This is a genomic window from Robertmurraya korlensis (assembly GCF_023715225.1).
Classification (GTDB): domain Bacteria; phylum Bacillota; class Bacilli; order Bacillales; family Cytobacillaceae; genus Robertmurraya_A.
On record NZ_JAMBNS010000016.1, the window covers coordinates 1 to 57,671 of the forward strand.

Annotated in this window: 41 protein-coding genes, 1 rRNA gene and 2 riboswitches (1 of these 44 running past the window's edge); of the genes, 9 read left to right on the forward strand and 33 right to left on the reverse strand. The window is 38.6% G+C overall.

What is annotated here, in order from left to right:
- The 8 genes from M3175_RS21525 to M3175_RS21560 all read right to left on the reverse strand — a co-directional run.
- Positions 1-70: ribosomal RNA gene (locus M3175_RS21525) — 16S ribosomal RNA — on the reverse strand; the annotation flags it as partial.
- Between the two features lie 921 nt (positions 71-991).
- Complete coding sequence (gene ptsG / locus M3175_RS21530) at positions 992-3,022, reverse strand: glucose-specific PTS transporter subunit IIBC (RefSeq protein WP_251523438.1); 2,031 nt, start codon at positions 3,020-3,022, stop codon at positions 992-994.
- A gap of 193 nt (positions 3,023-3,215) precedes the next feature.
- Positions 3,216-4,058, reverse strand: coding sequence for a glucose PTS transporter transcription antiterminator GlcT (glcT, locus tag M3175_RS21535; protein ID WP_285852383.1), 843 nt, complete (start codon positions 4,056-4,058; stop codon positions 3,216-3,218).
- Between the two features lie 156 nt (positions 4,059-4,214).
- The gene (locus M3175_RS21540; RefSeq protein ID WP_251523442.1) at positions 4,215-5,546 is read right to left on the reverse strand and encodes an NCS2 family permease; all 1,332 of its coding nucleotides are present in this window, start codon (positions 5,544-5,546) and stop codon (positions 4,215-4,217) included.
- A gap of 95 nt (positions 5,547-5,641) precedes the next feature.
- Positions 5,642-5,743, reverse strand: a riboswitch (purine riboswitch).
- Between the two features lie 95 nt (positions 5,744-5,838).
- The gene (gene guaA / locus M3175_RS21545; RefSeq protein ID WP_251523444.1) at positions 5,839-7,392 is read right to left on the reverse strand and encodes a glutamine-hydrolyzing GMP synthase; all 1,554 of its coding nucleotides are present in this window, start codon (positions 7,390-7,392) and stop codon (positions 5,839-5,841) included.
- Between the two features lie 100 nt (positions 7,393-7,492).
- Positions 7,493-7,594, reverse strand: a riboswitch (purine riboswitch).
- Between the two features lie 35 nt (positions 7,595-7,629).
- The gene (locus tag M3175_RS21550) at positions 7,630-9,831 is read right to left on the reverse strand and encodes a transglutaminase TgpA family protein (protein WP_251523446.1); all 2,202 of its coding nucleotides are present in this window, start codon (positions 9,829-9,831) and stop codon (positions 7,630-7,632) included.
- The gene (locus M3175_RS21555; RefSeq protein ID WP_251523448.1) at positions 9,831-11,036 is read right to left on the reverse strand and encodes a DUF58 domain-containing protein; all 1,206 of its coding nucleotides are present in this window, start codon (positions 11,034-11,036) and stop codon (positions 9,831-9,833) included. Before M3175_RS21555 ends, M3175_RS21550 begins: the two co-directional genes overlap by 1 nt.
- The gene (locus tag M3175_RS21560) at positions 11,036-11,977 is read right to left on the reverse strand and encodes an AAA family ATPase (protein ID WP_285852387.1); all 942 of its coding nucleotides are present in this window, start codon (positions 11,975-11,977) and stop codon (positions 11,036-11,038) included. The genes M3175_RS21555 and M3175_RS21560 overlap by 1 nt, the downstream gene beginning before the upstream one ends.
- 343 nt (positions 11,978-12,320) lie before the next feature.
- Between M3175_RS21560 and mdxK the strand changes: the two genes are divergently transcribed.
- Both mdxK and pgmB read left to right on the forward strand, forming a co-directional pair.
- Positions 12,321-14,615 carry a maltose phosphorylase MdxK gene (gene mdxK / locus M3175_RS21565; protein WP_251523450.1) on the forward strand — a complete coding sequence of 765 codons (2,295 nt, stop codon included), beginning with the start codon at positions 12,321-12,323 and terminating at the stop codon, positions 14,613-14,615.
- Positions 14,616-14,665: 50 nt separating this feature from the next.
- Complete coding sequence (gene pgmB / locus M3175_RS21570) at positions 14,666-15,343, forward strand: beta-phosphoglucomutase (protein WP_251523452.1); 678 nt, start codon at positions 14,666-14,668, stop codon at positions 15,341-15,343.
- Positions 15,344-15,829: 486 nt separating this feature from the next.
- Here the strand turns inward: pgmB and M3175_RS21575 are convergent, their stop codons facing one another.
- Entirely contained in the window at positions 15,830-20,008 is a 4,179-nt protein-coding gene (locus tag M3175_RS21575; protein WP_251523454.1) for a 5'-nucleotidase C-terminal domain-containing protein, read from the reverse strand.
- Between the two features lie 401 nt (positions 20,009-20,409).
- Complete coding sequence (locus tag M3175_RS21580; protein WP_251523580.1) at positions 20,410-21,708, reverse strand: VWA domain-containing protein; 1,299 nt, start codon at positions 21,706-21,708, stop codon at positions 20,410-20,412.
- Positions 21,709-22,120: 412 nt separating this feature from the next.
- Between M3175_RS21580 and M3175_RS21585 the strand changes: the two genes are divergently transcribed.
- Positions 22,121-23,302, forward strand: a complete 1,182-nt coding sequence (locus M3175_RS21585) for an MFS transporter (RefSeq protein WP_251523456.1) — start codon at positions 22,121-22,123, stop codon at positions 23,300-23,302.
- Between the two features lie 805 nt (positions 23,303-24,107).
- Here M3175_RS21585 and M3175_RS25710 read toward each other — a convergent pair.
- The 16 genes from M3175_RS25710 to M3175_RS21660 form a co-directional block, all read right to left on the reverse strand.
- Complete coding sequence (locus M3175_RS25710) at positions 24,108-24,401, reverse strand: UCP033725 family protein (protein WP_503328623.1); 294 nt, start codon at positions 24,399-24,401, stop codon at positions 24,108-24,110.
- Entirely contained in the window at positions 24,394-24,642 is a 249-nt protein-coding gene (locus M3175_RS21590) for a hypothetical protein (RefSeq protein ID WP_251523458.1), read from the reverse strand. The genes M3175_RS25710 and M3175_RS21590 overlap by 8 nt, the downstream gene beginning before the upstream one ends.
- Positions 24,643-24,654: 12 nt before the next feature.
- A complete protein-coding gene (locus M3175_RS21595; RefSeq protein ID WP_251523460.1) occupies positions 24,655-26,715 on the reverse strand; it encodes a hypothetical protein in 2,061 nt (686 codons plus the stop codon).
- Between the two features lie 740 nt (positions 26,716-27,455).
- Positions 27,456-27,941 carry an antitoxin YezG family protein gene (locus M3175_RS21600; protein WP_251523461.1) on the reverse strand — a complete coding sequence of 162 codons (486 nt, stop codon included), beginning with the start codon at positions 27,939-27,941 and terminating at the stop codon, positions 27,456-27,458.
- A gap of 2 nt (positions 27,942-27,943) precedes the next feature.
- On the reverse strand, positions 27,944-29,725 hold the full coding sequence (locus M3175_RS21605) for a DNA/RNA non-specific endonuclease (protein WP_251523463.1): 1,782 nt from the start codon (positions 29,723-29,725) through the stop codon (positions 27,944-27,946).
- Positions 29,726-29,728: 3 nt separating this feature from the next.
- On the reverse strand, positions 29,729-30,064 hold the full coding sequence (locus tag M3175_RS21610; RefSeq protein ID WP_251523465.1) for a hypothetical protein: 336 nt from the start codon (positions 30,062-30,064) through the stop codon (positions 29,729-29,731).
- The gene (locus M3175_RS21615; RefSeq protein WP_251523467.1) at positions 30,057-30,764 is read right to left on the reverse strand and encodes a DUF5081 family protein; all 708 of its coding nucleotides are present in this window, start codon (positions 30,762-30,764) and stop codon (positions 30,057-30,059) included. The genes M3175_RS21610 and M3175_RS21615 overlap by 8 nt, the downstream gene beginning before the upstream one ends.
- The gene (locus tag M3175_RS21620) at positions 30,764-31,063 is read right to left on the reverse strand and encodes a WXG100 family type VII secretion target (RefSeq protein WP_251523469.1); all 300 of its coding nucleotides are present in this window, start codon (positions 31,061-31,063) and stop codon (positions 30,764-30,766) included. Before M3175_RS21620 ends, M3175_RS21615 begins: the two co-directional genes overlap by 1 nt.
- A 6-nt stretch (positions 31,064-31,069) precedes the next feature.
- Positions 31,070-31,450 (reverse strand): EsxC family T7SS substrate, encoded by a 381-nt coding sequence (locus M3175_RS21625; protein WP_251523471.1) that lies wholly within the window; start codon positions 31,448-31,450, stop codon positions 31,070-31,072.
- Positions 31,443-35,975, reverse strand: a complete 4,533-nt coding sequence (essC, locus tag M3175_RS21630) for a type VII secretion protein EssC (protein WP_251523473.1) — start codon at positions 35,973-35,975, stop codon at positions 31,443-31,445. The genes M3175_RS21625 and essC overlap by 8 nt, the downstream gene beginning before the upstream one ends.
- Positions 35,976-36,017: 42 nt before the next feature.
- Entirely contained in the window at positions 36,018-37,331 is a 1,314-nt protein-coding gene (essB, locus tag M3175_RS21635; protein WP_251523474.1) for a type VII secretion protein EssB, read from the reverse strand.
- Between the two features lie 21 nt (positions 37,332-37,352).
- Positions 37,353-37,604 carry an EsaB/YukD family protein gene (locus M3175_RS21640; protein WP_251523476.1) on the reverse strand — a complete coding sequence of 84 codons (252 nt, stop codon included), beginning with the start codon at positions 37,602-37,604 and terminating at the stop codon, positions 37,353-37,355.
- Positions 37,605-37,615: 11 nt separating this feature from the next.
- Complete coding sequence (gene essA / locus M3175_RS21645; protein ID WP_251523478.1) at positions 37,616-38,116, reverse strand: type VII secretion protein EssA; 501 nt, start codon at positions 38,114-38,116, stop codon at positions 37,616-37,618.
- Positions 38,091-41,507 carry a type VII secretion protein EsaA gene (esaA, locus tag M3175_RS21650; RefSeq protein WP_251523480.1) on the reverse strand — a complete coding sequence of 1,139 codons (3,417 nt, stop codon included), beginning with the start codon at positions 41,505-41,507 and terminating at the stop codon, positions 38,091-38,093. Before esaA ends, essA begins: the two co-directional genes overlap by 26 nt.
- 167 nt (positions 41,508-41,674) lie before the next feature.
- The gene (locus M3175_RS21655) at positions 41,675-41,971 is read right to left on the reverse strand and encodes a WXG100 family type VII secretion target (protein WP_251523482.1); all 297 of its coding nucleotides are present in this window, start codon (positions 41,969-41,971) and stop codon (positions 41,675-41,677) included.
- Between the two features lie 552 nt (positions 41,972-42,523).
- Positions 42,524-44,224, reverse strand: a complete 1,701-nt coding sequence (locus tag M3175_RS21660; protein ID WP_251523484.1) for a methyl-accepting chemotaxis protein — start codon at positions 44,222-44,224, stop codon at positions 42,524-42,526.
- A gap of 245 nt (positions 44,225-44,469) precedes the next feature.
- Between M3175_RS21660 and M3175_RS21665 the strand changes: the two genes are divergently transcribed.
- The 4 genes from M3175_RS21665 to M3175_RS21680 all read left to right on the forward strand — a co-directional run bounded on the left by M3175_RS21665 (position 44,470) and on the right by M3175_RS21680 (position 47,734).
- Positions 44,470-44,697 carry a DUF1858 domain-containing protein gene (locus M3175_RS21665; RefSeq protein WP_251523486.1) on the forward strand — a complete coding sequence of 76 codons (228 nt, stop codon included), beginning with the start codon at positions 44,470-44,472 and terminating at the stop codon, positions 44,695-44,697.
- Between the two features lie 13 nt (positions 44,698-44,710).
- Complete coding sequence (locus M3175_RS21670; protein WP_251523488.1) at positions 44,711-45,943, forward strand: DUF438 domain-containing protein; 1,233 nt, start codon at positions 44,711-44,713, stop codon at positions 45,941-45,943.
- 97 nt (positions 45,944-46,040) lie between these two features.
- Positions 46,041-46,439: a YbaN family protein gene (locus M3175_RS21675; protein WP_251523490.1), complete on the forward strand. Its 399-nt coding sequence runs from the start codon at positions 46,041-46,043 to the stop codon at positions 46,437-46,439.
- Between the two features lie 113 nt (positions 46,440-46,552).
- Positions 46,553-47,734 carry a DUF4317 domain-containing protein gene (locus M3175_RS21680; protein ID WP_251523492.1) on the forward strand — a complete coding sequence of 394 codons (1,182 nt, stop codon included), beginning with the start codon at positions 46,553-46,555 and terminating at the stop codon, positions 47,732-47,734.
- 324 nt (positions 47,735-48,058) lie between these two features.
- Here the strand turns inward: M3175_RS21680 and nikE are convergent, their stop codons facing one another.
- Genes nikE through nikC form a run of 3 tightly spaced genes read right to left on the reverse strand, consistent with a single transcriptional unit; the run spans position 48,059 to position 50,525 of the window.
- The gene (gene nikE, locus M3175_RS21685) at positions 48,059-48,877 is read right to left on the reverse strand and encodes a nickel import ATP-binding protein NikE (protein WP_251523494.1); all 819 of its coding nucleotides are present in this window, start codon (positions 48,875-48,877) and stop codon (positions 48,059-48,061) included.
- A gap of 33 nt (positions 48,878-48,910) precedes the next feature.
- Positions 48,911-49,735 (reverse strand): nickel import ATP-binding protein NikD, encoded by an 825-nt coding sequence (nikD, locus tag M3175_RS21690; RefSeq protein ID WP_251523496.1) that lies wholly within the window; start codon positions 49,733-49,735, stop codon positions 48,911-48,913.
- A gap of 19 nt (positions 49,736-49,754) precedes the next feature.
- Positions 49,755-50,525 carry a nickel ABC transporter permease subunit NikC gene (gene nikC, locus M3175_RS21695; protein ID WP_371321717.1) on the reverse strand — a complete coding sequence of 257 codons (771 nt, stop codon included), beginning with the start codon at positions 50,523-50,525 and terminating at the stop codon, positions 49,755-49,757.
- 118 nt (positions 50,526-50,643) lie between these two features.
- Between nikC and M3175_RS21700 the strand changes: the two genes are divergently transcribed.
- Positions 50,644-51,980, forward strand: a protein-coding gene (locus tag M3175_RS21700; RefSeq protein ID WP_160547515.1) for an IS3 family transposase whose coding sequence is annotated in 2 segments (ribosomal slippage) — positions 50,644-51,028 and positions 51,028-51,980 — 1,338 coding nt in all. Because the reading frame shifts where the segments join, the coding sequence is not laid out codon by codon here.
- 77 nt (positions 51,981-52,057) lie between these two features.
- Here the strand turns inward: M3175_RS21700 and nikB are convergent.
- From nikB to M3175_RS21715, 3 genes are all read right to left on the reverse strand, one after another.
- Entirely contained in the window at positions 52,058-53,002 is a 945-nt protein-coding gene (gene nikB / locus M3175_RS21705) for a nickel ABC transporter permease subunit NikB (RefSeq protein WP_251523498.1), read from the reverse strand.
- 19 nt (positions 53,003-53,021) lie between these two features.
- On the reverse strand, positions 53,022-54,638 hold the full coding sequence (gene nikA / locus M3175_RS21710) for a nickel ABC transporter substrate-binding protein (RefSeq protein ID WP_251523500.1): 1,617 nt from the start codon (positions 54,636-54,638) through the stop codon (positions 53,022-53,024).
- Between the two features lie 201 nt (positions 54,639-54,839).
- Positions 54,840-55,412 (reverse strand): XRE family transcriptional regulator, encoded by a 573-nt coding sequence (locus tag M3175_RS21715; protein ID WP_251523502.1) that lies wholly within the window; start codon positions 55,410-55,412, stop codon positions 54,840-54,842.
- Positions 55,413-55,665: 253 nt separating this feature from the next.
- Here M3175_RS21715 and M3175_RS21720 point away from each other — a divergent pair, with 253 nt between their 5' ends.
- Positions 55,666-56,856 carry an aminotransferase-like domain-containing protein gene (locus M3175_RS21720; protein ID WP_251523504.1) on the forward strand — a complete coding sequence of 397 codons (1,191 nt, stop codon included), beginning with the start codon at positions 55,666-55,668 and terminating at the stop codon, positions 56,854-56,856.
- Between the two features lie 452 nt (positions 56,857-57,308).
- Here M3175_RS21720 and M3175_RS21725 read toward each other — a convergent pair whose 3' ends face one another.
- A protein-coding gene (locus M3175_RS21725) for a YybI family spore inner coat protein (protein ID WP_251523506.1) crosses the window boundary here: on the reverse strand, positions 57,309-57,671 show its final stretch. The gene runs 363 nt beyond the window's last position; only the last 363 of its 726 coding nucleotides appear in the window; its start codon lies off the right edge, out of view; its stop codon occupies positions 57,309-57,311.

A 57,671-nucleotide genomic window follows, 5' to 3' on the forward strand; every position in this document is an offset into this window, starting at 1 on the left:
TCCGCTCGACTTGCATGTATTAGGCACGCCGCCAGCGTTCGTCCTGAGCCAGGATCAAACTCTCCAATAAAGAGTAAGATTAGCTCTTAAAGTTAAAACGTTGGCTAGTGTATATTTCAACACTAATCATTTTTTGTTGACGTATGATTTGTTTAGTTTTCAAAGAACAATTTCGCTTCGTTAGAAGCAACTATATTAGAATAACATCTCAATCGCTCGAAGTCAACAACTTTTTAAAAGTTTTTAAAGTTTATTGTCTCGTCATCAGCGACTGTTTTTATATAATACCATCGTGAGCATGGAGAGTCAACATGTTATCCGTGGTAATAATAACCAATAGCATTTATGTAATTCATCCTCGTTCCCTGAAATCCCTATAGTTTACTTGCCATTTCGATCTTTCACTTTCTTATCGAGTTTATTTTAGAGGTACATCACAATATCATTCACAGTGATTTTTTATTGATTTATCAGCATTTCCACAAATTTTATTGTTTAAATCGTCCTGATTCAGGGTTTCTGGATTATGTTGAGATTTAAAAGGTTGTTGGATTAATTTTAATGACCCAGGCAAATAAACCCCAATAGTTTTACTGAACTGAGCAGACTATGGGATCCGAAGCTCCCTGGTAACGCATTAAATAAGCTTCATCTGTTTTTTTAAATGATAATAAGCGGAGATTTTTCCGTTAGACTACAGAATTGAGCTTGGTTCGGGATATATAAGCGGAGTTTTTCCGGTTAAGCAGCGAAAAAACTCCCAATTTCACGTTTTTTGAGTCAATAGTCGGAATTCTTCCGTCTATTTTAGCTATTTTCAGTGTAATTTCCTAAATAAGAGAAATTTCTCCGTCTATTTTATACCCAACAATAAGAATATGTGATTCGATCTGCTATTTACCGTTTTGCACCCACAAGTAAACCTAACTATCTTAGAATCAAAAAACCAGCCTTCCCAAGGAAAGACTGGTCGTGTTTCTTCTATAATATATTACTTAGTGATTGAGATGATATTTTGATCCTTAAGTGTTACAGCACCTTGCTTGTTGATGGTTACTTTCTCACCTTCAGCAAGGTTTGTAAATACTACAGGAGTAATCGTTGATGTTGCGTTGTTTTTAATATACTCAAGATCTACCTTAAGTAATGGTTGACCTGCAACAACTGTATCATTTTCACCAACTAACGCTTCAAAACCTTCTCCTTTTAGGTTGACTGTATCAATACCAAAGTGGATTAGGATTTCGCGTCCGCTATCAGACACAATACCGATTGCGTGTTTTGTTGGGAATAGGTTAACGATTTTACCATTTACCGGTGATACAACCATACCTTCTGTTGGCTCAATCGCAAATCCATCACCCATCATTTTGCCAGAGAATACTGCATCAGGAACTTCTGTGATTGGCTTTAGGTTACCTGTTAATGGTGATACAAAAGCATCATCACTTGAAGTAGTTGTGTTTACTGCATTCGTTGTTTCAGTAGCTTTTGCTGCTGGAGTTGGTCTTTTTCCAGCCATAATGTCTTTCATTTGACCTTTGATTGTTTCAGAACGAGGACCAAAGATTGCTTGAATGTTGTTACCGACTTCAAGTACTCCTGCTGCTCCTAGTTTTTTCAGTCTATCTTTATCAACAGATCCGATATCATTTACAGATACACGTAGACGAGTGATACATGCATCAAGGTGAGAGATATTCTCTTTTCCACCCATTGCTTCTAAAATATCGTACGGAAGGTCGCTAGTTTGTCCAGCTGCTCCTTCTGTTCCTTCTTCTTCCACTTCACGACCTGGAGTCTTTAAGTTAAACTTACGAATCGCAAAACGGAAACCGAAGTAGTAAATTACCGCAAACACAAGACCTACAGGGATAACAATCCAAGCATTTGTTTGTGGGTTGATTAGACCAAATAGAATATAGTCAATTAAACCACCAGAGAATGTCATACCGATTTTTACATCTAAAAGATGCATAACCATAAATGATAGACCAGCAAATACTGCGTGGATAGCGAATAGAATTGGTGCAACGAATAAGAATGAGAATTCAATTGGCTCTGTAATACCTGTTAAGAAAGCAGTTAAACCAGCTGAAGCCATAAGTCCACCAACAACCACTTTTCTTTCAGGACGAGCTTCATGATAAATTGCTAATGCTGCTGCAGGTAAACCGAACATCATGAACGGGAACTTACCAGTCATGAACGTACCTGCTGTTAGGTTTTGAACATTGTCACTGATTTCTGCCATGAAGATACGTTGGTCACCACGAACCACATCTCCAGCAAGTGTTGTGTATTGACCAAACTCATACCAGAAAGGTGAGTAGAAGATATGGTGTAATCCGAATGGAATTAATGAACGCTCAATAATACCAAAGATAAACGCTGATAATGTTAAGTTTGCATGAACCATGTTTTGAGAGAATGCATTTAGACCATTTTGAATTGGCGGCCAAACAATTAACATCACAAGACCTAAGATTACTGCCGTTGCAGCTGTGATGATTGGCACGAAACGCTTACCAGCAAAGAATCCTAAATACGATGGTAATTCAATTTCATAATACTTATTGTAAAGACCTGCTGCGATAATACCGACGATGATACCACCGAATACCCCAGTTTGTAGAGTTGGAACTCCTAGAATACTTGAGTAATTTAATCCGTTTACATCTTCAGCCGTTAAGCCTAAAGCTGTACCCATTGTTACATTCATAATTAAGTATCCGATGATAGCAGCTAATCCAGCTACTCCATCTCCACCCGCTAAACCAACAGCAACCCCAACTGCAAAGAGTACTGGAAGGTTTCCGAATACGATATCCCCCGCACTTTGCATAATTGAAGCAACCATTGCTACTCCATTGTTATCTAAAAATGGAGCTAACTCCAATAATGCAGGGTTTTTAAGCGCTGCCCCTAGAGCAAGTAAGATACCTGCTGCAGGAAGTAAAGCAACTGGTAACATCAATGCTTTACCAACTTTTTGTAAAACACCAAACACCTTTTTAAACATGGTAGAACCTCCTAAATAATTTTGTTTCGCTCATTGTCGTTTCCCAATTTGCAAAAGAAAACAAAAAAGGCATGAGGGAAAAAGGAATCAAAATAGAGCTTACAAGGTTATAATACCCGTAAATCTCCATTTCAATTATCTTCTTCACTCATGCCTGATCGAATCAGTAACACGTATAAAAGATAAGTTCGATTTATTTAACTTTTTTTTGAAGCCTCTGCAAATGCATCGTTAGATACACTGCTTCTGCATCAAATACTGTCTTCTTTAATGCTTGTTGCATCACTTTAATGAGCTTCCATGAGAGATTGTAACACACCGGATACTCCTCTTTCAAGAGGTTTGCGATTTTTTCTGGTTCTTCTACTTTTTCTCCATTGTGAACACGCTCAATGGTGAATCGGATATGTCGCACAAGCCTCATGTAATCAATACTTTCCTTATCGATTGATATTTCAAGTTGCTCTTCAATCATATCAATTAAACGAGTAACCAGCTGGGAGTGCTGATTCACTTCAGATAGATTTCGATTCATCACGGCACTATGAATATGCAGAGAAATAAATCCTACTTCCCCTTCAGGAAGCTCGATACCTGTATTCTCTTTAATCAAATTCACTACTTCTTTGGCTATTTCATACTCAAAAGGATAGAGTGCTTTTGTCTCTATTAAGAAAGGATTTCTCATTTCCATTCCCTTTGAAAGTCGACTGACAGCAAACATTAGATGGTCAGTTAACGCTACATGGATATGCTCATTTAACTCTGCATTTGCTCTTTTCTTTATCAACTCAATCGCAGAAATAAACACTTCATGAAGATTGCTTTCAACAAATGGAAGGAGTTTTATATAATTTTCTTGTTCCTTTTCATTTTTTAAGACAAAAAGCTTTTCCGCTGACGCCTCGTCGATGACATCTCCCGTTTTACGGTTAAATCCGATGCCTTTACCGATCACAACAACCTCTCCATACTCCGAGTGGTCAGCTATCACTACATTATTATTAAGATTTTTGCTAATGATAAGTCCAGACATCATAATTCCCCGCTTTATTCTGAGAGCTTCGACATAATAAGTTTAATCATATATAGGGGACAAAAGCTTGTCAATTATAATACGCAAACGCATTCATGTTTTTCGAAAAAACGTCATAATTAAAGGGGTTGACTACAAGTAGCCAACCCCTTTTTTCTATTCGGTTAAGAACATAAAGTATAATAGGAAGATCACGAAGAATACGTACATAACTGGGTGAATTTCCTTTGTACGCCCTTTTACCATCATCGTAATTGGGTAGAAGATGAACCCAGCTGCGATTCCTGTTGCGATGCTATACGTTAGTGGCATAGCAATGATTGTTAAGAAAGATGGTACAGCAATTTCAAAGCGATTCCACTCAATTTTCCCTAAAGAAGAGACCATTAGTACCCCTACAATGATTAGTGCCGGTGCAGTTACAGGTGATGTAACAACCGATAATACAGGGAAGAAGAATAACGATAATAAGAAAAATCCTGCTGTTACAAGTGCTGCAAAACCTGATCTTGCTCCTGAAGCTACCCCTGCAGATGATTCAATATAAGAAGTGGTGGTTGATGTTCCAAAAATCGAACCTACTAATGATGCAATAGAATCTGCAAATAGAGCTCTTCCTGCATTAGGAAGTTTATTTTCTTTCATTAGTCCCGCTTGATTCGCAACGGCTACAAGCGTTCCTGCGTTATCAAAGAAGTCAACGAATAAGAAAGTTAAAATAATTCCAAGCATAGTTGCTGTATAAAATGATGGATCACCAAATGCTGTGAATAGAGAACCGAAAGTTGGTTCAAGACTCGGTACTGCACCAACAACCTTTTCAGGTGCATCAATTAAGTTAAAGATCATACCAACGATAACCATAATAATCATTCCGAAGAATACCGCTCCGTTAATACCTCTTGTCATCATGATTACTGTAATAAGAAGACCGAAAATAGCAAGCAGTGTATTACCAGCTGTTAAATCACCAAGCCCAACTAGTGTTGCATCATTATTGACGATAATGCCTGCATTTTTCAATCCAATAAAGGTAATGAATAATCCGATACCAGCACCTACTGCGTGCTTTAATTCTACTGGAATGGCATTAATGATTTTTTCACGTAATCCAGAGATGGTTAATAATAAGAAAAACACACTTGAAATAAATACCGCTGCTAATGCATGTTGCCATGGTGCTCCATGCGTTAATACAACTGAGTAAGCAAAGAATGCATTCAGACCCATACCAGGTGCTAGAGCAATCGGGAACTTACCGATAAGTCCCATAATGATCGACCCCACTGCTGCTGCTAATGCTGTAGCGACAAAGACCGCTCCATAATCCATGCGCATCGCATCAGGAAGATCGGGTACATCTGCTAGTGTCAACGTAAGTGGGTTGACTACTAAAATATATGCCATTGCTAGGAAGGTAGTTAATCCACCCATAAACTCGCGACGATAGTTCGTTCCAAGCTCTTCAAATTGAAAGTATTTTTTCATTTCTTTCTTTTCCTCCATTTTTAGAAAAATAAAAACGCTCCAACAACAAGGAGCGCCTGACAACAAAGATTCGCGAAATAGAGGCCAAGAAAGAGCCCATTTATCACTCACCTCGTAGTCAAGCTATTTACGGTAGCTCGGTAGAAACTTCTGGGCCATATCCCCAAGATTATACGACGAAAAACGACATTTATTAGTACTTTTTCATCATACCAAGGTCTCGTATTTTCGTCAATATAAAAAACGAACATTTTTTCAAATGTCCGTTTTATTGTTCGTATTTTGTTAGATTTTATTCCCATTCAATTGTTGCAGGTGGCTTACTTGTGATATCATATACGACTCGGTTCACATGGCTAACTTCGTTAACAATACGAGTAGAGATGATTTCTAGTACTTCCCATGGAATTCTTGCCCAATCAGAAGTCATCCCATCAATAGAAGTAACTGCACGAATCCCAATCGTATAATCATACGTACGAGCATCTCCCATTACACCTACTGAACGGATGTCAGGTAGCACGGTGAAGTATTGCCAAATATCACGATCAAGTCCAGCCTTCTTAATTTCCGCACGTAGAATTGCATCTGATTCACGAACAATTTCAAGCTTATCTTCAGAAATTTCTCCAAGCACTCGAATTCCAAGTCCAGGTCCTGGGAAAGGTTGGCGCCAAACAACTTCATCAGAAATTCCAAGCTCCGTACCAAGAGCACGTACTTCATCCTTGAATAATGTGCTAAGTGGCTCAATTAATGTGAATTGCATATCTTCAGGTAGGCCACCCACATTGTGATGGGACTTAATGGTTTGAGCAGTAGCCGTACCACTTTCAATAATATCTGTATATAGAGTTCCCTGAGCTAGGAAATCAATTCCCTCAAGTTTTGCTGCTTCATCATCAAACACATAAATGAACTCATTACCGATGATTTTACGCTTTTGTTCTGGGTCACTTACTCCAGCCAGCTTCCCTAAGAAACGGTCCTTCGCATCGACCTTAATCACGTTCATGTTAAAACCTTCAGCAAAAGTCTTCATTACACTGTCGGCTTCCCCTTTACGAAGTAAACCATGGTCAACGAAGATACAAGTTAATTGGTCACCAATTGCTTTATGAATAAGTACGGCTACAACGGATGAATCGACACCACCACTTAGGGCACAAAGAACCTTTTTGTCACCCACTTGCTGGCGGATTTTTTCCATTTCTACTTCGATAAAGTTTTCCATCGACCAGTTTCCAGCACATTCACAAACACCAAAAACGAAATTCTTTAACAGCTCATTTCCATAAACAGAATGACGAACCTCCGGATGGAATTGTACTCCGAATAACTTTCGGTCCGCATCACTCATAGAAGAAATCGGACAAGAAGGACTAACTGCATCGACTGTAAAGCCTTGTGGAGCTTCTACTACTAAATCTCCATGGCTCATCCAAACGATTTGCTCCTGTGGAAGGTCAGCAAATAATTTTGATTGGTTCTCAATTTGAATAGCCGCTTTTCCATACTCTCGGTGCTTAGCTGGTTCTACTTTCCCATTAAAATGAGTGGTCATTAGCTGCATGCCGTAACAAATTCCGAGTATTGGCAATCCAAGTTCAAAAATTTCCTCATCGCAACGGAATGAACCTTCGTCATACACGCTATTTGGACCACCAGATAAAATAATTCCTTTTGGATTCATTTGACGAATTTCATCGGCAGTAATTGTATGAGGGTGCAATTCACTATACACACCAAATTCACGAATCCTTCTAGTAATCAACTGATTGTACTGACTTCCAAAGTCCAATACAACGACCATTTCCTGACCTGATAAACCTACCTTTTCAGACATCCAATTCACCTCATCGTTATTTTTCCCAATAAAAAAGCTAGAATTCTACTCCAAAAAAAATTTTTTGAAGGCAGAATTCTAGCTTGATATCTCTAACAACCATAGAAAGCTCCGCCTTCATAGTCAAATCATTTACGGCGATTTGGTAGAGACTCTCGAACCATATTTTCGAGGATATATGAAGAGATACATTTTTATAATATTAGAGATTATTGTAACAACATGTCGTTTTATCGGTCAAGCAATTGTCTTTTTAATTAAATTTTCCCACAATTCACGCGAACGATCCCAGCTACCTTCTTCAAGCTTGCCTCTGTACACATACCTCTCGTATAGAGAAGTAAGTGTCCCCATATCTTTCGAGGAAAAGAAGTAATCCACATAATCGGCATAGTCACGGAGTGTTTGATGTTCCTTTCTCTTAATCCCATAACGATCGAGTTGCTTTAATAATGTCAGATAGGCTTTTGAGAAGTCATCATCTTTCTTTTTAAACCTAAAAATGAAAACAAGTACATATGGAAGCCATTTTAACCGTAGTTTATAAGCAATATAAGCAACTACTCCCATCACACCCAGGATGATTAGTCCCTTTTTCCAGTGTTCTTCAAAACCTGCCTCAATCTTAGTCCATACATCCTTCCAAGAAAAAGAGCTGTCAGTAGAAACAGTTTTTTCAGGTGTTTCTGGTTTTTCTACTTCTGGCTGCTCCCTAGTTTCAGGTGTTTCTACCTCAGTAGAGCTCTGAGTAGCTGAATCAAAATTCAATTGAACATTGCTTGAGAAACCTTGTGTTGGCTCAAAAGGAACCCAGCCTACCCCAGGGAAATATACCTCGACCCACGAATGCGCATTATTATTCGTAATCGTATAGCCTCGTTTCCCTGACTCTGTTGGCCCTTGATACTCCCCTTCTGTATAACCCTTTACCCAGCGAGAAGGAATACCGACTGAGCGTAATAATACAACCATTGAAGTGGAATAATTGTCACAATATCCTCTTAGCGTTTCAAATAAGAACTGATCCACGTAATCCTCATCCGCACCTGGTACGGCCACATCCAACTGATCATACGTAAATCCGTTCATCCCAAAATATCTTTCTACTGCTCTTGCTTTATCAAACCAGTTTTCTTGTTCACCTGTAATTTCAAGCGCCAAATCCTTCACTCGTTGTGGCAATGTTTCAGGAAGCTGTGTATATTGATAGATAAACTCTTGACTTAACCCAGCTTGCTCTAAGCTTTTTGTTGCCTTCATGGCACTTACACTATATTTCGGAATGTCGTACGTTACAGAATATTCTTCTAACGACGCGGTTCGATCACCCTCTAATGTGTATACCTTTTCGAGCCCTCCATTGACACGAAAGGAGTAGTTTCCATTGTCGGTACTGACGGATTTCAGCCCTAACGGGTAGATGATATGCGGATAATTCCGAACAGATGATACATTTGCCGTCACTTCCTTTAGCTCTAATCCTTCTTGATCAAAGGAGCTAATTGGAAACCCTTCATTTTGAGCAAATGGAATGGGATCATCCGAGCTAGATACCTCCCAGCCCTTTCCTGAATAAATATCCTTTGTTTCTACTCTCCAGTAATGCCTTTGGTCCACTTCGGTCTCATAAACAACCGTATCGTCTCCAACAAACGGTCCTCCTAGATTCGTATCATCGGTTCCGTAGCCAACCCTTTGTCTACTCACTCCTCCACTGTCTTCAGAATAGGAAGTTAGGTACGGAACAGGATCCGGCCAAATCGGTTCCGCTTTTGGTCCACCAAATCCAAGTCCGACACTCGCACCAATCATTAAAAGAAGAGGTAGCCCCCACTTCCCTTTTGAGGATAGCCCTTTAACAAGGGCCTCTCTTTCGACTAAACGCTGAAACGTTAACATTCCCATTACAGCAAAACCAACAACTACTGTACGAACAATCGCACCGTCTGCTTCGTACGGAGTAAATGTATCTAATACCGTAATATAAACAAGCGTCATAAAAAAGAAGATAAATATCTGTCTTCGAATAATCAGCCAATAGTGGATCAAATAAGCCATGAGCCAAAGCAGAATAAAAAATAGAAGGCTTCTAAACGCAAAGGTCAGCGCACTCCATTCCATTTGGAACGAATAGCTTATGTTCAGAATCAAATCCTTCCAAAACTGCGAAAGCCATGATAATTGAAAAAAAGACCCTTCAAAATAATAGTGGTGAATAAAATATAGAATATAGACCGTCTTCAACAATGCTCCTATGAAAACCCGAGCCTTCGAAAAAGAAACCACGAGGCATAGGGACAGAAACCCTAGAAAAATATATATGTTTCCTGTATCGGTTAGTGCGTCAACTGGTCGTAACCACTCCCATAACAACAAAAACCCAAGCAAGTAAAGAAAGAGAGAGGACATCGTTTCTTGTTTCTTGTTCACATCTGTCATTACCTGCTCACCTCCGAAAACACATCCGAAAAATGCCCTGCATGAACAAGTATCACTCGAACGCCTCTAGCATTTGCTGAACCTTTTAAAGAAATTTCTAATGAATTCAAGGACTCTCCTTGATTTTTCACCAAATAAATGGTCACTGCCCCTTTTTTAACAGAGAAAAAACTTGCTTTTTCAATTAGTGGTTTGGTTAATTGAGAAGTCACCAGCATAGTGGAAACGGTTTGATTTCCAAGAAAGCTTTCTCCCCCTAGAACTCGATCTAAGGATACTTGACTCTCTGCTTTAATTTTAGCTAGATGATATAAAAGGCTTTGCTGATGATCTTCTCCACTTCGAACAGGGAAAAATTGTCGATCCTTACTCAAGGTTAAAAGCCCCGCCTGTGCCCCTTTTCGAAGAATCCCCTTTACTAAAGACGCGGTAAAGGAAACCACTGTCTCAAATTCTGCAGAAGGTGCACAGTCCATAATCAGACAAATATCATGCGATTGACGTTGTTCGAACTCCTTCGTCATAAGATCATTTCGCTTCGCACTTGCTTTCCAATTGATCCAGGAGAACTTATCACCCGGTTGATATTCTCGGAGACCAATTGCCATGGTTGTATCTCTCTGAACTCGTTCTTTGGATGCAGTCATCCCCTGGTCAAACTGATTTTCGTGCGGACGATAGACCAGCTCCTCTATTTGAGGATAAACAATAAATCGATCCGTTAGTTGAAACTCTACTTGTCTCTCAATTAAACCTAAAGGATCGCCAAGCTTAAGAGAAACAGTCTGAAAAATATGTTCCCCTCGAGGTAACTGTGGAATTTCGTATTCAAATGCAAATTTTTTTTTAAAACCTGGGAATAAAAGCATTTTTGCATTTGGATTGCCGTGGAGCTGTTCACTTAACAGATCCTCTGCGACAAGATAAAACAGCGGAAAGGCATTGGTCCTCGTCAAATGAATTTTCACCTTTAGGGTTTCGCCTGCACTGTATTCAAATTTCGAAAGCTCTCTACTAATCTGAAACTTTTTAGTCGAGTAAGAAGCCAAGAATAGAGCGTACAAAGCAAAAGGAACAAAACTGTAAAATAAAAACCAGCTGACAAACCCACCTTGGAACATCGCATACGAAAACGTAACAGCGATCAGAAACAGCAGTATGATGAGTTTCCAAATATGTTTTATTGATAGAAAAATGTTTCTCATTACTTCGCAAGCCTTTTAACAGGAACAGGTACTCTTTCCACCACTCGTGACATAACATCCTCTGCCGTAATTCCTTCAAACTTTGCTTCAGACTTAAGGATGATTCGATGCGAGAGTACATATGGAGCCAAATACTGGACATCATCAGGTAACACATAATCGCGATTATGCATAAATGCATATGCCTGTGCTGCCTTCATTAAGCCGATTGACCCACGCGGACTTGCCCCGAGGTACACACTGCTATGCGTTCTTGTGCGATGAGAAATATCCACGATATAGCGCTTGATCGTATCATCCACCACTACATTTTGGATATCTTCCTGAAGCTGCCTTAATTCCTCAAGGTCGATGACAGGCTGTAATTCCGAAATCGGAGATCTCTTTTCCGCTCGATCAAGAACTTCCATTTCCTCTTCTAAATCGGGGTATCCCATTCTCATTTTTAAAAGAAATCGGTCAAGCTGAGCCTCAGGCAGTGGATACGTACCTTCATACTCGATTGGATTTTGAGTAGCCATAACAAAGAACGGACGATCAAGCTTATGTGTCACGCCATCAATGGTGACACTGCTTTCTTCCATCCCCTCTAGTAGAGCCGATTGAGTCTTTGGACTCGTTCGGTTAATCTCGTCGGCGAGAATAATATTCCCCATAATGGGACCTGGTCGAAATTGAAATTCCAATTCTTTCGGATTATATATAGATACACCTGTCACATCGGACGGAAGAAGATCAGGGGTAAACTGAATCCGACGAAATTCTGCACTTACTGACTTCGCCAACGCACGGACCATCATCGTTTTCCCAACTCCTGGCACATCCTCTAGTAACACATGTCCTTCAGCTAGTAATGCAACTAAGCTTAACTCTGCCACATTTCTTTTCCCAATCATTACTTTTTCTATATTTTGAAGAATTCGGTTAATCACTGGATTCATCTGACTCACTTCTATAACAACCTCCTGAAGTAGCTAAAAATTTCATACCTTTAACATATATTCGAGATATATTTGTCAATTTCCTGTAAAAAACGAATATTATTGATAGATTTGTCCCTCTTTCAGTAGACATTTATACTATGACAGAAGTTTCAACTAAAAAACAATTAGTAGACTATTAGAATACGATGAGAAAACAATTAGAATTTTTGACAAAAAAATATAACAATTTATAAAGCATTTTTTTATGAAATCCTTTACAATATAGATGTGTAGATCTTTTGCTTATTTTTTTACCGCTTGGTGCAAACGTTTGCGCATTAAAATATTTTGAGGTGATGACATGAAAAGATTATTTAGCATTGATCCATGGAAGATCGTTGAAACAACAGTTAACAAAGAAGACTTTCGCCTAGCAGAAAGTATGATGAGCCTTGGAAATGGTCATATGGGAATGCGTGGTAACTTTGAGGAAACGTATACAGGAGACTTTCACCGTGGCTCATATATCGCTGGAGTTTGGTTTCCAGATAAAACAAGAGTGGGCTGGTGGAAAAATGGGTATCCCCACTATTTCGGAAAGGTCATCAACTCTATTAACTACATTGGCATCCGAGTTGCGATTGACGGAGAAGAAATTGATTGTTACCAAAATCAAGTAACGAACTATTATCGAGAGCTTGACATGCAGCACGGCGTGTTAACTCGCCGCTTTACCATTAATCAAAATGGAAAGGAAACCGATGTAGAGGTCGTTCGTTTCCTATCGATTAGCCATCCAGAACTTGCTGTTATCAAGTATCAGGTGACTCCGAAAAATTATTCCGGAAACGTCACTTTCACTCCTTACTTAGATGGAGATGTGAGAAATGAAGACTCCAACTATGAGGAAGATTTCTGGTTGGAAGTTCAGCGAGGCGTTAGTAACAGTAATGGTCATTTAGTCATGAAAACGAAGGATAATCCGTTTGGCACTCCTACCTTCCATGTGGCGGCTAGTATGCGTCTTGTAGTAAATGGAGACATTTTGTCTCACTCTACTTCTGAGCGTGAAGAATATGTAGAAAATACGATTTCTGTTCAAGCTACTCAGAATACACCTGTTTCATTGATTAAATTTGTCGCTGTTACAACAGATAGAGATTATGAAGTGGCACGGTTGGTAACGAAGGCAGAGGAAGTACTTACTCACTCGCATGGATTGGGCTATGATTCCCTTCTTCAAGAACATAAAGAAGCTTGGCTTAAGCGTTGGAGCATTGCCGATGTTGAAATCAATGGAGATGATGAGGCTCAGCAAGGCATTCGATTCAATTTGTTCCAATTATTCAGTACCTATTACGGTGAAGACGCACGTTTGAATATCGGACCAAAAGGATTTACAGGAGAAAAATATGGTGGTGCCACGTATTGGGATACAGAAGCATACGCTCTACCTCTCTACTTATCTACAGCAAACCCAGAGGTAGCTCGCAATCTATTAGTTTATCGTCATAATCAACTGGGTGGTGCATATCATAACGCACAGCAGCAAGGCCTAAAAGGTGCGCTCTATCCGATGGTTACTTTCAACGGAATTGAGAGTCATAACGAATGGGAAATCACGTTTGAGGAAATTCACCGAAATGGAGCGATAGCCTACGCCATCTATAATTATGTGAATTACACGGGCGATCAAGCCTATTGGAACGAGTATGGCATAGATGTACTTACAGGTATTTCTAGATTCTGGGCAGACCGTGTTCACTACAATAAAAAGAAAAATGTCTACATGATGCATGGCGTAACCGGTCCAAATGAATACGAAAATAATGTGAACAATAACTGGTACACCAATACGATCGCTCGTTGGACGCTTCGATATACGCTAGAAGTCATTGATGCACTTAAAGCGAATGGTCATGAAACACGTGTATCCGATCTTCAAATTACAGAAGATGAAATGGCCAAATGGCAGGATATCATCGATAACATGTACCTTCCATACGATAAAGAACTTGATGTGTTTATTCAACATGACACCTTCCTTGATAAAGACTTAAAAACAGTAGACGAGTTGGCACCGGAGGATCGTCCATTAAACCAAAAATGGTCATGGGATAAAATCTTGAGAAGCTGCTTCATCAAACAAGCAGATGTTCTTCAAGGCTTGTATTTCTTAAATCACGAGTACTCTTACGAAGAAAAGGAAAGAAACTTTAACTTCTATGAGCCAATGACTGTTCATGAATCATCTCTTTCTCCATCTGTCCATGCCATTCTTGGCGCAGAGCTTGGAAAAGAGGATAAGGCTTACGAGATGTACCATCGTACCGCGCGTCTCGATTTAGATAATTACAACAATGACACAGAAGACGGCCTTCATATTACTAGTATGACAGGTGCTTGGCTTGCAATCGTTCAAGGCTTTGCAGGAATGAGAACCGCCCATGAAACTCTTTCGTTCGCACCATTTGTTCCAAAATCATGGTCTTCCTATTCCTTTAAAATCGTGTACCGTAGCCATTTCTTAACTATCCATGTTTCAAAAGATGGTGTGACACTTTCACAAGAAGGACCAGAATTGTCAATGAAGCTTTATGGCGAGGAACTGGTGTTACCAGAGAACGGAACGATGACCGTTGCTCTGAAAAAATAAAGACAGGAGGGGCATGGGTTTTCTGCCCCTTTTCTATAGGGAGAGATCTTATGAAATTAGAGGCATTTATTTTTGACCTTGACGGGGTCATCACTGACACTGCTGAGTATCACTTTTTAGCTTGGCAAGCCCTTGCTGGTGATATAGGGATTACCTTTACTCGTGAAGATAACGAGCTATTAAAAGGCATCTCACGTATGGAATCACTGGAGAAAATCCTTCAACTTGGCGGACGATCAGGTGATTTTTCAGCGGCTGAGAAAGAAGCTCTAGCTTCAAAGAAAAACGACCATTATTTATCGCTCATTACTAAGATTACCCCTACTGATATTCTGCCTGGAATCAAGGAATTACTAGTTGCGATTAAAGCAAATGGGCTAAAACTGGGGCTTGCTTCAGCAAGTAAAAACGCCTTTACCGTTATGGAATCACTTGGCCTGAAAAATGATTTTGACGTCATCGTTGACGCCAAAACGGTTACAAACGGAAAACCGCACCCCGAAGTCTTTTTAACAGCAGCAAAATTACTGGGTGTTGAGCCCGAATCTTGCATTGGCGTCGAGGATGCCGTTGCAGGTGTGGAGGCCATTAAGGCAGCGAATATGTTTGCTGTTGCGATCGGACCTAAGGAGTCGTTCCCTTTAGCAGATGTCGTCTATAGTGAGACAGGAGAGCTCTCTTTTGAGAAGATTAAGGGGCTGTTTGAAAAAGAAAACGGTCTTTTTTAGTAGGAAATTGTGGCTTTTTATTAAGTAGTTCGGTTTTGAAGAACAAAATTAGAACTAACCTTGGTATTCAGACAGTCATTCACCCTTAAATTAACAGGCAATTTGATAAGCAAAAATGCTTGGAACATTGTGTCTCCAAGCGTTTTTTTACATTATTTACCAGTTAGTTTCACTATGATTTGAAATAAACGGAGAAATTCCGTTTATTTCGGGAATTACCAACATTTCTCGCAAAATATGCGGAGTTTTTCCGCTTATTTGAACCCAATCTTTAGATTTAAGTATATATAGAGAAGTTAATCGGAATATATCCGCTTATTTCTGCTTCTTGAGCCCCTACTGTACACATTAACCGGAATTTCTCCGTCTATGAATTCCTATACCTCAGTAAAAAAACTGAAAGTGCTAGGTAGGTGTACGTATTTGCGATCCTCTTCCCATACCAAAGGCAGGTTGCCCAAAAGCAACCTGCCTTCTTTATTACTTCTAGTTTTTCTTTAATACGTCAACCGTAGTGGCTTTGCTTGTATTGCCTGCAGCATCTGTTGCCGTTACGGTTAGTACGTTCTTTTGTTTTTGCTTTGGAACGGTTATCGAGAATTTCCCGTTGTTATCAGCGACAACCGTACCAAGTACCGTTTCACCCATCATCACCTTAACCGTCGCTCCTGCTTCAGTCGTTCCAGTAACAACTGTGTCATTTTGAATGACTGAATTTACTTTTGGCGCATCCGGAGCTGTTACATCTAGAACCGTTACAACCGTGGTCAAACTCTTATTACCAGCAGCATCTATTGCCGTCACAGAGACCTGTGTCCCGGCTGTAAGCTTAGAAATAGCAATGCTAAAGCTGCCATTTTCTGATGATGCTGTTCCCGATCCAATCACGGTTCCATTAGCAGTTACTTCTACCTTCGCACCCGCTTCGGTCGTTCCAGTTACGTCTGTCGATTGATCTGTAACCTCGTTCACAACAGGAGCATCTGGTGCCACACTATCAGACACTTCTTGAACGATTCTACCTTCAACTACCGGTGAAACAGGGTTATGTTTTTCAAGGTAAGAAGTGAACACTTCAAAATCAACAAAGTACAGCTCTGTTATACGACCTTGGTCCTTTGCTGTTTTAAACATCGTGTATCCATCTCCACCGTCAGCTGTGAAGGCGTTTGTCGCAACACGGTACGTTTTATCCAACTGAAGCTCTTCATAACCATTAGCCGTCATCGCTTCCACATACCATACTCGCTCACCCACTGGCTTAGCAGCATCATACTTAAATTTCACACCCGCAACCTGCATGAAACTACCAGCACCTGGCGCACTCACACTGTGCTCTAACGCAGCAAGAATTTCTTCTCCCGTCAGATCAAGAGTAACAAGGTTGTTTCCAAACGGTAATACCGTTAATACTTCCCCAAGGGTGATATCTCCTTGATCAATGGAGGCGCGAATTCCACCACCATTTTGCATCGCGATATACGTTGGAATGTATTCATTCGCTTTAGCTACCATCCCGTCTGTAATTAAGTTTCCTAGATTGGTTTCCTTGCTGCGCACATCATTACGTACGCCATTTAATGCAACAGTTGTACTACCTACTACCTGCTTTTGAAGCTCAGTTAAAGGTACTTTGTACTCTTCAACCTTTGCCTTCGCAGCAGCATCCTCTGCAAACTTACTTAAATCCTTCAATTCACCAGCGTAATCGGAAATTACACCAGTTTCGTCAAAAGTTACATCCAGCACACCAAGGTACTTTAAGTATTCATTAGCTTGAACGATTAACGTTGGCTCTTCTTTTTCAACAAGAACAGGTTCAGTTAGCATAGTATGAGAATGTCCACCGACGATTACGTCAATTCCATCCACTTGACCAGCTAACTCTACATCTGGCTGATAGCCTAAATGCGAAAGCGCAATAATCTTATCTACACCTTGAGCTTCAAGCATTTCTACAGTTTCATTTGCTTTGGCAATGGCATCTTCAAAAACGACATCGTCACCAGGATTCGCTAGGAATGCAGTATCTTCCGTGGTTAATCCAAAGATTCCCACTTCTTCCCCATCCACTTGTTTAATAATCGCTGGGAAAATCTCACCTTGTTCATTCGTTCCACCAATGGAATCATTGAACAATGGTCCGAGATCAGGATCATTTGTCATGTTCACGTTAGAAGACACGATTGGGAACTTTGCCTGCTTGATAAAGTTCGCTAAAGTTGCTGAATCTTTATCAAATTCATGATTTCCAAGAGTCATAGCATCAAAGCCTAATTGATTCATAAAATACAAGTCAGCTAGCCCTAAATATTGTCTGAAATACAAGGTTCCTGAGAATACATCCCCTGCATTCAGTAATAAACTATTTTCCTTCTGAGCACGAAGCTCATTCACTGCCGTAATGAGTCGTGGGAACTGTTCCACATACGCATGTGTATCATTCGTGTGAAGAAGTGACAGTGTGAACGGCCCTTCTTCCACCGCTAAATCTAACTGAGCCACTAATGCGTCATGGTCACTAGCACGTCCATGCTCTTCCATATATGGAGAGTTAAAGTTGACGATATCAAGCTCTGCCGCTGTAGCTAAATTATTTGTTACTAAAATATGATCAAGCACCTGGGCATTTCCTTGATAGTTGTAAGTGTATCTTTCTGATGCAGGTAACGTTTCTACTAAGTTCGTTAAAACATCGCCTTTTAAAGCGGCAAGTGGTGCTGAGAATTCAAAATCGTTCAAGTCTCCTAAAACGACCACATTAGCATCCTCGTTCTTTTCTTTGATGTCAGAGACAAAATTATTAACGATTTTTGCAATTTTTACACGTTGTGCTTCACTTTCAAGGTATGGAGGTTGATTTTTACCGAATAAAGGTTGATCTCCACCTTTAGAATTGAAGTGATTGTTAATGACAATAACTTCTTCGCCTTGGAACGTAAACTCAGCAGCTAGTGGCTTACGGCTACTATTGAATGCCGAGTTTGTTGGGTCAATACGGCCCGGGTTCAATGTTAGAGAACCATTTTCATACGCAACAGCTGTTGTCGCATTTCCCTTTGGTGCTTCGTTTAAAGTCACACGGGCAGGGTTATAGAGATAGCCTACACGAATGTTTCCACCAGGAACTCCACCGTCCTTCCCGTTTTCAGGAGCGATTTCTGTCCATGCGTACGTTGGACCTCCAAAGCTGGCAATTGCATCACTTAATGCTTTGTAGTTCGCATCAGCTTTCACTACTCCGTTATTCGTTTCACCACTTTCATCAAGCACCTCAACTAAGCCGATGATATCTGGTGAACCTAGGTTGTCTACCATTGACCTTGCTAGCTTGTCACGCTTCGTTGTGTCTGTTGCCACGAAGTTCTCGATGTTATAAGCTGCTACTGTTAATTTGTCTTCCTCTTTTTGAATCGTTGTTACTTCATTTGATCTTTCACGCTCTACTAAGTCTGGTAGATCGTCTAATTTTGTAAGAATCTTAAAGTTACTAAATGTATAGCTAACTACTCCTGTGACGGTTCCGTCAAATGAGTCACCCGCTTTTGTCACATAACTGCGATCATCAAGCTGAAGAAGCATTTTTTCAGGATTTTGATTTTCCTTTGTTAAAAGAGGAATGCCTTCCTTGGTATACTCTTTTCCTTCCACTTGACCTGTAATAATAGGAACTTCTCCATATTTTTGCGGACCCGTTACCGAAGGGTTTTCGATAGACACGAGCATTCCTTCAAGACTCTCGTAAAAATCAATACCATCTTCTGCTGGATCAAATGTTCCAAACTGATCGTTATCAATGACCGATGTTGGTGGAATGGCGTCCTTACCGATAACGATCGGAGCCGGAAGTTCATTACCACTAGAAACTTTCGTAATCTTCCCTGATTGGGCGTTAATTTCTGTCATCGCTAAATCTGTTTGTAGTTTTTCTGCATAACCATCCAGAACCCACTCTTTTACAAGTCCTGAAACTGTTACACTATCACCTACAGCTACACCATGTGATGGCTTGTAAACGAGTAAGCCTTCTGATGTATTGGGGTTGTCATCTGGATTTGGATCTTGAATGTAGAAATTACTACCGTCTACAACGTAAGTTACTACGCCAGGTACATCTACTACATTTTTATCTTTAAATGGTGAATTATGAGATTGACCTTGGATGTCGCGAATTTTTAAGCCTGTTTCGCCTGTTACAGGGTCTTCATCTTCTGGAGGTGGGGTTGTGCCGTCAAATAGGATGGATGTTGGTGACTGTAATCCTGGAACTGAAAAATATGCTCTAAGTGAACCAGTTACAATAACCTTTTGACCCACTATTGATGGATTTGTTAAAAGACCAAAAGTTGCTCTAATGTTTGAAGGTGATGAAGGAAGTTGTACTGGTAATATTTTCGTAGCATCTCTTTCTGTAGGACTGTCGGCAATGGCAAAATTAGTATCTGCTGCAAATGGTGCCTCAAAATCATATGTAGCCTTCCCACTACCGCCACCAGTAGTATAGCCAACAATATACCCTGTCACAGTAGCTGTGCCCGTATTATTCGCAATTGCCTGAGCAACTGTAATCGGTTCAGCCGCTTGTGCCCGATATGGGAGAACCATACTAATTAACATGACAATCATTGTTGTTACTGCAAAAAGCTGTTTCCTAAGCCTCTTCAAGTGTGTTCCTCCTCTAAATCTCTTTTATAGTTGACCTCTGAACAAGTACTTCCTAACTATAACCCTCCAAATCAATCAACTTTTTATTCCTCCTTTCTTGTTGGAAGGAAGTACCCTGAGGTGTTACTATCAACTTACCATTTTCATTTCTCTGATCGTTCTTTTTAACGAAATTTTAACCCGATCTATACAAGGGGATAACAATATTTACATAAGTAAACACTTCATTTCCAAATTTACACTACTATTATACTATTAATCATTCGTTCTATAATCTGAACAAATACCTATGTCCAACCTCCCTTCATGTAAGATATTTACTAGAAAAATGACCATTGACACCCCTCTTTACTCACACAAAGAAATGCGACGCTTTAACACGTCGCATTAACAATTAGGTTTTATCGCTTCAAGCTAGAAATCACTTCCTGATGCTTTACGGTATTCTTTTCTCTTGCTTCTTCTTCTAGCTGGTTGATGTACTCTCTAATCGCTGTATGTCTATCGTCAAGTAGGATTCGTACTTCTGCTGCTGCTTCAGGGGTGATTTTCTCTTGATCCTCTAGTCGAGACACCGCCTGAAATAAGACATCTTTTTCGGAATCAGTAACGTCCATAAAGCTAGAGCCAAGATCTTCTATCCCTTGACCAATTTCTACTTTTTTCATATTTACCTTGTAGCCAACCATTGCTATTTCAAAGTTCCGTTCATAGGTGGCCCTTGCATCTTGTAGCAACTCTTGAATCGTATCGTTCAATTCCACATTTGAGTTAACGGAATAATACGTTCCATTTCCAGCTAATGCCGCTTCTTTTAATTGCTTCTGTCCCGCATCATCTACATCAAAACCAATAATATTCACCTTTACATTTAAATCCGAGTTTGCTAGCTTTCTAGCCTCTTCGATGGGGTTTCCATCGCATGTTTCTATCCCATCACTCACAACAAATAGGATGTTTTCTGACTTTTCATCAGCTGATTTCTTTAAATCCTCATATGCAGCGGTAATGGATGCTGCGAGTGGTGTCCAACCACTTGGCTTAAACTTTGTTAGTGCCTGTTCAAAGCTAACCTGATCATAGGAATTGGCATCGTACATCATTTCCGTGCTCGAACATGATTTTGCCTTGTCATTGTCACTCCCTGTATCCTGATGCCCGTATACTCTTAGAGAAACTTTACTAGAGGTAGGTAGTCCTGAAGCATATGTAGCAATGGCTCGCTTTGCTAAGTCCATCTTTACTCCACCCGAAACTTGAGCATTCATACTTCCACTAGAGTCAAGATGAATGGTTACGTTTTTAAAGGATGGTTGTTCCTTTGATAAATCATAGGCTCCATAATCAGGCATGAAATGTTTCAAGGAATCAAAAACGAGTGAATAATCGGCACCTAAATAATGAATCAAGCCATTATAAATTTCTTTTGGCTCCAATTCCTTCACCACTAAATCCTCTATTGCAGAACCCAATGGAAGTTCAGAATCAACATTAGATCCCTCTAGAGATGCGTATAGGTCCTCCGAGTGGATACCAACTGGTTGCTGAACCATTTCTTCAGCTAGGGTAGGCTGTTCAGGATACGTCACTGATTTAACGACTTCCTTTTCTTTTTCCTTACTAGTCGTGGCTGCTTCCTGATTCGAGCATGCAACGGCAAAATTTATTAGGACTAGTAATAGGAGGAATCGCATAAACACTTTCAAAGATAAACCGCTCCTTTATAAATTTCCTATTTTTAGAATTATTTTTTCTATATTATTTAGTATCATGTAGAGTAACCCCCGTCAAATAACCCATAGCATTTTGTCGATTTTTTTCTAGTACTATTAAACTATCAAAATCTCAAATTTGAAAAATCTAAAAGAACAAAGAACTAGAATCTTTATGGTCAGCATGAGGTTTTTCTCCTCTTACTTAAAATAAATACTGTTCATTAGGTAAAATTCTTTATTTTTCAAAAAAGTTAATCAGCGAGAGAATTTTGTCGAATGAAACTCAAAGTATCCCCCTAATCGTATGCAAAGTATCGTTAAGACTTTTATCACCCACAACCTTAGAGTTATAATAAAGAGGATAGATACAAATGAAATCTACTGGAGTGTATTAATTTTGGAAGTTAAGAAAGCGTTACCTATTTTATTTGCAGTTATGTTTTTAGTTATGGTAGGGTTTGGGATTATTATTCCTGTCATGCCGTTTTATGCTGAAGAATTAGGAGCTTCTCCTACTCAGCTAGGTTTATTAATGGCGGTTTACTCCCTTATGCAGTTATTCTTTGCACCTTTTTGGGGAAAAATTTCCGATCGAATCGGTCGAAAACCAGTCATTATGATTGGAATCTTCGGACTGGCCCTCTCCTTCTTTTTAATGGGTATGTCCTCTTCATTATGGATGTTATTTGTAGCGAGAATAATCGGGGGAGCTTTATCAGCAGCCAACATGCCGACAGTGATGGCTTATGTGGCAGATATCACCTCACATGAGAACCGAAGTAAAGGGATGGGCATCATCGGAGCGTCGGTAGGTCTAGGTTTTATTTTTGGACCAGCCATAGGTGGGATTTTCTCAAAAGAAAGTCTACACACTCCTTTCTTTATTGCAGGTGCATCATCTGTACTCACCTTTTTTCTTGTTTTATTCGTATTAAAAGAATCCCTATCAAGTGAACAACGTAAAGAAAACCTACATAAAAAGAGGGATTCGATCTTTTCAGCCTTAAAAGGGCCGGCATCCATTTTGTATATCCTACAATGGTTTGTCACATTATCCTTAGCAGGCTTAGAAGCTACATTCGCATACTTTGCTTCTGAAAAAGCAGGGCTCGAGCCCGCTCAGCTTGGTTACGTATTTATGATTATGGGACTTGCTGGAGCAATCGTTCAGGGTGGACTAGTTGGAAGACTAACAAAAAAGTGGGGAGAAGGAGCGGTTATTCAACTCGGAATTGTGATCTCTGCCATTGGGTTTTCTTTAATTTTACTTATTGATAACTTTGTAACCGCAGCAATTTATTTAACTGTTTTTGGTATTGGGAATGGTTTTATCAGACCAAGCGTCTCCTCGTTATTAACGAAGACATCCAATGCTGGACACGGGAGTACGACCGGTTTACTCTCTTCCTTTGATTCGCTAGGTCGTATCATTGGTCCTCCACTTGGGGGTTGGCTGTTCTCGGTTGCTCTTCAGCTACCTTATATTTCTGGCGCTATTCTTTCACTCTTTGCCCTAGTCCTATACCAGGTATACAGACGCAAGGTACCTCAGTCAAAGAGGGAAGCTCCGCTTTCATAAAACAGCCTTCTTATTGGAAGACACAAGAAATGACGTATGAATTGGCATACGTCATTTCTGTATTTATCAGGGTTCTACTAGGTACCATTCACTTTGGAATTGCATTGCACCCGGGCAGATAAATAGACGGAGAAATTCCGTTTATTTAATAATCAGGGTTAAAAAAAGCTTAAATAAACGGAGAAATTCCGCCTATTGCCTCAAAAAAGCCGAAAAAGGGAGTTTTTTCCTTGCATAAGCGGAAAACCTCCCCTTATTTTCATCGAAAAGAGCTACATTCTTCATTTAACAGAAAATTCTCCCCTTATCTTTCTATTGCTGTTAACTCTCCTCAACTATCTTGTAGATGTTCTCTATTTGTTCAGATACATCATACAGAATTAGAGAATGGAGTTTATTTGGTAAGTAACTTAAATCTATGAATCTAATTATTATTACGTTTGATTCTACTTTCTGTGATACTTCGCATAACGTTAAATATTTCCTCCTCAGACCCTTCCTGAACAATATCTAGATCTTGACGTTCTCCGACCATATATATCTTCCATAACCCCAATCACCAATTACTTAATTCTTATATTAAATCTACTTTGGATAGAGACTTTTTACTCTCATTAACTAAAGATGTTAGTATTGTAATAGATATATTAAGTTTACCCAAAAAGGAGCGTAGTACCCTGAGACACTACGCTTCCTTACTATGAAGAATGTTAAATTTGACTGTTGGTGATTTCTTAAGTGGGTCCTTATAAGTCTAGTAAAGATCAGTAGATTCTGCACAGTAGAGTTCTTCAACTCGTACTTATTATTTTAGGTTCAATTGTTCCTTTTCTTCAAACACTTCGACTTCTGATTTAGAGACTACTTTTATATACTCAGCTTTTCCAGTTTGGTTCATCTTATTTTCCTCAGCTAGTTCTAAATTTGATGTGTACAATTCTACGTCAGTACCAACAGAACGACTAACTCCAAAAATTTCTCCATTATAAACGGCAAAACTATTTATTGAATATACTTCCTCAACTTCACTTAATTCTACTTGTTTTCGATAAACTTCATTCTGATAGAAATCAAAAGAATCATAACTCTGTCTAATAATCCAGTTGTTTCAACATACCTTTTGTTAGCCTATACATTGTTTCAAAAATTTCATTCTCTGAACCTTCTTTAACTACTACAACGTTTTGTCTTTCACCTGTCTTATATATCTTCCAAACTTCACCGTCTTTATAACAACCTGTAGTAAACGGAATAATAGAGGTTCTTCCAATAACAATCCCTAATTTATCTATATTTATTTTTTCTTGCTCTATTTTATTTACATATTCCTCTTTAGTCACAAATATCCCCCATTATTTTAAGATACCTAATTGTAATAGAGTAATGCCTTTTACTGGTATATTAATTTGTACTGCTCCACCAGAAGTTATTAGTCCACCATTTTTATCATACCAAGGTGCTGCCTCCCCCAAGAGACCATAGGTGGGGCTTACACCCTTGTCTTCACAAAGTTTCTTTAATAACGGATCATTTTGAAACTCTAAGTAATCCATATGCCATGTCTCCATAACGTCTTCGTCAACATGATTAATGTTGGTTCCATTCTTAGCATTTATTGAATCAATAACCTTATTTAATGCATTTGGATCATTATTCCTAATAGAATCAATTGCGTCAAAATAGTGTTCATTATCAAAGTATTTATAATCATTGTAGGCATATGGATTTTCAATATAACAAATTGAGCGCTCATCCATCGTGAATATTTTTTGATTATCTAAGACAGCCCCAAAATTTTTCCCGTATGGACTTCCAATTCGATCTAGATGTTCAGGCATTAAGTTATCTCTAGATATCCCAATAACCTCTTTATTTTTATCTAACCCCGGGGAATCTGGCCAATTAATAATCGGCCACTCTCCCCAGTTTGAAAAATCTTTATTCCCTATTATTCTAGCATCACTTATAACATTAAAATCTACTTTTTGCTCTGGTGTTAACTTTTGGAAATTCACTTTCATTATTCCTATTTTTTCCACATTCGATAGTGTATCATCACACCAGACATAACTTTGTAAAAATTTTATAAAATTCCCCTGAGCCTCTCTTCCAGTTCCTTCAAAAGATTCCTTAATATATTTAGGATCAATTTTAGGTTTAGACGCTCCTGTATGAGTAAGATTCACCCCATCAATCCGACTAACCATCTCTCTCAGCTTATTCTCCACCGTATGAGCATTTTCTACTGGAACCCTTCCAATATCTCCAACTTGCTCCATAGCCAAACTGACTCTTCGAGGTGGTGTTAAATTATTCGCCATTGTAATAGCATTATCAACTACCTTACCTGCTTCAATTGTACCTCTAGCCAATTTATTTTTCACGACATTTGAGGCATCTCCTACAGCTTGTGTGGCACTTTTTAGACGGGTTACGGTTTGCTGTCCAGCTGTTTTTAGCATGTTATCAATATGCGTAACTCCTTGCTGGAATCCAGACCGAACGCCAACTCTCATTCCTAGCTGTCCGATATTATCACTAACATTAGCAAGGTGAACAGCGCTACTGAATTTCGTTAAACCACTCACACCTGGAATGACGTCCAACGGTGCTAATAACCCTCTAAACCAGCGTTCTCCTGTTCCAAGTTCTCGACCGGAAATCCAATCCTTCCCGGAAACAGCTGAACTCAGCTCCATTGCCCCATAGGCTGCTCCTAGTGCCATTCCGGCTGGCGGACAGATAAGGGCTACCCCAACAATGACCACTAAAGCACCGATTTGCACCCAGAATTCTTTGTTTTCTTGCTGGTTAAGAATGGATTCATATTCAAAGGCTCGAGTGTTTACTGCTGCCTGTTGGTATTCCTTTTTTGAAAAGTCCTGGTCAGGATTCAGTTCCTTCCATGCCTCGTACTCAAGCTTCATCTGCTCTGCATAAAAGTTATCTGCACTGAATAAATCGTCTAGACTTACTTCTGCCTTCGGAACTTCAAATGCTTGCGCAGGACCATAACCCCCATAAACATACTGGGTTTGAGTCGCTCCAATTCGATTTTTCGTCGTATAATTAGAGATAGTTGCCCCCTGCATTGAAGCTACAAACGCATCCATATCCTCATAAAACGGCTGGTCAATGGTCCGATCGACAATATCGCCTACCTTGCCACTAAACCTATGTAATACTTGAAAATCCTCATAAAGCCCTTGATATTTGCTTTTTAGACTCGTATGCCTAAACGAAATCACACCATCACTATCATACTTCGCAATGTCTGACTCCGCATCCTCTAGGTTGTCACTTAAGTCTTTAAGGGTATCGATCATCCCTTTTCCCCATCGCCCTAAACCTATTAAATCCCCTATACCATCCTTCATTCTCTCCCAGTCCGAAGGGATATATTTTACATCCATGAAATAACTCCTTCAATTATTAATATCTGTTATACTCGTTGCAAACATAACTATAGTGTATTTACTTAACACTTAAACACATCTGTCTAGGTGCCAAACCAAGCACACGACTCTAACATTACCGTAACATAACTAACATTGTACAAATAAGGTAAAAATTTACTATTTTTGTAGTTATTCTACAACTTCCATAGTAATAAAGGGACTTCCTGTTTTCTCAAGGGGGGATGTACTGCTGAACTTTTCTATAGCACTCACCCCTGGAATAATATCTAACTGTAATAACAATCCACGAAATCAGCATGCTCCTGTCCCTAATTCTCGACCGGATACCCAATCCTTACCTGAATCGACAGAGCTTAATTCCCATGACCCCTTAAGAGTTAAATCCAGTAAAGCATCATATTGAGTCCAAGGTTTAAATTTTTAACAAAAAAACAAAAACACCTGATTCCTAATAAGGCAATCAAGTGCTTTAAGTTCACCTGTTTTTAAATAGCATAAATTTACAAGTATGACACCTTTTACATGTCGCGACAAGTGTTACGTTAAAACTTACGAGTTTGTACGAGTTCGTTAGTTTAATATACATTCCATGTGTTTATATTCATCGCCATGAAAAATGTCATCTCGCCTAAACTCGTACTTCCTTTTCTATTCTATCATTGCACGTAGTACTCTATGATGGTACAACCATCATGCAAATATAGCCATTTATTTTTTCCATCTTACTTGTTAAATTAAATAGGATTATTCGGAAATTCACTATTATACTTATCAATTAATGCTTTATAATTTTCATCAGTTGGAATCTCACCTAAATATTTATTTTTCCAAATAATCATTTGATCACTAAAACTATATTCTGTATCAAACCAATTTGTATAATCATAATGTAACTTAAATTTCCCACTACTCTCTAGAGACATTGTAAAAGAATACCACATTTCCTGCTCATTATCTTTAAAAACCCTTCTTAGTTCCTTACTCAATTTATATAACACGTCTTCTTTTCTCTCAAATTCATCTTCATCAATTTGAAATTTGAAAGGAATTTCCAAACTATATTTATATTGCTTATTTTCAAGTGTATTATAAAAAAAGTAAGTTCCTCCTCCATCTTCTGATATTTGAGCATAAAAATAAAATTTATTCCAATCTTCTGGAATCATTTCATTAACTGTTTCAGCTATCTCTCTATATAATCTATTCATTTCCTTTTCCATACTCAACCTCCTGCTCTATTCTCAATGATTTTCTTAAATATTCCTTTACCTTCAATTTCATATACTACTCTATATGAATCTGGTCTTAATGAATTCCCAACAAAAACTGGCTTAATTTTTACAGATACTTTTTTCGGTGGAATCTCTTTCAGAGCGTTTGCCCACTCAGTCTCCATCTTGTACCATTCTCCACCAGAGCGATTAATGTGCCTATTCTGGGCAAGCAAATTATCAATATCTCCAGAGCCACGAAACTGAGTTCCTATCAAGTGTCCACCATCATCATCAATCAACCTATCTTCTCGACCTACTGCCACTTGCATTGCTGTATTTCTTTTTCCTTTTCCAAGTATTAATTCTTCTACGTTTACATCTACTATTCTACCAAGTTCATCAGTTGTATATTTATAATTTTCCTCAGTTATATAGCGTACATTCGGAGCTAGTTCTTTCCTTCCATTCTTTCCTTTAATGATATGATTACCGAAATTTTCAGCGGTTATTTCGTTTATCTTACTATCATTACCCCTACCCTTAGAAACACCCTCCAAATTAATCCCATCAATCCGACTAAGTACATCCCTCATCTTATTCCCCACGGTATGGGAATTTTCTATAGGTTCTCGTACTCTTCCGATATCACCTACATCAGCCATAACAAGACGGGTTTGTGGAAGTTGGAAGGTGTTTTTTGCCTTAGTTATGCCCGAATCTATTAAATCTCCTACCTCTATTATATCCCTTACAACCTTATTTTCCACCACATTCGCGGCATCTTTCATGGCAGCATTGGCGCTTTTCAAGCGGGCCATCGTTTCTCGGCTGGCCGTCAGAACCAGGTTGTCGACCTGAGTCACGCCTTGCTTAACCCCTGCAAGAACACTAGTTGTTAGTTGCCCGACCTTGTCTCCCATTCTCACCAGACGAGCCGTGCTGCCAAACTTCGCAACAGCCCCTACACCTGGTATGATATCAAGCGGAGCTAGTAGGCCTCGGAACCAGCGTTCCCCCGTTCCAAGCTCACGACCAGAAACCCAATCCTTCCCTGAAACCGCTGAGCTCAATTCCATGGCTCCATAGGCGACCCCTAATGCGATTCCTGCAGGAGGGCATATGAGGGTGGCGCCAACTATAACGACCAACGCGCCAAGCTGCACCCAGAATTCTTTACTTTCCTGTTGGCTTCGAATCGATTCATACTCAAAGGCATGGGTATTGACTGCTGCCAGCTGATATTCCTTTTGTGAAAAGTCCTGGTCGGGGTTCAGTTCCTTCCAAGCTTCGTATTCCAACTGCATTTGCTTTCCATAGAAAGTATCACCGCTAAATATGTCATCCAGACTTACTTCCGTCTTTGGAACGGTTAAAGCCTGCGCCGGACCATAGCCACCGTACACGTATTGTGTTTCGGTGGCTCCGATTCGGTTCTTGGTGGTATAGTTCGAGATGGATGCTTCCTGCATGGCGACCACAAATGCATCCATATCTTCATAAAAAGGTTGATCAATGGTTCGATCAACGATGTCTCCTACCTTCCCACTGAAGCGGTGCAATACCTGAAAGTCCTCATATAATGCCTGATACTTCCCCTTCAAACTGGTATGTCGAAAGGAGATCACTCCGTCACTGTCATATTTGGCGATATCGGACTCGGCGTCCTCTAAGTTATCACTCAAGTCTTTGAGCTCATCAATCATTCCTTTGCCCCAACGACCTAACCCTATTAAATCCCCGATTCCGTCCTTCATTCTTTGCCATTCAGACGGAATGTATTTTACATCCATGTGTTAGACCCCCAATTTAGCAATGATCTGTTCAGCAATGGCTGCATCTGCCTCCATCATGGTATTAAGAATATCAACGACTAATGTAGAAGCACGGGTGTAGTTATCATAGAGATCCATTACCTTTTGATTCGCTTCCGCGTAGACCTCCATCGTTTTTTTCGCTTTTCCTTCGGTGTAATAATTGAGATTCCCTAGCTTTTCAATATTTGGTGCTGCATTGGATTCCAACTCATTTAAAATCTTATCCAGATATTTAAAAATCGTTGTCATTTCATCTGGATTAATATTGATTAATTTGCTCGAACCGCCACCGCCACCTTCTACTGCTTTATGCATACGACTTCTCCTCCTTGTAAGGGAAATCCATTTCATCAAATAGAACCTTCAAGAACCAATATTGACTGGCGTGGTAATAGGTTTTATTCACCGTATCAACCATGATTAATTTCTCATCCTTTGTGAATACGAGCCATTGCTGGTAGTAACGGGCATTAAACCTCTCTTTCGGTTCCTCGTTTGTATGAAAGATTTCGAGATTCATAAACATTTGCTCAGGCTCGAAGTTTTCCGTTTCTCTTCTCTCCTGATGAGATAATTCAACCTTTAAGAATGTCTTTTCTTCTTCCTTTGGTTCTCTAGACACCACAGGGAAGCTTTCTCTCAATACACGCAGCGCTGTCATCTTTGATAGAATCCGTAATTGATAGTGTTCCTGCTCTTCCATTTCAACTAACACGATGACCTCATCACGTTCCTTTTCAAGAAAAGCAAACATAAGGTTATTCACACGAACATATTTTTCACTTTGATGGTAATGCTCCACAGCTTGAATGATTATTGCACCCGCGTTTGTAATTTTTCCGTCTGAGGAAAGTACATCTTTATCTATCAAACGTTGGTGCGCCTCTTTAAATACTTCCTCACCTTGAAATTGATACCTTTCCTTTTCGGGTAAGCCAAAGAGAACCTTTCCCCCAAATGCAGCTACTAAAAGATAAAGCTCGGGAGCTGTGAATACGTCTTTTGAAACTCTCATCATAAGTTCCTCACTTCTTTTACAGAGCCATCCTGTTCGAAATCATTGTAGTATCCCTCTAAGTTGTTCAATGCCTTGGTCTGTTTCTTAACCGCAGATTTCATATCGCGATGATATTGCTGAATAATCTCCATATAACTTAAAAAGGAATCTCTTGCTTTTCCACTCCAAGAAGCAGATTGAACGTAGGAGATGAGCTGTTCACATTGGTCGTATGTTTTATCAATCGATCTCTCTAAAGCCTTAGCGGCCACCTTTGCTTCATTTACCTTATCTCCATAAATTTTCACGCTTCCCATTATTCATCACCCCTTCGCTTTTGCCCGCTCTCTTTCTTCTCTTTCTCTTCTTGCCTTTTCTTCGGCTTCACGTATGGCTAAGTTTTTATAATGAATATATCGCTCATATGCCTTATTTTTTGCTGAAACCAATGAGCTACGTTTGTCTTTATCCTGTTGAAAATAATCAAGTAATTCGCCATTTAACTTTTCACGACTTACTTCAAAGTCGTTGGAGGGAATTTTTGTATTTGATAGATTAGGAACGGTGCCTACATACGACCTATGAGCTGAGTTCGCCTCAGAAACCTTTCGATCATGCTCTGAAAGGGCATCCCCTAGCTTTTGATACAATTTATAATAGTCGTCTCTTTTTCTTTCTGTAGCTGTTTTGAGCCAGTTAAACACCGATATTCACTTCCTCTCTTTTTTGAAAAGGTGCAGCTATTTTAATCTTTTCAGCTTTTCCATGCTTAATATAGTAAGCCTCATACGGGAGAAGATTTGGCTCTTTGTATGGTCGATTTAGAACCTCTAGGATATTCTGCTCCGTAATTCTACCTATTAAGACACCTGTCTTCTGTTTCTTAATAGCTGATGAGATATCATCGTACTGTCTCTCAATCGCCCCATGGACCGCCCCAGTGATGAAATAAATACCTACTCTTGGACCTGTTTCAATTAATTTTGTCATGGTAGATTGAGAAGTGAATGACAGTGAATCTATTAAAAATGAAGCATCCGTTAGTAAAATGACCATTGGTCTAATTTCTTTTAGGAAGTCTCTAACCGTCGTTCGACCATCCGTGGCTAACTGAACCTGACGGAAGGCATCTTCCCTTGCTTCAAATAACTGCTGAATTCTTTCTGTGAAATCGTCCATCTCCGTTGATGTTCCTGCGTAGAGATTGACGTGATCCTTAAAGACTCTAAATCTAGAAGAAGCATTGTCCATTAAGCCCACATCAATACGCTCATTCATACAGATACTCGATACAAGGGTTAAAAAAGTTTGTTCGACAGAATCGAGTCGGTCACTCAGAATCAAGGTATGTTGATCTTCAACCACACTAAGCTGAACTGGCTCCACATTTTCAAAATCAACAGCAAACGGGATTTCCCCTTCCTGTAGCATGTTTCTTGCCTCTTCTCTAGCCATAAATTCAGTAAAATCAACGGTCTCCGGAACCATTGGGATTGGTAGAGGACAGCTGCCCTTCCACTCATTCCGCATGTCTTGACCAAGCTCCCGAATGTTTTGGATAACAGAAAGCGTTTCTTCTCCTAAAACAGGTAGAGCTGTCTGGAACAAAGTTGGTTGATCCAATTTAATAAGTCCGCGGCCCGGAATCTCATCGATCGTTAAGTCTGTTCTTCCAACAATATTTCTAGGTTCTGAAGGATCAATCATAAATAAAGAAATTTGATGTTTAATATTAGATAGAAGTGCTGCCCTCATGGCACTTTGCCTTCCTGCACTAATGACTAGATGAATTCCTACACTAACTCCTTCACGAGCAATTTGCGCAGCCAGCTTTTCAAACTCTTCACGATACACCGCGTCCGTTATGGAATCAAATGTATCAATAATTAGTAGAAGCGCAGGAACTTCTCTTCCGCTTGCTTGCTCATACATTTGGATGGTTGCTACACCATATTTACTTAATTTTTGCTTCCGTTCCTTCAGCTCATTTTGTAAACGTCGAAGTAGTTTTCCAATTTTTATTTCCTCATCTACCATAATCGTATCCGCCACGTGAGGCATTTCCCTCAGCGGAAGCAAACCATTCGTACCAAAATCAATTAAGTACATATGAACTCTCTCTGGACTGTGATTTCTTGCAATATCCAAAGCTACACTTTGTAGGAAGGTCGATTTTCCATAACCAGGACTTGAGAACACAGCCAAATGCCCATCCTTTGTCAAATCCAAGGTTAATGGCTTTTGAAGCTGCATCTCTGGAATATCTAAAAATCCTACCGTCACTTCCAACGTTTTTTTCTCCGTATACCAAGCTAACTTATAATCCACATCAACTAGTTCAGGGAGATAAATTCGTTCCTCTAGTGGCGGCAACCATGGTCTAGGGAGCTCCTCAATTTGGTTTTCCACTGCGTAAGACTGAATATAATCCACTACCGCATCCAGCTCAGTTGGATATTTAGTAATCTCTTTTCTATTCGAAAGACCACTTAGGTCTTGGGAGATAATTTCATATTGTCCTAGATCATTGATTGCATACACAGTCGTATCCATTAAGTCCTGTTCATCTTTATCCGGAATATAGTCTGCACCACTCCAGGCACTTTGGAATAGCTCATAAATTTCATTGTTTCCTACCTGTAAGTAAGCTCGACCCGGCAAAGTAATTTCCGCCGCATCGGGCGTTTTTAAGATTTCCGTTGAATCACTCGCGTTTTGTACCTTTAAAGCAAGTTTGAATTTTGAGTTGGACCAGATTTGGTCATCTACCACACCACTTGGCTTTTGCGTAGCTAAAATGAGATGAATTCCTAACGATCGACCGATTCGGGCGGTTGAAACGAGCTCTTTCATAAATTCTGGCTGCTCTGCTTTCAACTCAGCAAATTCATCTGATATTAAAAATAAATGAGGCATGGGTTCTTTCACCTCACCTAGTTTATAAAGCTTTTGATACTGGTTAATGTGGTTTACATCATATTCAGCAAACAAACGCTGACGCTTTTGTAGCTCTGCCTTAATGGAAGCAAGGGCACGCATTGATTGAGCACCATCTAAATTTGTTATGGTTCCCAACAAGTGAGGAAGATCCTTAAATAAATTGGCCATTCCACCACCTTTGTAGTCAATTAATAAGAATGCTACTTCATGAGGATGGAAGTTAACCGCAAGCGAAATAATATATGATTGAATGATCTCCGATTTACCCGAACCGGTCGTCCCTGCAACAAGTCCATGTGGGCCATGCGCCTTCTCATGAAGATTGAGATAGACAATATCCTCTTTCCCACGTAGTCCTAAGGGAACTGCCAGGCTCTTGTATGTTTCATTCTTAGCCCAACGGTTCTGAATCCCTAGCTCCTGTACCTTCTCCACTCCATACATCTCTAGGAATGTCACACTTTCAGGAATCGAGTTTCGTAAATTTTGAAGATGATTAAGAGGGGCTAAGGCTCGTGACACATCTTCCTTGTTGAATCCTTCCGTAAAGTGATCAGGTCTGAATCGTCGATTAACTAACTCCCCTTCTTCAAGAAGGATATTTCCGTTAACTGAATCTCGGATATCAATTACTGTTTTTACATGCTCAGGTAAGGACTGCATAACATCCTGCACAAAGACAAGTGAAACACCTAGTTCACGAGGATCTTCATTAAAGTACTCCATCACCGAGTGATCAAGGATCATTTTTTCATCCGTAATTAAAACCACCATATGCGGAGTGAAATAGAGCTTCTCATTTTTATTTGATTTTTCATCAATTGTCTGTTTACGTTCTTTTAGGATTTGATATAGAGAGTTCAATACTTGATCCCTTGAGCGTTCGTGGTAGACAAATCCTCGAACGTTGATATCTCTTAGGCTTGCGTGTGGCAGCCAACGCATCCAATCCCATTTGGTTTTTTCCTCTTCCGGGAAAATGGTAACAAACTGAATATCGTGATAGCTATGGAACAAGGCCGTTTGCATCACCAACAATTGTAATTGTTCGAGCACAAGATGCCTTTGACCAATATAACCAACTGGCCCTTTCATTAAGGAGGTGGTCACAGGGACATCATCCAAAGTTAAGTATTGAGTTCTAAGTTGCTTTGCTTCATCAACCAGTTGATCTTTATCTAAAGTAAATTCTTCTACACTAAATTCGATATCGAAACTTGAATCGATTCTCCCTAACCCGACACGATAAGTAAGAAAATCATGATGAAACATCGTTTTCTCATAAATACGTGAATCCACTCTTTTTGCCATCTTCCGAATTTCTCCTACGTTCGGAAAATGGTAATGTAATGCGTGCCTTTGCTCCTCACTCGCTTTATACAGCTCATGAGATTTTTCTTTTAAATATTGCTTATAGCTACTTTCCCTCTCCCTTAGATCCAATCGGTACTGCTTAGCGCTTTTCACATAAGAAGTGATAGAAAAGATAACTGTAGTAACCGTCATCGCTAGCATAGCAATTATATAAAAACCACTTGGGCTAAAAATCGACACAGCCACCATAGCCCCAATCATGACAAGTGGAGGCACAATAATACGGGCTAGCTGTTCACTTGGTTTTGCTGGCTTATTGGAGGGCTTTGCTATTCTTCTTTTATCCTCTGGCTCTCGGTAAATAATCCGTGGTGACCGATGAAAGTCAGGATAATCATGATCATATTTATGATCAGCCCCAAATAATTCAACTAATTTGGTTTCTTTGATCCCTTTTCCCCCAAGAATGCGAAGATTATCTACTCCCACTTTCACCGTTATCCCTGCAAAAAACAGTTCATCACCTGGCTCTAATGCCACTTTATCATGTACCAGAATGAAATTTTGGTACACGTCTCCTTGATATACTTCTAGACGAAAAATCTCGCCAAGCTGATCTCGAATAAATGCCAAGGATACACCGTGATTCACTAGAGTAACCTCATCGTACTCGTTCGATCCTATAGTGATACTACGACTCTCGCTAGTATCGTATCGTTTCCACTCTTGTTGCTCTACCAAATAGATTGTTACTTCTTCATCTTTTATTTCTAGGCTGTCATGAACAGAAAGCATCTGTTCACGAATTCTGCACGCCTGACCATCCCAATGGATATCAAATGAAGTGTTTAATTCTTGAAATGTAATGGTGTTTGACCATTCTTTGCCAACGGTTATGATCTTTGGTTCATTTATGTTTAAATGGCATTTGTGCAATACACTTTTATGGCTAAGCAGCAATAATCTCTGTGCCATCTATCTCTCCCTCTCTACACACAAGTAAACATCATGCGCCTTTTATTGGTCAGATGATGTATTTTCTGTTTCAATCGCTTCAGAATTGGTTGTTTCTCCTTCAGTAGCAGATGATTCGTTTACTTGTTCTGGCTTACTTACTTCTGTACTCGTTTGCTCGACTTCCTCTGAGTCTTTTGAATCTTCTTCTACTAAAGCATCCAACCCGTATTTTTCAGCATAGGTTTCATATTGATCTTGATATTCTTGAACCTTCTTCTCCCTTTCTGTACCACTTAGGTCAGGGTCATTTTTCACTTGTTCGATGTGTTTAATTAGCCCATACATGATTAACTGGGGATCATCAATATACTTAGCAAGATCAGTGGACCGATCAAAATTCCCTCGACCATTGTAAATCCAATACAGTAGATAGTTGGGGTCACTTTTTATACTTATATTGTTTAAAATCGCCTCTTTTTGCTTATCTGATAATCTTTCAGACTTGATATAAGCATAGGCAAGAACATACTTACTTGAATCGGGTAGGTCCTCAGGCTCTTGGTCTTCTAAAGTTTGAATAACATTACTGTAATCCAAAGCTAGAAAGCTTCGATCTGCATCCAATAGATGACCTTGAAAGGGCATTTTTACTAAACCAAGATAAGCTAGTGGAACAGCCAATATAACTGAAAGAGCTAACATTGAAAACGTTAACCGTTTATATAGCCGAAACTGCTTTTTAGATACAACCTGCATATTTTTCTCTGCAGACAGTTTTTCTTCCGCATACTTCTTATTTAAAAACTGAATGAGAGAATCGCTATCTTCACACTCAATTACCTGACGCTCAAACTCTGTATCCTTTGCTTGTTGAAAAGACCCAGCAATTAGCTCATCAAAGGAGTGTTTTTTTGAAAATAAGGCGATGGTCAGGCATTTATACTGACGTGTGAAGCTCTTTTCATCGATATGATATGGGGGGACTAAATCCCGGATACCGCGATAGACAAGGGCTGGAATTAAATTATCGTCAACGATTAGATTATCCGGATGAAGGAAGAAAGTCATTCTTGTGGTTAAACAGTTTTTGAAGGGAGCAAGGTTACACAATAGGCGTAACTTATCTTTTCGATCCAGCTTAAGAATATCGTCCCAGGTCCTCGCTTTAGGATCAACGATAAAAGAAATGCAAAACAAATCGTCCTCTTCTATAACAGATGAAGGGACAAATAAGCCTGAGTCACTATTAATTAAAGACATTTGACGAATATCTTTTACACTTGTTTGTGATTTAGGTAGTTTTAATTGCCATTGATCTTCTTTTATGGAGAATTGATAGATTTGTGACTCCATATGGATCGTTTTTTCTTTCATGGTTTCCGACTCCTTTTACGCTTATAAAACGATTAAAATATCGCCATTTGTCACTGGATGGTCAACAAGGCGATCATCATCTGCCAATATTAGTTCTTTATCCGCAATTTTAATGGCAAATAACTCTTCTTTTTCTATAGCAAGATGTAGTGTTTCATCTAAATTTGCAAGCAATTGCTTGATGGGTTGGTGTAAAGGGACGCGCAAATCAAATGTCCCTTTATTCCACTTTTGAAAATCTACTGTTATATTTACATGTGTTTCTCTAGACATGTTAACCCCTTCTATTCCAGCATTTTTCTCATCATGATATAAACTCCTCCACAACATGCCAAAACAAACCCAACTAGACCTGTGGCGATCTTTGAACTTGAATTTCCTTGCCCCACCTGGTGAATGGATGGAGAATTCTGGACTTTATAGTCATTTGAAAAAAGCGTTTGTTTAGAAATCTCTATCGTTTCATTGGAGTCTCTCGGTTGAACAAATAAGTTTTGTTCTAAGCTCTTAACTGTATGGTTCAGTTCTTTTTGCTTCTCTTGAATAACTGCCCGGGTTTGTTCCTTGAACAAACCCGGTGCCTGTTTTTCTAACTCTGTTTCTTTTTGGGACTGCGTATCCTGTTTCTCTCTCTCTGCTGTGTCCTGACCAATTCGATCTGTTTTTAAACGCATTTCTCCGCTATGGTCTAGACTTCCCTCTGCATATGCAGAGGTTGAACCTATAGCCCACATTCCAACAGCAAAGAATACCAAAATACTACATACTTTCCGAAATTCCTTCATTGCTTACCTCCTCGTTTTTCGACAAACGATGGACTACAAACAACTGACCAACTAGAGCAACGACCATCATTGCTACTAGCGAGAAAATAATTGCTTGATTATTGGCCGTATGATCACCAAATCCTATCAACAATTTTTCTACATATTGTAGTGGTGAAAACTCCTTTAACTTAGCCGCTGAGGAGGCCTTATCAAAATGCAGTCCTATAGCTTCAGTTAAGAATAAGTACAAGCTTAAAAGAACTAATAAGATAAACATACCACCCATTTTTAATTGGCGAAGTAAATAGGTTGCCACGAGAAGCATCGTCATCATAATCAAGGTGATGACTCCGACCCAAGATAAAAGCCTTTCCTCGCTAATTTGTAATAAATAGCTTGAGAACAACCCTATCACAAGTCCCTCAACTAGACCGATACTAGCAGTTACAATCGTAATTGGTGTATTCAATCCTATTAATGTTTTCTCTTCAGAGAACGAATCATCAGCTAGTTTCCTTTTTTCACTATTCGAAATAACATACCCCGTAAATAAAGCAACGATAAAGCAAATCAATACAATGAAATATGGAGTATATGAGTCTCCCGCCATGATTACACCGGCATTTTTCGTTTCTACCGGATTTGATAAGAAGCTTAGTAAATTCTCATTCGGTCGATCTCCTATACGACTATTTGCAAGTACTCCCGCAAAGTTCTTGGCAAAGTCCTGATCTTCCGCTAATTTACTCGTTAAATTATTCGAAAGTTCCCCAGCCTGCTTTACAAGAGTGGTTCCACTTGCTTGTATGTCCTTTGCCTGGTTATCAATCGCATCAAATGTATCATACACATGGTCAGCTGAAGTTAGGTTACTTTTCGATTGATCTGCAAGGGATTGGCTAGAGGCTAGTAACGAACTAAAATTACTATCTAATGCCAGAACCGCCTTTTGTTCGTCGTCCCCATTCCCTACTAATTTGGCTTGTTCCTCCTGAAGCTTCGTACTTTCATCACGCCATTTCGCTAAGTCTACTAGCGTTTTTGTAAGATTCGTATTTTGTACTTCCGCTTGAGCCATCGTCTTCTGAATCTGTTCCGTTAAAAGCTTGGAATTGTCGTTTGCAGTATAAACGAGTTCCAAGTATGTCTCTATCTTCGCTTTCAGTTCTTCCGTTTCAGCTCGGAATTCTTCCGTTGTTTGGGCAGCAACAAAATTGGCTAATATATCTACAATGTCCTGCTTATTAAATAGATAGTACAGCGAATCCTCTGTGGCTAAATCTTTTAAACTAGCACGACTGAGTTCCTCCGCAAATTCAGAACGGCTAAACTGATTCAATTCAACCCCAAAGTATAAATCATATAGAGCTAATAGCTTTTGGTAATCCTTTACTGTGTCACTTGCTGCATTTATTAAGCTACCTGTTGAGTCATTTACAAGCGGTGATAACAATTGGTGAGTGATTAAATTGTTTACGATTTTTAGTTTTTCAACAATCTTGATTGGAGTAGATTCGGGCTCTTCCTTTGATGGACCTTCGCTTGGATTCTCCTCGGTCTCCTCTGTAGGTTGCGTACTTTCCTGTTCTCCAGTAGTTGGGCTTTCCGAACCTTCTATAGCTCCCTCTGTTGAGGTCTGTACTACAGAGAGGTCTGTCTCTCCTTCATTAATCGGGTCTACAGTTGGTTCCTCCGGTAATGTGGACTCTTCCACCGGCGTTTCTGGTGAAGTAGGTTCCTCTTGTGGAGTGTCCGGTATATCTGGAGTATCTACATCTGTCACATCTTTTTGATCTAATCTCCAACTCCACTTAACTGATTCATAAACATTAATATGGTTAGTGGTCTCTAACATTTTCACTTTAACCTTTACACCAAAGGTTCCCTCTGGTGTTTGTGGTAAGTTGACCTTATTATTTTCAATAAATGGCCTTGTGTAATCCATTTCTTCACTGTTGGGAAGAGTTAATAATAATTGAGTAACAGTAAATCCTTCTGGTATTTTGATGGAAAATTCCTGACCACTTTTCTTTTTATTTTCTGGTATGACAACGGAATCAGCTAACGTTACACCATCCGTAATTAAGCTGTTTCTAATTTGACTAATCGTGTTCAATAGAGGAAGACTATCTCCTCCTCTGCTCGGTACATAGTTAAATTCCTGATTATACTTATTAGAAAATGCCATGATATTTCTTAGCTGTGTAATCGTTTCTTCTCGCATTTCTAGGCCATTTAAATCGCTTGGATTTAAAGAAGGTAACCGATCAATTTGCTTCTGTATCGATCGACGAGCCTTTTCATCTGGCCCAACAAAAAAATTATTTAAATATACACTCTGCTCTTCTCCAGAGGAAAGTCTGATTTCTTTTTTTAACTTTTCACTAATTGCACTCTGCATGTCTGAGGCTAGTTGATCCGTTAAATCTGTATTTGTATTTTCTACCTGCTCCTTCGTTTTGCTTAAAAACAGCTGGAGAGCCGATGCTTCTGTCATAATATTTGCAGGTTGATTTTTCTCAAGCTTGAACTGATCATTGATTTCTTTGTTTGCAGCTATTAAATAATCTAACTGTGCAAGTACATCTTTGTTCTTCATTTTGTTACTAAAATCACTCAATTGTACGGAAAAATCCTTTGATGCCAGAGCATTCGTAGCCTTCATTTTGTTATAGTCTGAAATGGTAGACTGATATTCTTTTCCCGTTTTTACACCTAGTCCCAGATTGTTCTCAAAGTCCGCTAAAATGTCTTGAAACCCTATAAAGCTTTCCCTCGAAACATTTGTATTTGTTTGAACCGCTCCAAACTGTGAGGTGTAACCTTCTAATGGTCCATGAATGGCATTATTATATACAGACGTATATAATTGCTCCTTTTTTATGATGGTTGAGATATTATCCTGTGCCTCATGTAAATTTCCAATGACACTAGCAAAGTAAACATCAATAATACGACGGTTAAAACCCCCTAAAATTGAGCTAGCTGTTTTTTCTGCCTTGGCTTTAAAATTACTGTTATCAGACGCATTAATTTTATAATTTAGTACCACTTGTTCTGGCGATTGCGAATCAATGGATAATGCCTTTTGTGTAAAATCATTAGGTATAACAATCATCATGTTATAGGAGTTCCGCTCTAAGCCGCTTTCTGCTACCCCACGACTTACTACGTACCAATTATGTTCTTCATCTTTTTCTATATTTTTAATGAACTCTTTACCGAACTCATACTTTTGCCCATTAAAATCCGCACCCTGGTCCTCGTTAACCAGCGCAACGGTCATTTTTTGATTATCCTCACTAGTATTGCTTTTTGTTGCTGAATTTAAGGCAACATAAGAGCCACCTGAGGATAGGACAAGCACAAGTACTAAAAATAGTAATATGCTACGCTCAACTTTTTTCATCCTATCATCCCCTGCTTCATTCGCTAAAATGTATAAAAATATGTATGAATTCAATTGCGTTACATGTGAAGACAACCAAAGTGTAAAAGCCACACAACACTTGTCGCGTGGCCTTTGACTGATTCCTCATAATGCCGAATGATGTCTTAGTCTACTAATTTGATAGATTAGTTTAGACCAAAGTTCTGAGATAATTGCTCATCATGTTGTGCCACAGCATCAGCCGTTTTGTTCAATTGTGTATTAATTTCTTGCATTAATTGAGCAAAGTTTTGTACCTTCGGGCTTAATTGATTAAACTGATCATCAAATCTTTGGAATGCTTTACCTTCCCATTCACCGCGAAGTTCATTTTGTAAGTTCGTTAACTCCCTTAAAATTTGCTCAATTTGTTGGGCACTGCGACCATATCTTGTTGCTTTAGATTTAAGCTCTTCTGGGGTCATACGAATTTGTCCAGCCATTTATCTCCATCTCCCTAATGTTAAATTTGCCTATAAAATAGACATTTTTTATCATAAATAAATGATAAACATAATAATAATTCTTCTCTTCATTCCTTATTTGTACATATTTTATGTATCTTACTAACTTACAAACTTTTCTTTGGAAGTAATTCCCTTATAATTTATAACACAGCTCCTACTAATCAATCAATTTGCCCATAATTTGGCACAAAAAGTCATCTAGTACTATTTTCTACATTCCTTTTGAAACTAGGATTTTTTTAGCTTTATTACACCCAAAATCACAACCTTATTACTATGACTTTAGTGTTAATTAAATTGTAATAAAATGGTTTGATTGTAAAAACCAGGACTTAATGACCGTTTTTTATTAAAAAAGTGAAAATACACTCACTTAATTACACTAAGACAGAAAATTTTCTTATTTGATTGAACTACAGGGTACTTTTTACTCACAAACAGTAATCAAACCTATACTCAAACCATTCCAATGGAATCAAAAAAGCCTTAACCCATTTGAGTTAAGACTTTCTTTTTTTATAAAAGTAGTTAGATCTTAAACCGCTCACTTTCCTCTTTAAGCTCCACAGAAGCGGAGTTCAGTTCCTTAATCCACTGGTTCATCTCTTCGGTGGATCCAGTCATCTGTTGGGAGGATGCTGATACTTCTTCAATACCGGCTGCATTTTCTTCTGCAATGGCGGCAATTTCTTCAATCGACTTATTCATGCTGTCCTGCTTCGTAACAACCATATTCAGTTGCTGACTTAAGTCGGTAATTTTCTTGTTCATTCCTTCAATTAGTTGTGAAATCTCTTTAAACGTGTGGCCTGTATCTTTTACATTCTCTTGGCCAGTTGTTACCACTTGTAGTCCTTCTTCAAGGGTATCAACCACTTTTCTTGAGTTATTGTCTACTTTGCCAACAATCTCTTGAATTTCATCAACTGACTTTGATACTTCCTCCGCTAGCTTTCGAACCTCTGAAGCCACAACCGCAAACCCTTTTCCTTGCTCTCCAGCTCTAGCTGCTTCAATCGCTGCATTTAGTGCTAGTAGATTGGTTTGGTCTGCAATTGAGCGAATCAGAGTTACTAAGGAGGAAACTTGTCTAGTTTGTTCCGCTAAGTCTTTTACCTCCGTTACTGACCGAGTGACTACTTTATGGATATCATTCATACCAGTGACCGACTGTTGCATTAATTGGTAACCTGACTCTGTGTATTGAGTCACTTCATGATTCAAACGAGATAGTTCTTTCCCTTTTGAGTTTGCTTCTTCCATTAAGCTTGAGAATTGCCTCATATTCGCTGCAAGTTCTGTTGATAAGGTTGCTTGAGTCTCCGCCCCTGCAGCCATTTCCTCCATCGTTAAGGCAATTTGGCTCGAACCTTCTAATAATTCAGTAGAGGCAACATTTAACTCTTCACTTTTCCCACTGATTTTTAAAGAGGTTCCTTGCATATTATGAGCCATCTTCTCAAGAATTCTACTCATTTCTGTCATGGAATGATGTAATCTACTAATTTCATCCTTTGATTGAAGGGTAAGAGTGGCTAAGGTTTCTTTTGCCTGCAATAGATTCCCTTGCGTTATATCTTTAGATACTTCCGTTAAAATGGTCAGAGGGCGAAGCTTTTTCCCAAGGTAAAAATAAACGCCACCTAGAATAGTTAGCAGGATTACAAGAGATATGCCCAGTTGAATAGGGATAGACTCTTTCATTACGGAGTCTGTAATTGAATTGACTTGGGTCGCTTCCATATCAACACCCACAATTCCAAGGACTTTACCATCCTTGTCCTTTATAGGAGCGAAAGCCGACATATACTCCCCAAACTCAGGATCATTTACAATGTCTGTGCTGCTCACACCGCCAGCTACAGCCTCTTTTACATCCTCATATTTCGTTGCTGTGGTTGTTTCACCAATTGGAACCGCCTCACCCTTTGGTAGACCATCAATCATGATTTGTAGCGAGTGATCATCTTCCACCCTAAGAGTGTAAACGTACATGGCCCCCATCTTTACTCTGTAGTCATTAAGCTCTTCTTGAAGATGACTATAAGTTTTATTTTCTACTGGGTTTGATAAGAAATCTGCATACTCATCTGCATCAATTGCCTTTGCTACCCTTTCAGCATGGATGATTCCATTCGTCTTGAGGGTTTTATCAATAGACTGTTGAGAATTAAAGTAAATGATGGCAGCGTTTATGATAAAAATGCCTATGATCATAGTAAAAAGCATGAACGTAAATGTATTCTTTAAAGATTTGTCCTTCCTTTTCACAAAAATCCCCCTTATAAAGTCCTGGTAATATATTCATTATAGCGTAATTCAATAGAAATAGTAGAGAGATTACTAACATATACCTAGTACTAATTATTCATTATAAATGAGAAAGATTTTCATTCGTGATACACATCACATTTGTTTTAAGACAGATATGATACATTAACCACATAAAGCACTAACTTACTGGGGTGATGAACATGTCAAAAACAATATTTTTAAATCAAACCCTTTATGAAATATGCACTCAATATCCGGAAGTAATATCGATCATGCAGAGTCTAGGTTTTGAAAACATATCAAAACCTACCATGCTTCAAACCGTTGGTCGTGTCATGACCATACCTAAAGGCTGTCGTGTGAAAGACATTCCTTTAAACACCGTAATTACCACATTTCAAAGTCATGGTTTTGAGATAAAAGAGTAATGGAGGGCTACCAATGAGTGAGTTAATTAATAATCGTGAGCAACCAACATTAAACAAAACAGAACGACAAGAGATATTAAAAGCAATTATCAAAGATTTGCACATAGGACGAAGTGTAGAGGATGTTAGAAGTGAGTTTGAAAAAGCGGTCGGAACAATATCAATAGAGGAGATTTCTCAACTTGAGCAAGCGCTTATGGAAGAAGAAGGTATCCCAGTGGAAGAAGTCCAACGATTATGTTCTGTTCATACAGCCATTTTTAAAGGGTCCATTGAAGAAATCCATCGTAGCCAAAAACCAGAAGATCAGCCTGGACACCCTGTTCATACATTTAAGCTAGAAAATAAAGAAATTGATATGTTAGTAAACTTCAAAATCCAATTACACTTTGACCGTTTCAAAGCAGAGGATAGCAGTGAAAACGTATTTAAATTAATTGAAGACTTAAACCTGTTACTCGATATTGATAAACATTACAGTCGTAAGGAGAATTTGTTATTTCCGTTCTTAGAGAAATACGGTATTTTCGGGCCAACCAAAGTGATGTGGGGAGTGGATGATCGAATTCGAGAAGCGATTAAAACAGCTAAACAAGTCTTAACCAACTATACAAATCAGGATCATCAAACGGCTGTGAATAGCGTTGAATTCGTGATCCGCGAAGTATCTGAGATGATATTTAAAGAAGAAAACATCCTATTCCCAATGGCACTTCAACATCTAACCGAGGATGAATGGATTAAGATCGCACACGAAAGTGATGAAATTGGCTACTGTTTAACAAGCCCTGCTGTCGAGTGGAAACCAGAAAGAAAAGCATTAGCCAGCAACACTATGTCAGAAGGCTTCATCCGTATGGAAACAGGTTTTCTATCAATCGAGCAACTCGAACTCATGTTAAACCATTTACCTGTTGATATTACCTTTATTGACCAAGACGATGTGGTACGATACTTCTCTCATGGGAAAGAGCGTATTTTCGTAAGAACGAAAGCGGTCATCGGCAGAACCGTCCAAAATTGTCACCCTCCAAAGAGTGTTCATATGGTGGAAGAGATTTTACAGGACTTTAAATCAGGAAAAAAAGATAGTGAAGACTTTTGGATCAAGTTCAAAGATAAATATGTTTATATCCGATACTTTGCGGTAAGAGATGAGAAAGGAACGTATATGGGGACGTTGGAGTTCACCCAAAATATCGCCCCTATTAAAGAAATTGATGGAGAAAAACGAATATTAGGCTAACGGTGTTATGAACCTTTTTGTGAAAAAAGGAGATAGATCTATGGAGATATACGCCTATTTATGTTATAGCTTATAGTATATCTTCCGTTAAAGTAAGGTGATTACCATTAAAAATATAAAAAGCATTCTATTTTTCCTTATTGGATTTATCTCTTTAGGGATTGGTATTTCAGGGATTATCCTCCCGGTTCTGCCAGGCCTTCCATTTTTCCTATTTGCCTCTTATTGCTTTGCCAAAAGCTCTAAAAGGATCGAAAATTGGTTCAAGAATACACCACTTTATGAAAAATATGTGGTCAGGTTCCTCCAGAAAAAAGGACTCACACGGAAAGAGAAAATTCGGATCAACTTGATTGCCGATGCCTTCATCCTGTTTTCTGTCTTTTATGTGGACATTCTTTTTGTACAAATCATATTAGTTGGAACAGCTCTCTATAAGCATTACTATTTTATTAAGAGAATCAAGACGATCGACAAGCATGAAACCACTTCCTAGGAAGTGGTTTTTCTATGTTATAACTTGGATTAAAAAGCCTTGCACATCACAAATTATGTTAAAATAAGGGACTAGTATGGAAACTAACCAGTAGCTTGGGAGTGGAATAAATCATGAACAAAAAAGATGTAGCAAACATACGAAAACAATTCAAAATAAATAACGATTTACTCAAAATCAGTGATATTTACAATGTCTATATTATGAAAGACTCAAGTGATATTTATCATCACCAAAGTCAGCCTTTTGCTATGCTTGACCAAGATCAACAAGAATTATTTATGGGTAATTTTAAGAAGTTACTTGCTGGCCAAATGGATGAGAAGCTTTTCGAATTAAAATTTCAACGGAATGCTGAAAATAGTAGCCAGCTCATTTTGCATCAGGGCTTACTAAGCAGTGATGTGGAGGACTGGAAAGAGCAAATGCTGAAAATCGTAGGCAAGATGCTCGTGAACAGACAATACGAAATGGATATTGTCGTTACATTTATACGTGCAGAATATTTAAAGCCTACAAAACGCCGAAATGAAGAGGCAGAGGAAAGCGAACGTGATAGAGTTTACTCCCATCCCTTTATTCTTTGTAGCATAAATAATACCCAGGAGCCGAAGAAAGAGCTGCTCTTTGATTATGTAGAAAGAGAGTTCAAATATCACTTTGTGGTGGATCCCATTATTAACTTGAACGCTCCCATCGCTGGCTTTCTATTCCCTGCCTTCTCCGATAATTCAGCAGATGTGAACCATATTCTCTATTCAGCAGGTAAAGTACATGAGCCTGATTATTCATTCATCGAGGACGTGTTAAATGGCGAAGAAATCATGACGGCACAAGATGATAAAATTGTTTTTGAAGAAATTATAAAAGATGTTACAGGAGATCAGCTTAATACCTCCACTCTGGCTAATGTGTATGAAGAAATTAATCGCATGATCGTCGAAAATGAAGAGGAAGAGCAACCAAAATTAGATACAAAAGACGTGGAACGCGTGTTAACGATGAGTGGCATTGAAAATATAAATACGGAAAAGGTAGAAGCCGCTTTCCAAAAAATCATAGATGATGACAAATATGAGATCAAAGCTAGCAATATCTTACCGAAGTTTAATTCAAAATCCATTAAAATCAGCACGAAAATCGCAAATATATCTATTAGCCCACAAGATTTACGGTACGTCAAACAAGTTCATCTTGCAGGCAAAAGGTACCTTATGATTGAGGTGGAAGAAGATACGGTCATTGAAGGATTTACGATGATTCCAGAAGCTTTTGGCGGGAGCCAAGGGGAATAATAAATAAAATGAATCTTTGAGTTAAAACTCACTTCTTTTTATAAGATTGTCCTGTCCTTGATCGAGTAACCAGCACAAATAAGCGGAGATTTTTCGGTTAAACGCAGAATGGAGCTCGTTTCGGGGTAAATAAAGGGAGGTTTTCCGCTTATACAAAGAAAAAACCCCCATTTTCGAATTTTTCGAGCAAATAGGCGGAATCTCTCCGTCTATTACAGCTTTTTTTCATAATCATTACTAATTAAGTGGAATTTCTCCGTCTATTTAGCAGCTCGGGTGCTTAATAAATACTATAAACCCATTCTTAATTTTTTATAGCTTAGGCTACACCCTATTCTCCCACGCCCGAATCGTACGAAAGCGCGGATGCTCCGAAAGAACAGATTCTCTTAATCGTTTGACGACAGGATGTTTGGAGGAGAAAAACTCGTCATTTGAGTCATAAAGCTCAATCAATTCTCCTTTTTCAAGAACGCCTATTTGATCTGAAATGGAAAAAGCCGCTTTTATATCGTGTGTGATAAACAGATAAGATAAGCCATAGTCATCCTTTAAATCGCTTAATAGTTGTAAAATTAAGCTTTGTGTGACCATGTCTAAACTACTTACGGATTCATCAAGTACAATTAATCTTGGTTTCAGAGCTATGGCTCTAGCAATATTAATTCTTTGCAATTGCCCACCGCTAAATTGGTGCGGATATTTTTTTAGATCCTTTTCATGTAATCCTACTCTTTCAAGTAGCTCAATCACCGTTCTTCTTTGTTCTTCTACCGACAGTTTTTCATAATTCTTTAATGGCTCACTAATAATCGATTCAGCTGTCATGCGGGGGTTAACTGATGAATACGAATCTTGGAAAACCACTTGAAGATCTCGACGAAGTTTCTGTCGTGTTTGTTTGTCCGCTTTGTAAATATCATGTCCTTGAAACAAAACCTGACCTTGCTGTGGACGTTGAATTCCAAGAATGACTTTCCCTAACGTACTTTTACCGGCTCCACTTGTACCAATTAAGCCTAAACAGGTTCCTTCTTGAATCTCAAAGGAAATATCCTTTAGAACTTTTGGTTGATCCTTGCCTTGAAAAAGCTTCTTCGAATGAAAGCTTAGATTTACTTGCTTTACCTGTAATAAGCTCAATGGTATCACCTCTTCGAAAATTCGGGTCCTTCTTCACAGCATAAACGTATACGGTTGTTTTTCAGCATATAAGGTCGGTCTTGTCCTCAATAGCTTCTTTGTGTATTCATGCTGTGGGTTATCAAATACTTCTAACACATTGGCCGTTTCTACGATCTTCCCATGTTGCATCACAACTACATGATCAGCCATTTCCGAAATCACCCCAAGATCATGAGAAATGAGTAAGATCGATGTTCCGTATTCAGAGCGTATTTTTTCTAATAGACGAAGAACTAATACTTGGCTGTGGAGATCAAGTGCAGTCGTGGGCTCATCGGCAATAATCACTGATGGCTGTAAGCATGCAGCCATGGCAATCATCACTCGTTGAAGCATTCCTCCACTTAAGTGAAAAGGGTAATATTTTAACAATTTATCTGGCTCTGGTAAATTCACACTTTCCATTACATCAATAGCAAGCTCCCTTGCTTGCTTTTTCGTTAGCGACGTATGAGAGCGAATCGTTTCTATAAATTGTTGACCAATCGTAAATACGGGAGTAAAGGCATTCATTGGATTTTGCATAATAAACGCAATATCTTTCCCTCTTATTTTCCGCATCTCCTTGTTACTTAAGCCATTTAATTCCCTATCGTGTAGTGTAATACTCCCCGTAATGTCCATGTTCTTTCGATCGTGTAGCTGTAAAATGGACATACTTGTAACGGTCTTTCCACTACCGCTCTCCCCAACAAGACCAAGGATTTCCCCTTTTTTTATCCCAAAATTAATATCCTGAACAAGTGTGGCAGAACCTTCCTTCGTTCTTACTTTCACTTGTAAGTCTCGTACATTTAAAATGTTTCTTGTTTCCATTCTCAACAGTCCTTTTTTATTAGCGACGTTTAACTCCAAAACGTTCTGATAGTGATTCTCCTAATAAGTTAAAGGTAACTACCACTAGCATAATCATTAAACCCGGGTACAGCATTAAAGCAGGATTGGTTCTGATATATGACTTTCCTTCATGAATCATCGCTCCCCACTCCGGTGTAGGCGGTTGAACACCTAACCCTAAAAAGGACATGGAAGATAAATTCATAATGGCCCAACCCATTTCTAAAGTTCCCATTACCGCAAGTGAGGGAACCACGTTGGGAATAATATGATTTTTTAAGATGGTCCATGTAGAAGAACCACTAATTTTAGCTGCCGTAATATAGTTCTGTTCTTTCAAGCTTAAAACCATTCCTCGAATGACTCTAGCGTAGTAAACCCATTGTACGAGTATTAATCCTAAGACGACTTGTTTTAGACCTGCTCCCCAAATGCCTACAAAACCAATAACAAACAACAGGCTGGGAATCGCCATTAGTCCATCACCGAGTCTCATTAACAATTGATCCACCCAACCACCTTTGTACCCAGCAATGATCCCAATAATAAGCCCAATACTTAAAGCTGACATAAAAATGAGCAAGGCGTACCCAAGCGATATACGGGCTCCATACAGGATACGAGATAGCGTACATCGGCCTAAGTGATCGGTACCTAATGGATACTCTAAAGAAGGTTTCTGCAGCTTATCGGCTAAATTGACCGCAATAGGATCATTAGGTGCCAACCAAGGGGCAAATATAGTAATAAAAAACAACACACACAAGATAAAAGAACAAATAACAATCTAAACTGTACCCGATAGAGTAGACACTGAAAAAAAGGTCTGCCCTATCGGGTACTTTTATGTATAATGAAAAAAAATGTGGGAATCGGAGAATAATCTTATGCCAAAAAAACTCTTCAATGATAAAGAAATAAAAATCCTTTCTAATAATCAATATGTCAAATCTGTCAGTACAAAAGGTATTACCTATACTGATGAATTTAAAAGGATTTTTATAGCTGAAAGCGAAAATGGAAAATCACCACGACAGATCTTTGAGGACAAAGGTTTTGATATTGATATCACTGGTATCGTTAGAGTAAATAGAGCAGCGTATAGATGGCGTGTTGCTTATAATAAATCTGGAGTAATGGGCCTTCGAGATTCACGTAAAGATCATTCTGGGAGACCCACTAAAAGAGAGCTTAGTTTAGAAGAAAAAAATGCAAAATTAGAAGCACAAATTCAACTGTTGCGAGCTGAAAATGAATTACTAAAAAAGTTAGACATGATGGAAAGGGGGCTGGAGAGAAACGAGTAAAAGTATCAGCGGAAAAGAAATTTCTCTTAATTCGTACAGTAATAGAAAAGTATGAACTTAAAAATATGGTAAGTTACTTATGCGAAATATCCGGTGTTTCTCGCTCGGGTTATTATCATTATTTTTCTCCGAAATCTCAGGAAAACAGAGATCGCCGTGAAAAAGAAGATTTAATCTTAAAAGAAAATATTTTAAAAGCTTTTCATTTTAAGCGACGTCATAAAGGTGCACGGCAAATTAAGATGACGTTAAAAGGGCAGTTTGATATTAAATATAACTTAAAACGAATCCGAAGGATTATGAAGAAATTCAAGATTATATGCCCTATTAGAAGAGCCAACCCTTATAAAAAGATGTTAAAAGCTACCCAAGAACATTCGGTACAACCAAATTTACTTAACCGTGAATTTAAACAAGAGATCCCAGGTAAGGTATTACTTACTGACATTACTTATTTATATTACGGTAAGGGACAAAAAGCTTATTTGTCCACTATTAAGGATAGTTCAACGAATGAAATATTGGCCTATAATGTTTCTAATCGACTTACATTGGATTTAGCTACGGATACATTAGTAAAGTTAAAGAATAATAGACGAGTAGAGTTGGCAGAAGGAGCCTTTATTCACTCAGATCAAGGAGTACACTACACTAGTCCCAATTTTCAGAAGCACGTAAAAAAACTAGGTCTAGGACAATCAATGTCAAGAAGGGGAAACTGTTGGGATAACGCTCCACAAGAGTCTTTTTTCGGACATTTTAAGGATGAAGCATTTATAAAACCGTGTAATTCTTTAGAAGAACTTAAAAGGGAAATAAGAAGTTATATGACTTACTATAACAATTTCAGATATCAATGGAATTTAAAGAAGATGACCCCTGTTGAATACAGAAATCATCTACTTGATGTGGCATAACCTTTTTTTAAATGTCCTTTACAACGGGTACACTTTAATCACTTGATGACCTTTTAATTTAGTACGTAACTTTGCAATCATTGAAGCTGCCTTCCTTTTCTAGAAATACGTGGGTCAATATACATTTGGATAAGGTCGACAATCAAGTTGCTAATCAGGAATAATCCCGCTGCTAATAGTACATAGGCTTGAATAACAGGAACATCACGGTTAAAAATGGCTTCAAGGAAATACCGTCCAAATCCTGGCCATGAAAAGACTGCCTCTACAATTATTGCCCCAGTCAATAAATTCCCTAAGTTCATTCCAAGTCCCGTAATCATGGGGGAAATGGCAATCCTTAACACATGCTTACCCATTATGACCATCTCATGCAGTCCTCTGGTTCTTGCAAAAAGAACATAAGATTCTTGCAAATTCTCTAAGATGCTCGCACGTAACAGGCGAGTATATAAAGCAATTAAAGGGAAGGCCAAAGTGAGTGAAGGTAGGATTAAATGCTCCCAAGTTCCCGTACCTTCTACTGGAAAAAGGTCTAATTTTACAGAAAAGAAAAAAATAAATAAATATCCAAGCCAAAAAGATGGGATGGATGCTCCAATAAAAGAGAGGAATCGACTAAAATGGTCGATCCCACTGTTTTTCTTTATACCTGCAAAAAAGCCTATCGGCACACTTACTAATATGGCAATCAATAGACTGCCAATCGTTAGCTGAATCGTCGCTGGAATACGAGCGGAAATCTCTTCCCAGACAGGTTTATTCGTAACATAAGATATGCCAAAATCAAACTGGCATATCTTAATAACGGTATTCACATATTGAATTAGAAGAGGTTGATCTAAGCCGAACTCATGTCTCTTTTGTTCTAACGCCTCATCCGTTGCTTGGATATGTGCTGCAGCAAAGTAGGCCTCAGCAGGGTCCACCGGTGATAGATTAATCATCCCAAACGTTATGAATGTAGCGATAAGAAAAATGGGAACGATGGTGATGATTCGTTTAAAGACATAAGTAGCCATAAATACCTCCTCCTGATGTTTACTCTTTTACACTAACTCCTGTAAATGGATGTTCGTCTCGGTTAGCAGGAAATGTAAAGTTAGAAACATCCTTTTTATAAATTGCTATTTTCTTAATATACGAAATAGGTAGGATTGCGCCTTGCTCTTGTAAAGAACCTAAGATATCTGAATATAATTGTTGACGCTCAGCTTCATCTGTTGTTTGTGTGACCTTAGCAATTTTGCTAAATATCTCATCTTTGTTAGGATAAGCGGAAATGGCTTCATTAAATCCAAATCCTTCTGTCGCAATGACATTTACGAAAGAATGTGGGTCATATGGAGCACCATAGTTACTGAAAAAGTTCATTTCAAACTCATTCGCTTTGAACCTTTCTACTTGAGTAGTAAGCTCCACTCCTACAATATTTAATTTTACACCTATTCCTGCCCACTCAGCTTGTAATGTTTCAGCCATTGTCTTTTGGATAGATTCAGCTGAGTTATACATTAACTCGACTTCTAGCGGTGTTCCATCTTTTTCACGAACTGTTTTACCTTTTGGCAATTTCCAGCCCGCTTCATCTAATAGTTGCTGCGCTTTTTCTACATTATATTTTACTGTCGTTACATCAATATCTGAAGTATAAGGAAGGTTTGTTGGTAAGATATAGTCTGCCTTCTCTTCTAAACCGGAGGTAACTCCCTCAACCAAAGCCGCTTTATTGAAACCATAATGTAATGCTTGACGAACACGTTCATCAGATAGCTGTTCTTTGGTTGTATTCATGACGAGCTGTCTAGTAGCTACTGGTTCAGAAATGCTCGTCCCATAAGAACCTGTTGATTTTAATTGATTAAACGAATCGATACTGATCACACCCTCACCATACAAAAGGTCTAATTCACCTTTTTCGAAAGCAAGTACACGTGTTTCCGCATCAGGAATGACTTTTACTGTAATCTTCTCTACATTTGGAAGTTCTCCCCAATAATCTTCGTTTCGTTTAAAGACAGCGTATTCGTCTACTTTATATTCATCGAGTACCCATGGACCTGTCCCCACTGGCTTTTCTACACCTTTAGACGTGTCCCCATCTTGAGGGAAACCAGCTTCTCCAAGGAAACGTACAGGACGTACAACTGCTAACTCCTGGATAGTAGGATAATAGGGTTCCGTTAACGTTAATTTAAACGTATATTCATCGATCACCTCTGTTTGAGCAATCTTTGAAATAAATCCTAACCAACTATGAAAATCTACATTTTTAAGTATAGCATCAAAGTTCTTTTTCACAATCTCTGCATTAAAACTTGTACCATCTGAAAATTTTACATCTTGACGTAAATGGAATAAATATTCCTTCCCGTCCGTAGAAATATCCCAAGACTCTGCTAGATGTGGTTGTAGCTCTCCTCCATCCCCAAAGCTTACTAAAGGCTCATATACCATCGATGTAGAAAATAATTGTGATGGATTATACATATGTGGATTCAATTCACCTATATCTCTAGGCCATGCAAAAGTAAGTGTATTATCACTTTTACCTGCCGTATCCTCTTTATTTTCTGCTGATTCATTTGAACAGCCCATTAAAGCTAATGATAAAATTAGAATAATCATAGATATAATTAGAACTGGTTTTCTTAACATAAATCTTGCTCCTCTCAAGCTGATAATGATAACTATTATCAATAGTAGAGTTGGAGCATATAATTGTCAATACAATTTCAAATTGTCACAAAGTATTCAATATATCTACCTTCGTTGTAGTGTTTTTTAATACCAAATAGCAAAGAGGCTTCTCCACTTAGAGCAGCCCCATAAAAGTTCCTATATAAATTTTCCATAGTTCTATAGTTGAACTTGAGTACGAGAGTAATAGATGGCCATGTTCATTTCACATACGGTATTTGTTGTATTTTCATAGACTTGACAATTATCGGTTGTAAAAGAGACCGAATCTCCATTATTAATAGTAAAGGATTCTTCCTCACCAATTTTTACCGTTAGCCTTCCGGAATGAACAGTAATAGACTTCACTGTACCAGATCCACTTCGTTCAGAAAAATGCATACAGCCAGGTAGTAAACGAATTCTATATATTTCAACAGGAATACCAGGTGATGAAAAGGTATTGTACACTTCAAATAAGTCATCATCATCCGTAAAAAAAGGTTGCTCATCTACTTTTTTGATTTTCACCGAGGGATTCGTTGTTAAGAAAGAAGCAAACGGAATCTGAAGTCCTGCTGCAATTTTCCAAAGAGTTGAAACAGTGGGGTTAGAGGTGCCACGCTCGATTTGTCCGATCATCGGTTTGCTAACACCTGTTAACTCAGCCAAATCTTCTAATGTCAAATGACGTTGCTGACGGAAATAACGCAACTGTTCACCAATTTGGACAGATAAAGAGTTTTTATCCATGTTTAATTGTACTCCTTCATTTGTGTAGCTATATGTCACGTTTTGTTATGTATAATATTTTTATCATAAGTCAGAAAATTGTCAATACAACGACTATTAGTTAAAAGTAATTTATTTAATTTTTCAAAATATTTTCAAAAAACCATTGCATAACCTGTATGTTATATTATACTATTTAAAACAATATATCATATGCTGATTTCATCTATATGACGATCAGCTACCAGACCAATAATAGAAGGAAGCGACCACCATGTATTATACATTTGCACCCCAAACCAAAAACTTTGAATCTTCTGCAGTAAGAGACATTCTTAAAGTGACTCAACAAGGACATGTCATCTCATTTGCTGGTGGATTACCAGCAGAAGATATCTTCCCTCTCGAACAAGTGAAAATTGCCTATGAGAAAGTATTTGCTTCAGGAAATTCTTCTTTGCAATATGGTTTAACAGAAGGATTTATTCCGCTTAGAGAAGCAGTTAAAGCAAAGATGGAGGAAAGAGGAATTTCATCTACAGTTGATAATATTCTTCTAACCACCGGATCTCAGCAAGCCATTGACTTGTTTTCAAGAATTATGCTGACTCCCGGTGATGTTGTTCTTACAGAGGATCCAACCTACTTAGCAGCTCTGCAAGTGTTTCGATCTTACGGGGCAAATGTCATTTCTGTATCTAGTGATGAACATGGGATGTTACCAGAAGATTTAAAAGAGAAAATGGAGACATTAAATCCGAAATTTGTTTATATCATTCCTACCTTTGCTAATCCAGATGGGAAGGTATGGAGCGATGATCGACGTCGAAAGCTTCTAAGCCTTTGCCAAGAGAATAATGTGCTTGTTTTAGAGGACGATCCATATGGGGATATTCAATTTCATTCAGAGGAACAATATAACCCTGTAGCTTCCTATGACCACGAACAAAGCCATGTTTTATATACTAGTACATTTTCAAAGTCCGTTGTCCCTGCATTAAGAACAGGGTGGGTAACTGGACCATCAGAAGTCATAAATATGATGGTACAAGCAAAGCAAATGAATGACTTACATTCCAGTTCCATTGACCAACAGGCACTCTATTATTTATTACGTGATTTTAACCTTGCTTCTCATATTGAAGTCATAAGAAGTGTCTATTATGAACGTATGACGATCATGAGAGACTACTTAAATAAATTAGGACCTGATTTGTTCAAATGGAAGGAACCAAAAGGTGGAATGTTTATCTGGGTGGAAGGCCATAAAGAATTAAACACAACTGCTCTATTAAACCAAGCCGTTGAAAAAGGAGTGGCCTTTGTTCCAGGCGCACCATTCTACGTGAATGAGCCAAAGAACAACACATTCAGACTAAACTTTAGCCACTCCACCCCTGAAACCATTGAACTCGGGATGGATCGTTTAATAAGTGTTTTGCTGAAGCCTGAGGTAGTTAAATAATAACCACTACTTATTAAAGGACACTAGTAAAGACGTATGAATTTTGCATACGTCTTTTCTTTATTTATCCGATCGGTTAGGGGATCAGGTTAAGCACCCGAACTGATAGTTAGGCGGAGAAATTCCGCTTAATTAGTAATTATGATTAAAAAAGGCTTAAATAGACGGAAAAATTCCTCCTATTGGCTCGAAAAACCCGAAAATAGGAGGTTTTGCTTTGCATAAGCGGAAAATCTCCGCTTATTTACCTAGAAATGGGCTCCATTCTGCATCTAACCGGAAAATCTCCGCTTATTTTACTTTTGCTGGTTACTCGCTTAAGGATCTCAAACATTCGAGAGAACCTCATGCAATAGGAAGTGGTTTTTTCCTTTTGTTCAAAGCAACGAGAAAACATGATAATACACATAGTAAAAAATCTCAAGTTAACTGTAATTTGTATTTATAACATCCTATTCATAAGAACCATAAATAGCTAAATCCTGATAGTCCAAAGTAAACGTAGTGCCGTTCCATTTTAATCTATTTTGAATAAGGCCTAAAGAATCCGCATGATATCTTCCAGCAATCTGTTGATAGGCTATTAGTTCATAAAGTTTATTTAAATCGTAATCTGTTGGATATAAGCCACTTATGGGGTCAACCCACCCACTGATAGGAGTCTTCAGTTTCCCATTTTCATCGTAAATTTCGTTTAAATAATCAGTTCCACGCAGTGATATATCAATCAGATATTTTGCTTTATTTATTTTACTTATTACTTCCACTTTATAATTATTTTTAAAAGAAACATCATATTGATACTGTTGATTATA

What these genes read in the sequence shown, in the direction of transcription:
- ptsG (WP_251523438.1), bottom strand. Translation starts at nt 3,022, where the DNA reads ATGTTTAAAAAGGTGTTTGGTGTTTTACAAAAAGTTGGTAAAGCATTG.
- glcT (WP_285852383.1), bottom strand. Translation starts at nt 4,058, where the DNA reads ATGTCTGGACTTATCATTAGCAAAAATCTTAATAATAATGTAGTGATA.
- M3175_RS21540 (WP_251523442.1), bottom strand. Translation starts at nt 5,546, where the DNA reads ATGAAAAAATACTTTCAATTTGAAGAGCTTGGAACGAACTATCGTCGC.
- guaA (WP_251523444.1), bottom strand. Translation starts at nt 7,392, where the DNA reads ATGTCTGAAAAGGTAGGTTTATCAGGTCAGGAAATGGTCGTTGTATTG.
- M3175_RS21550 (WP_251523446.1), bottom strand. Translation starts at nt 9,831, where the DNA reads ATGACAGATGTGAACAAGAAACAAGAAACGATGTCCTCTCTCTTTCTT.
- M3175_RS21555 (WP_251523448.1), bottom strand. Translation starts at nt 11,036, where the DNA reads ATGAGAAACATTTTTCTATCAATAAAACATATTTGGAAACTCATCATA.
- M3175_RS21560 (WP_285852387.1), bottom strand. Translation starts at nt 11,977, where the DNA reads ATGAATCCAGTGATTAACCGAATTCTTCAAAATATAGAAAAAGTAATG.
- mdxK (WP_251523450.1), top strand. Translation starts at nt 12,321, where the DNA reads ATGAAAAGATTATTTAGCATTGATCCATGGAAGATCGTTGAAACAACA.
- pgmB (WP_251523452.1), top strand. Translation starts at nt 14,666, where the DNA reads ATGAAATTAGAGGCATTTATTTTTGACCTTGACGGGGTCATCACTGAC.
- M3175_RS21595 (WP_251523460.1), bottom strand. Translation starts at nt 26,715, where the DNA reads ATGGATGTAAAATATATCCCTTCGGACTGGGAGAGAATGAAGGATGGT.
- M3175_RS21600 (WP_251523461.1), bottom strand. Translation starts at nt 27,941, where the DNA reads ATGGAAAAGGAAATGAATAGATTATATAGAGAGATAGCTGAAACAGTT.
- M3175_RS21605 (WP_251523463.1), bottom strand. Translation starts at nt 29,725, where the DNA reads ATGGATGTAAAATACATTCCGTCTGAATGGCAAAGAATGAAGGACGGA.
- M3175_RS21610 (WP_251523465.1), bottom strand. Translation starts at nt 30,064, where the DNA reads ATGCATAAAGCAGTAGAAGGTGGCGGTGGCGGTTCGAGCAAATTAATC.
- M3175_RS21615 (WP_251523467.1), bottom strand. Translation starts at nt 30,764, where the DNA reads ATGAGAGTTTCAAAAGACGTATTCACAGCTCCCGAGCTTTATCTTTTA.
- M3175_RS21620 (WP_251523469.1), bottom strand. Translation starts at nt 31,063, where the DNA reads ATGGGAAGCGTGAAAATTTATGGAGATAAGGTAAATGAAGCAAAGGTG.
- essC (WP_251523473.1), bottom strand. Translation starts at nt 35,975, where the DNA reads ATGGCACAGAGATTATTGCTGCTTAGCCATAAAAGTGTATTGCACAAA.
- essB (WP_251523474.1), bottom strand. Translation starts at nt 37,331, where the DNA reads ATGAAAGAAAAAACGATCCATATGGAGTCACAAATCTATCAATTCTCC.
- M3175_RS21640 (WP_251523476.1), bottom strand. Translation starts at nt 37,604, where the DNA reads ATGTCTAGAGAAACACATGTAAATATAACAGTAGATTTTCAAAAGTGG.
- essA (WP_251523478.1), bottom strand. Translation starts at nt 38,116, where the DNA reads ATGAAGGAATTTCGGAAAGTATGTAGTATTTTGGTATTCTTTGCTGTT.
- esaA (WP_251523480.1), bottom strand. Translation starts at nt 41,507, where the DNA reads ATGAAAAAAGTTGAGCGTAGCATATTACTATTTTTAGTACTTGTGCTT.
- M3175_RS21655 (WP_251523482.1), bottom strand. Translation starts at nt 41,971, where the DNA reads ATGGCTGGACAAATTCGTATGACCCCAGAAGAGCTTAAATCTAAAGCA.
- M3175_RS21660 (WP_251523484.1), bottom strand. Translation starts at nt 44,224, where the DNA reads ATGCTTTTTACTATGATCATAGGCATTTTTATCATAAACGCTGCCATC.
- M3175_RS21665 (WP_251523486.1), top strand. Translation starts at nt 44,470, where the DNA reads ATGTCAAAAACAATATTTTTAAATCAAACCCTTTATGAAATATGCACT.
- M3175_RS21670 (WP_251523488.1), top strand. Translation starts at nt 44,711, where the DNA reads ATGAGTGAGTTAATTAATAATCGTGAGCAACCAACATTAAACAAAACA.
- M3175_RS21680 (WP_251523492.1), top strand. Translation starts at nt 46,553, where the DNA reads ATGAACAAAAAAGATGTAGCAAACATACGAAAACAATTCAAAATAAAT.
- nikD (WP_251523496.1), bottom strand. Translation starts at nt 49,735, where the DNA reads ATGGAAACAAGAAACATTTTAAATGTACGAGACTTACAAGTGAAAGTA.
- nikB (WP_251523498.1), bottom strand. Translation starts at nt 53,002, where the DNA reads ATGGCTACTTATGTCTTTAAACGAATCATCACCATCGTTCCCATTTTT.
- nikA (WP_251523500.1), bottom strand. Translation starts at nt 54,638, where the DNA reads ATGTTAAGAAAACCAGTTCTAATTATATCTATGATTATTCTAATTTTA.
- M3175_RS21715 (WP_251523502.1), bottom strand. Translation starts at nt 55,412, where the DNA reads ATGGATAAAAACTCTTTATCTGTCCAAATTGGTGAACAGTTGCGTTAT.
- M3175_RS21720 (WP_251523504.1), top strand. Translation starts at nt 55,666, where the DNA reads ATGTATTATACATTTGCACCCCAAACCAAAAACTTTGAATCTTCTGCA.